Source organism: Cellulosimicrobium arenosum (genome assembly GCF_014837295.1).
Taxonomy (GTDB): domain Bacteria; phylum Actinomycetota; class Actinomycetes; order Actinomycetales; family Cellulomonadaceae; genus Cellulosimicrobium; species Cellulosimicrobium arenosum.
This window is the reverse complement of sequence record NZ_JACYHB010000003.1, coordinates 342,957-388,437: the sequence shown is the minus strand read 5'-3', so window position 1 is coordinate 388,437 and position 45,481 is coordinate 342,957. Positions and strand designations below refer to the sequence as shown.

At 71.2% G+C, this 45,481-nt stretch carries 32 protein-coding genes and 2 pseudogenes (1 of these 34 running past the window's edge); 13 read left to right on the top strand and 21 right to left on the bottom strand.

All coding sequences use genetic code 11. The annotated features are described in order from the left end of the window. Window positions 1-338: 338 nt before the first annotated feature. The 9 genes and pseudogenes from IF651_RS06205 to IF651_RS06170 all read right to left on the bottom strand — a co-directional run bounded on the left by IF651_RS06205 (window position 339) and on the right by IF651_RS06170 (window position 9,899). Window positions 339-1,532: a PP_RS20740 family protein gene (locus IF651_RS06205; protein ID WP_191828212.1), complete on the bottom strand. Its 1,194-nt coding sequence runs from the start codon at window positions 1,530-1,532 to the stop codon at window positions 339-341. Continuing rightward, the gene (locus tag IF651_RS06200; protein ID WP_191828211.1) at window positions 1,525-3,474 is read right to left on the bottom strand and encodes an ATP-binding protein; all 1,950 of its coding nucleotides are present in this window, start codon (window positions 3,472-3,474) and stop codon (window positions 1,525-1,527) included. Before IF651_RS06200 ends, IF651_RS06205 begins: the two co-directional genes overlap by 8 nt. Continuing rightward, entirely contained in the window at window positions 3,458-4,489 is a 1,032-nt protein-coding gene (locus tag IF651_RS06195) for a DNA cytosine methyltransferase (RefSeq protein ID WP_191828210.1), read from the bottom strand. Before IF651_RS06195 ends, IF651_RS06200 begins: the two co-directional genes overlap by 17 nt. Before the next feature lie 156 nt (window positions 4,490-4,645). Further along, window positions 4,646-5,838, bottom strand: a pseudogene (locus IF651_RS06190) (IS3 family transposase). Window positions 5,839-5,919: 81 nt separating this feature from the next. Continuing rightward, the gene (locus tag IF651_RS06185; RefSeq protein WP_191828209.1) at window positions 5,920-6,813 is read right to left on the bottom strand and encodes an IS3 family transposase; all 894 of its coding nucleotides are present in this window, start codon (window positions 6,811-6,813) and stop codon (window positions 5,920-5,922) included. Beyond that, a complete protein-coding gene (locus IF651_RS06180) occupies window positions 6,810-7,967 on the bottom strand; it encodes an IS30 family transposase (protein WP_191828208.1) in 1,158 nt (385 codons plus the stop codon). The genes IF651_RS06185 and IF651_RS06180 overlap by 4 nt, the downstream gene beginning before the upstream one ends. A gap of 68 nt (window positions 7,968-8,035) precedes the next feature. Continuing rightward, a pseudogene (locus IF651_RS18340) lies at window positions 8,036-8,299 on the bottom strand (transposase); the annotation flags it as partial. 62 nt (window positions 8,300-8,361) lie between these two features. Continuing rightward, entirely contained in the window at window positions 8,362-9,639 is a 1,278-nt protein-coding gene (locus IF651_RS06175) for a carboxylesterase family protein (protein WP_191828207.1), read from the bottom strand. A gap of 119 nt (window positions 9,640-9,758) precedes the next feature. Further along, window positions 9,759-9,899 (bottom strand): hypothetical protein, encoded by a 141-nt coding sequence (locus IF651_RS06170; protein WP_191828206.1) that lies wholly within the window; start codon window positions 9,897-9,899, stop codon window positions 9,759-9,761. A gap of 111 nt (window positions 9,900-10,010) precedes the next feature. On the opposite strand from IF651_RS06170, the gene IF651_RS06165 reads away from it, so the two are divergent. The 5 genes from IF651_RS06165 (at window position 10,011) to IF651_RS06145 (ending at window position 16,216) form a co-directional block, all read left to right on the top strand. Then, on the top strand, window positions 10,011-11,204 hold the full coding sequence (locus IF651_RS06165) for a saccharopine dehydrogenase family protein (protein ID WP_191828205.1): 1,194 nt from the start codon (window positions 10,011-10,013) through the stop codon (window positions 11,202-11,204). A gap of 192 nt (window positions 11,205-11,396) precedes the next feature. Continuing rightward, window positions 11,397-13,766: a hypothetical protein gene (locus IF651_RS06160; RefSeq protein ID WP_191828204.1), complete on the top strand. Its 2,370-nt coding sequence runs from the start codon at window positions 11,397-11,399 to the stop codon at window positions 13,764-13,766. Between the two features lie 20 nt (window positions 13,767-13,786). Next, window positions 13,787-14,440 carry a hypothetical protein gene (locus IF651_RS06155; RefSeq protein ID WP_191828203.1) on the top strand — a complete coding sequence of 218 codons (654 nt, stop codon included), beginning with the start codon at window positions 13,787-13,789 and terminating at the stop codon, window positions 14,438-14,440. Between the two features lie 124 nt (window positions 14,441-14,564). Continuing rightward, window positions 14,565-15,683 (top strand): hypothetical protein, encoded by a 1,119-nt coding sequence (locus tag IF651_RS06150; protein ID WP_191828202.1) that lies wholly within the window; start codon window positions 14,565-14,567, stop codon window positions 15,681-15,683. After that, complete coding sequence (locus IF651_RS06145) at window positions 15,680-16,216, top strand: hypothetical protein (protein WP_241744142.1); 537 nt, start codon at window positions 15,680-15,682, stop codon at window positions 16,214-16,216. Before IF651_RS06150 ends, IF651_RS06145 begins: the two co-directional genes overlap by 4 nt. Window positions 16,217-16,294: 78 nt before the next feature. Here IF651_RS06145 and IF651_RS06140 read toward each other — a convergent pair whose 3' ends face one another. The 7 genes from IF651_RS06140 to IF651_RS06110 form a co-directional block, all read right to left on the bottom strand. Then, window positions 16,295-18,751 (bottom strand): OmpL47-type beta-barrel domain-containing protein, encoded by a 2,457-nt coding sequence (locus IF651_RS06140; protein WP_191828201.1) that lies wholly within the window; start codon window positions 18,749-18,751, stop codon window positions 16,295-16,297. 95 nt (window positions 18,752-18,846) lie between these two features. After that, complete coding sequence (locus IF651_RS06135) at window positions 18,847-22,833, bottom strand: ThuA domain-containing protein (protein ID WP_338403804.1); 3,987 nt, start codon at window positions 22,831-22,833, stop codon at window positions 18,847-18,849. Window positions 22,834-22,933: 100 nt separating this feature from the next. Further along, complete coding sequence (locus IF651_RS06130) at window positions 22,934-23,977, bottom strand: multicopper oxidase domain-containing protein (protein ID WP_191828200.1); 1,044 nt, start codon at window positions 23,975-23,977, stop codon at window positions 22,934-22,936. A 328-nt stretch (window positions 23,978-24,305) separates the two neighbouring features. Continuing rightward, on the bottom strand, window positions 24,306-25,052 hold the full coding sequence (locus tag IF651_RS06125) for an HNH endonuclease family protein (RefSeq protein ID WP_338403803.1): 747 nt from the start codon (window positions 25,050-25,052) through the stop codon (window positions 24,306-24,308). A gap of 92 nt (window positions 25,053-25,144) precedes the next feature. Further along, window positions 25,145-26,020 carry an alpha/beta fold hydrolase gene (locus tag IF651_RS06120; protein WP_191828198.1) on the bottom strand — a complete coding sequence of 292 codons (876 nt, stop codon included), beginning with the start codon at window positions 26,018-26,020 and terminating at the stop codon, window positions 25,145-25,147. 70 nt (window positions 26,021-26,090) lie between these two features. Continuing rightward, window positions 26,091-28,100 carry a DHA2 family efflux MFS transporter permease subunit gene (locus tag IF651_RS06115; RefSeq protein WP_191828197.1) on the bottom strand — a complete coding sequence of 670 codons (2,010 nt, stop codon included), beginning with the start codon at window positions 28,098-28,100 and terminating at the stop codon, window positions 26,091-26,093. A gap of 168 nt (window positions 28,101-28,268) precedes the next feature. Then, complete coding sequence (locus IF651_RS06110; RefSeq protein WP_191828196.1) at window positions 28,269-29,648, bottom strand: hypothetical protein; 1,380 nt, start codon at window positions 29,646-29,648, stop codon at window positions 28,269-28,271. A gap of 143 nt (window positions 29,649-29,791) precedes the next feature. Here IF651_RS06110 and IF651_RS06105 point away from each other — a divergent pair, with 143 nt between their 5' ends. Both IF651_RS06105 and IF651_RS06100 read left to right on the top strand, forming a co-directional pair. After that, window positions 29,792-30,487 carry a histidine phosphatase family protein gene (locus IF651_RS06105; protein ID WP_191828195.1) on the top strand — a complete coding sequence of 232 codons (696 nt, stop codon included), beginning with the start codon at window positions 29,792-29,794 and terminating at the stop codon, window positions 30,485-30,487. A gap of 152 nt (window positions 30,488-30,639) precedes the next feature. Beyond that, on the top strand, window positions 30,640-32,568 hold the full coding sequence (locus IF651_RS06100; RefSeq protein WP_191828194.1) for a glycerophosphodiester phosphodiesterase family protein: 1,929 nt from the start codon (window positions 30,640-30,642) through the stop codon (window positions 32,566-32,568). Between the two features lie 89 nt (window positions 32,569-32,657). Here the strand turns inward: IF651_RS06100 and IF651_RS06095 are convergent, their stop codons facing one another. Beyond that, on the bottom strand, window positions 32,658-33,497 hold the full coding sequence (locus tag IF651_RS06095) for a VOC family protein (RefSeq protein ID WP_191828193.1): 840 nt from the start codon (window positions 33,495-33,497) through the stop codon (window positions 32,658-32,660). Window positions 33,498-33,619: 122 nt separating this feature from the next. Here IF651_RS06095 and IF651_RS06090 point away from each other — a divergent pair, with 122 nt between their 5' ends. Next, window positions 33,620-34,876, top strand: coding sequence for an endonuclease/exonuclease/phosphatase family protein (locus IF651_RS06090; RefSeq protein ID WP_191828192.1), 1,257 nt, complete (start codon window positions 33,620-33,622; stop codon window positions 34,874-34,876). 54 nt (window positions 34,877-34,930) lie between these two features. On the opposite strand, the gene IF651_RS06085 is transcribed toward IF651_RS06090, so the two are convergent. From IF651_RS06085 to IF651_RS06075, 3 genes are read right to left on the bottom strand one after another with little or no spacing between them, the layout of a single operon-like run. After that, window positions 34,931-35,956 (bottom strand): NAD-dependent epimerase/dehydratase family protein, encoded by a 1,026-nt coding sequence (locus IF651_RS06085; RefSeq protein ID WP_191828191.1) that lies wholly within the window; start codon window positions 35,954-35,956, stop codon window positions 34,931-34,933. After that, window positions 35,953-38,667, bottom strand: coding sequence for an alpha/beta fold hydrolase (locus IF651_RS06080; RefSeq protein ID WP_338403802.1), 2,715 nt, complete (start codon window positions 38,665-38,667; stop codon window positions 35,953-35,955). Before IF651_RS06080 ends, IF651_RS06085 begins: the two co-directional genes overlap by 4 nt. After that, the gene (locus IF651_RS06075) at window positions 38,664-39,686 is read right to left on the bottom strand and encodes a 3-oxoacyl-ACP synthase III (protein ID WP_191828190.1); all 1,023 of its coding nucleotides are present in this window, start codon (window positions 39,684-39,686) and stop codon (window positions 38,664-38,666) included. Before IF651_RS06075 ends, IF651_RS06080 begins: the two co-directional genes overlap by 4 nt. Before the next feature lie 355 nt (window positions 39,687-40,041). Between IF651_RS06075 and IF651_RS06070 the strand changes: the two genes are divergently transcribed. From IF651_RS06070 to IF651_RS06055, 4 genes are all read left to right on the top strand, one after another. Then, entirely contained in the window at window positions 40,042-41,148 is a 1,107-nt protein-coding gene (locus tag IF651_RS06070) for a ScyD/ScyE family protein (RefSeq protein ID WP_191828189.1), read from the top strand. Window positions 41,149-41,288: 140 nt separating this feature from the next. After that, on the top strand, window positions 41,289-42,197 hold the full coding sequence (locus IF651_RS06065) for a WXG100 family type VII secretion target (RefSeq protein ID WP_191828188.1): 909 nt from the start codon (window positions 41,289-41,291) through the stop codon (window positions 42,195-42,197). Window positions 42,198-42,234: 37 nt separating this feature from the next. Further along, window positions 42,235-42,870, top strand: coding sequence for a hypothetical protein (locus tag IF651_RS06060; RefSeq protein WP_191828187.1), 636 nt, complete (start codon window positions 42,235-42,237; stop codon window positions 42,868-42,870). Continuing rightward, window positions 42,867-43,184 (top strand): hypothetical protein, encoded by a 318-nt coding sequence (locus IF651_RS06055; RefSeq protein WP_191828186.1) that lies wholly within the window; start codon window positions 42,867-42,869, stop codon window positions 43,182-43,184. The genes IF651_RS06060 and IF651_RS06055 overlap by 4 nt, the downstream gene beginning before the upstream one ends. A gap of 27 nt (window positions 43,185-43,211) precedes the next feature. Here IF651_RS06055 and IF651_RS06050 read toward each other — a convergent pair whose 3' ends face one another. Beyond that, window positions 43,212-44,597 carry a pyridoxal phosphate-dependent decarboxylase family protein gene (locus IF651_RS06050; RefSeq protein ID WP_338403801.1) on the bottom strand — a complete coding sequence of 462 codons (1,386 nt, stop codon included), beginning with the start codon at window positions 44,595-44,597 and terminating at the stop codon, window positions 43,212-43,214. A gap of 201 nt (window positions 44,598-44,798) precedes the next feature. On the opposite strand from IF651_RS06050, the gene IF651_RS06045 reads away from it, so the two are divergent. Next, window positions 44,799-45,481, top strand: partial view of an asparaginase gene (locus IF651_RS06045; protein ID WP_241744141.1) — the 5' portion only. 931 nt of this gene lie beyond the right edge of the window; only the first 683 of its 1,614 coding nucleotides appear in the window; its start codon is at window positions 44,799-44,801; the stop codon falls past the right edge of the window.

Sequence of the window (45,481 nt, the reverse complement as noted above, 5' to 3'; positions counted from 1 at the left end):
CAACGGCCGGCTCGAGCACCTGCGCGGCTCCGCCCTCGGCTTCCGCAACCTGACCCACTACATCGCACGATCCCTGCTCGAGGCCGGCGGCTTCAGACCACGGCTACACCCTCAGATCGGATGAGCCGCTTTGCCACGGGGACATCCTTCCAGCGAGGACAGAATCCTCACAGTTCAGGTGTCAACCAAACCGGGGGCAGACCCTGGCTCTCATCCTTCCTGGATTGAGAGCCTCCGCCGAACCCGGGTCGATTCAAGGACCCTTCGATCGTGGGTGACCATATCGTACTGGTGGTCAGCGACCTCAAAAGACCAGCAGTGATTGCGCGGCCGCACGCTTACGCCGTCGCATACCGGTCCGGATCCTGAAGTACCCATTCACGGTACGCGCTCGCGTCGTACCCTGTCGCGGCGAGCAGATCAGTTGCCTCGTTCACGCACCGCTCAAACTCTTGCGCTTGCGTTCCAAGTACTTCATCGACCAGAACGCGTTTGCTGACACGCTTCGGAATGATCGCTGACTGTTCGCAAACCTTCTTCTCCGCCGAAGACTCGACGCCCACTGTCTTGACCAGCCCTTGAGCGTCGGGCTGAACAAACGGGTTTGGCTTGAACCGGATCGCCAACGACACGATGTCGTCGTCGCCGTTCTCCGAACCTGTGCGGTAAGTCATGAAGTTCCGGACCGAGGCCTTTAGTCCGTGGGTGACACCTTGCGAGACTATCCACTGGGTCAGTCCGAGCATGAATGCCTCGGCGGAGCCGACCAGCTCAGGCAGCCGTAAGGGCTGGCCGTCTGCCACCAGCCCCCAAGCCGATGCAAACTCAGCGGCGTATGCCGCGCACGTGTCATGGATGCTCTGCGCGACCTCGTTAAGTGACGCCTTGACATCTGTGTCGATGCTGTCGTCGTCCATGCGCGTCGTAATGAACAGAAGAAAGTCCTGATCTGAACTTCTCTGATTCTGGAGCAAGGCTTGCAGCGCAGCGAAATAGTTCGGGATACCTTCCGCCTTCTCCCGGCCAGCGAACCCACCACACAGATCAAGGTTGATGGCATGGAAGGGACCAGCGCTACGGACGCGCTGCCACGGAATTGATCGCGTGTCTCCAACCTCCCGGAAGTCGCCGGGAAAGACTTGGGACTCCGGGTCTATATGTTCAAGTCTGTTGATTGAGAACTGCGCAGAATTGAGTCCTGATTGACCCTCGTCGGACGGGAAGGCCGCGGTATTGAATCCGAGGTACCTGAGGCGGAGTCCACGTGGCATGCACACCGACTTAGCGAGATGTCGGATATCAAGAAGGTCGTTGCCTGGAAGTGTGAGGTAGCGCAGCTCGCTGTCGAGACCAAGATCTCGGGCAAGGAAGCCCAGCTCTCGTGACCACTGTAACGAACGCACGTACTGCTTCCGGGGCCTGTGCCAAGGCTGGAAATCGCGTTCAGCTCTTCCGGGGAATGGCACCGGGCCCTCGCCGAGCAGCGCGCTGAGGTCGTCTTCTGCCGATCCGGCAGCGGTCTCCTCAGCCAAGGTTCTCGGCTTCCAGGATTCCGAGAATGGAACCAAGCAGGTTGTCCTGCTCCTTTGGCGATAGCTGATCCAGGACTCCGTACACCGAGAGCACCTTCGTGATCGCTTCAAGCTTGCGCAGGCTGTCAGACTTGGGTGCCGCATCCCGCGCGTCGGGTATCTCCTCGAGAATCCGGTTGAGATCGAACGACTGAGTGATGCCCTCGTACCTCGGTGCCGGTCTATCACCGGGTCGCGTAAAGCGAACGTTTGGAACGACTCCCTCGCCGTCTGTCCTGAGGTCGTTCGCGGATTCGATGATTCGTGTGATCCGGTCCTCAGTGTCGCGCCTTGTCGAGTCGCGGGTTTCGCCACGCAACTGCTGTGCTTCACGCTTCTGCGCCGTGGCGAGCTGTCGCAGAGCACTGTGCACCCAGCGGGTGAGGAGAACTGTATGCGGATGGGCCGTATTGAAGCTTTCGCGGTCGATATTCAAGGCCGCTTCCAGACCCTGCTTGACGAAAATCTCGCAAGTGATCTGCCTCAGACGTGTTAGCTCCGCGACCTGGTAGTTGAAGAATGTCGAGTCGAACAGCGTGCCACTGGCGCCGTGGATACGGACGAGCGCGCCTTGATGTTCCGTTGGAGCGACCTTCGGCGTCCAGAACAGGTAGGCCTCAAATTCAAGCGGACCCGCACTGACGTCACGATCGAATCCACTGAAGTCTTCACGCAGCGATCCGACGAAGACCATTGGCTTCTTTAGCGCATGTTGAGTCGTAGGCAGTCCGCGGAACTTGAGGGGCCTGCTGAGCTGCACGCCGTCGAAGAGCACACGGAACTCGTCCTCCCTGTCGTCAGGGCGGGACAACCCCGCGAGCTCGCGGACGGTAGTCGCGCCCGAGTCGCTCGTCAGCTTCTGTGCGGACCCATTGCCGCTATTCGAGAGTTTGTAGAAATACGCCCAGTCGTCAGCGACGTCCTCTTCTAGGATGTTCTCTTCTACGTACGGGAGTGGCAATGCAAGGGCGAGGTTCCAGAGCATCTGGAGGTACGTATCGAAAATGTCCGTGAGCTTGACGGTGGTTCGGCCTTGGACGGAGGACCAGACGCTGTCGACCATGCTCTTGAAGGCGACCTCAGGGTCATCTTGGTCGTCCCAGGGCAGGCTGCGCAACTTGCCCTTGCGGTTTTCAACGTGGAGGTCGGAGTCGTCGAGGCGCCCGATGTGGAAGAGCGGGACGGTCGAGAGCGACTTCGCTTCTGCTTCAGCACTGATCGGGTGGTCGATGGCCTTCCAAAGCTGCTCACTGCACAGGCTGTCTCTGGTCTGAGGCCTGATCGCCGTTAGCACGATGGTTGTCCCTTGAGCGTCGGCGTCGTCAGTTGGCTCTCGCCATACTTGATAGGTGCCGGCTTTAAACTCAGTTTCGTCACCATCAGCTGGCTCATCTGCAAACTGTTGCAAGTTCACTAGGACGACGGTGCGGTAGGGATCACCTTCGGTCTTCGTGATGATCTGGAAGCTGTGCGTAAGCTGCGACACGGAAAAGATTCCGATGCCGAGCTTCCCGATCAACTTGCGCCCACCTGGACTTATTGTGGGATCGCCCTCGGACGCGATTCCAAGGTCTTGGCCCTGCTCGGTGCGCTTCGCACTACCGCCAATGTTGTGAAGCAGGTGAATGACAGCATCAGGTGTCATTCCCGTGCCGTTGTCCTCGATGGTGATACGGCTGAACTTCGGCGCATCAGTTTTGACCGACACCCAGGTGGCGTCGGCGTCGTATGCGTTCGCGATCAACTCCCTGATCGCCGATCCCGGTTGGCGGTAAATGCCGTCTGTCACACGCGCGATGACGCGGTCGTTGGTGGTCAGCACCGACTCGATCGAATCGGCCTGCCTCGTCACGTGGCGGAGCTGATCGGCTAGCTCCTGATCGCGGTTACGCAACGCGTTCATCGTCAGCCCTGGATGCCGTATCGGTTTTTGCTAGTGCGCGAATCGTGGCCTCGGCGAGAGCTTGCGCAAGCGGTGGCGGTACTGCGTTCGAAACCTGCTCCACCTGAGCCGATAGCGGGCCTTCAAGAACGAACTCGGGCGGAAAGCCTTGAAGCCTCATGGCCTCATAGATGCTCAGGCGGCGATGACCGTCCGGGTGCACGTGAATCTCGCGATGGCCGTAAGCGACTGTAGGGCTCGGGTCGTCCCAACTAAGACGCCGGAAACTCCGTGTGCTAGTCATCGTTTTATCAGGGTCGCTAAACCGCTTTGAAACGGGCTGCATGGTCCAGTGGTTCGGGTGATGCGGGATGTCCGCGGCCGTCAGTCCGCGAGCGAAGTACATCGGTTCTGGAAATCCCCCGATAGCGGTTCTTACGTCGAGATTCTCGCGAGGCGTCTTTTGTGGGGAGAAACCACTCCCCGCCTCGACAGACGTGAAAGCGGATATAATGACCCGATTTCTGTTCTGTGGGACCTCGAAGTCGAGTGCACAATACTCATCAACTCTCTCTACAAACCCGAGTTGCTTGAACTTTTCAAGAATGCCTGTAAAGGCGGTTTCGTGCTTAACGTCTTTAATGCCGAGCACGTTCTCAAAGAGGACAAAACGTACGTCGTATCTTTTCTGCAACTCCGCGACTATTTCCAGATATAGAATAGGAAGCCTGTTTCGCGGGTCCGATGCGAGGGCGGCCGGGTTGGCACGCGAGAACCCCTGGCAAGGGGGGCCGCCAATAACACCGATCGGTTCTCCATCCGTGAGGACGCCAGCGAGCTTTTCCAGAACTCCGGCCGGCTTCAGGTCAATAAGGTCAGCGGCGATCGAGGTGGTGTTCTTGAAGTTTCGTTTGTGAGTTTTTATCGCCCACTCCGAACTGTCCACGGCGAACGCCAGAGGGAAGCCCGCATCGCGGTAACCTAGGTCGAGACCCCCGGCGCCGGAGAACAGGCTGACGATCTTCGGCAACGCCATCCTGTCTCCCAACATCGATTGCGGCGGGGAGGAATCGCATCCGTGACGACCTCCAGGCCCGCGCACAGACGGACCCAGCGTGAGCATACCGTTGGTCGGCGACACAGCCCGCGAGGCTCACCGTACTGAATTGCCCCGGGTTCGGGTCGGAGGCTCTCAATCCAGGAAGGAGGGCCCTGACCCCTGATGGTGGACACGCGGGTGGCTCCACGCGGCGAGCGTCAGCGTAGCTGCGTAGTCGGCGGTCTCGTAGGCGATGGGGCTGCGGTGTCCGCAGGTCGAGGTGTCGGCGGCGGGTGTTGTAGCGGGTGATCCACGCGGAGACTTCCCGGCGTACGGTGGTCGGGTCGGGTCAGCCGTGTGCGCCGGCGAGGTCTCGCGTTTGAGTGTCGCGTTGAGCGACTCGGTCATCGCGTTGTCCGCCGTGGTCGGTGTGCATGACCGCCCAGTCCAGCTTGCCGCGCGCGGCGGCCGCGGCTTCCAGTACGTCGGTGACCAGGTCGGTGCGCATTTGGTCCGCGATCGACCAGCCGACCAGGCGCCGCGAGAAGCAGGCGATCACGGTCGCTAGGTAGACAAACTTCCCGTCCCCGCAGGGCAGGTAGGTAATGTCACCGACGTACTTGCTGTTCTGCTCCGTGGCGTGAAGTCCAGTTCGAGAAGGTCGGGCATGACCTGCGCGTCAGGATCGGGCACCGTGATGCGCACCCGCCGCCGCAGCCGGATCCCGACGATGTGGCGTTCACGCATCACCCGTGCCACACGCTTGTGGTTGACCCGCTGGTCAACCTCGACGCCGTCGTTGAACTCGGCGGTGATCCGTGGCGCCCCGCAGGCGCGGTCCTGGTCATGTATCGCGCGGATCCGCTTGGCCAGGGCCTCGTCGTCGGCTGCCCGCGCGGCACGAGCGGGCGCGGCCGCCAGCCATTTGTAGAACGAGGACCGGGCGATCCCGATCACCTGGCACAGCCGCTTCACCTCGAAGGTGTCCCGGTGGTAGGCGGCGAACTGGAAGCGGCTCACCAGTTCGTCTCCCCAGCGAAATACTTCGCCGCCGCACGCAGGATCTCCCGCTCGGTCGACAGCTTGGCCGTCTCGCCCTCGAGCTCGGCGACCCGTGCCCGCAGCCGGGCCAGTTCTTACGCGGGTGTCTCATCCTCCGGCCGGGTGCTCGTCGGCGGGCAGGACTGGCCACGGATCGGCACCCCCGGCGCCTTGAACCAACCCGACAACGTCGCATTCATGACCCCCAGGTCTCCGGCGATCCCCGCGACCGTGGCAGTCAGCGTCGAGCGATACAGTTCGACAGCATCACGACGGAACTCCGCCGAGTACGTCGTCCTGGCCACGACCAGATCTTCTCGCTTCCTCCGGGCCAGACCCGGAATCAGCGTGTCACCTGAATCGCCCCGGCTTCGGCGGAGGCTCGGTTATCTGGCTCCGGCCGTGACTTCGACCGGGGTGTCTGGAGCGTAGTCGTGCTCCCAGAACGTGTGCTCGTGCTCGGCCGGTGGGACGAGTCCGAGCTCGCCGTGCAGGCGTCGGTGGTTGAACCAGTCGATGTACTCGGCCACTGCGAGCTCGACGTCGGTGACGGACTTCCAGCCGCCGTGCGGGCGCATGACGGGGTTGCGGATGCACTCGGCCTTGAACAGCGAGTTGAACGCCTCGGCCATCGCGTTGTCGTAGGAGTCGCCCTTGGATCCGACCGAGGCGACGGCCTCTGCTTCGGCGAGCCGCTCGGTGTAGCGGACCGCTCGAGATTGGACTTCGCGGTCCGAGTGGTGCGTCAGACCCGAGGCGTCCTGCCCGGCCCGGCGGCGTGCCCACAGGCCCATGTCCAGGGCGTCCAGCGCAAGGTCGGTGCGCAGCGACGTAGACACCTGCCAGCCCACGACGTAACGGGAGAACACGTCCAGCACGAACGCCGCGTAGACCCACCCCGCGTGCGTGCGCACGTAGGTGATGTCCGCGACCCACAACCGGTTCGGCGCGTCGGCGACGAACTCCCGCTCGACGAGGTCCGCCGGCCGCGCTGTCTCCGCGTCCTTGCTATGGGTGGTGCGGGTCGTCTTCTCCCTCGGGATGCCGCGCAGCCCTTCAGACCGCATCAGCCGCTCGACGGTGCACCGCGCCACGGGCGTGCCCTGCCGGTTCAGCTCGCCCCAGACCTTCCTGGCCCCGTAGACGCCCAGGTTCGCCTTGTGCACCTGACGGATCGCCGGAACCAGCTCGGAATCCCGCACCGCCCGTGCGGACGGCTTCCTGGACCTGGTCGCGTAGTACGTGCTCGGAGCGATCTGCGCGCCGGTGGGCAGATTCAAGCGGTGGGCGCAAGGAGCTCTGCGAACTTCTCTGATGGTGTCAGATAGCCCAGCGTCTTCCGCGGCCGGCCGTTCAGGCTGTCCTGAATTGCGACGAGCTCCTCGGGGCCGATGACGCTGAGGTCGGAGCCCTTCGGGAGGTACTGGCGCAGCAGGCCGTTGGTGTTCTCGTTGCTGCCGCGCTGCCATGGCGAGTGGGGATCGCAGAAGTAGATCGGGATCCCGGTCGCGGTCGTGAACACAGCGTGGTTCGACATCTCCGCGCCCTGGTCCCAGGTGATCGTGCGCGCCAGCGATGACGGCAGCTTGGTGATTGCGGTTCGCATCGCGGTCTCGACCTGCTCGGCGCTCTTCCCGTTTGGCAGGTGCAGCAAGAGGGTGAGGCGAGTGGTTCGTTCGACGAGGGTGCCGACGGCGCTCCGGCTTCCCTCGCCGAGGATGAGGTCGCCTTCCCAGTGGCCAGGGACCGCGCGGTCGTCGGCTTCGGCGGGACGTTCGCTGATCATTGTCATGCCCGGGATCCGGCCGCGACCGTCGGTGGTTCCGCGGGCCTTCCGCGCGCAGCGACCAGACCGCAAGCAGCGTGCGAGCTCGCGGCGCAACTCGCCTCGGCCCTGCACGAACAGCGATTGGTAGATCGTCTCGTAGCTCACGTGCATCTCCGGGGCATCGGGATGCTCCAACCGTAGGCGCGCTGCGATCTCCTGAGGCGACCAGAGGTCCTTCAGCCTTGTAGCAACCTCGTCGAAGAGCGGGCCAGCAGCGAGCTTGAACGACTTCGGCCGCCGCGTCTGCTCACGCGCGTGCGCGTGCGCATGCCACGCTGAGTACCGCTCGCGCCCGCCGCCCCGCTTGACCTCGCGACTGATGGTCGACACTGCCCGGCCCAACCCCTTCGCGATGGCAGTGAAGGAGTCGCCGCGAGCGAGACCAGTCAGGACCTCCTCGCGCTCCTCGATGGTCAGACGCCCGACGCGTGGCTCCCACCCGAACGGCGTGGCATCCAGGTGCCTGCCGGTGCGGACCATGAGGCCGACCATCGGCGCGCTGCAGCCGATCTCTCGAGCAATGTCGACTCTTCGCCAGCCGTTGGCATCAAGCCGCAACGCCAACTGCTTTTGCTCGCGACTGAGATGACCATGCTTGCCCTGCATGCGGACCCTCCTGCGATCGACGGATGCCTCATCTCACAGGACCCGTTGCGCTGACCGCTTGAATCCGCCATGTGGTTCGCCCGCCGCAGCTCACGGTTCTCCCGCTCCAGCTCCGCGATCCTGACCGCGTCCGTGCTCGTCGTGCCCGGCCGCTTGCCCTCGTCGACCTCCGCACGCTTGACCCACGTGCGCAGGGCCTCCGGGTGCACGTCCAGCTGGGCCGCGATCCGACGGATCACGACCATCCGCTGCCCCTCGACCGCGATCGCATCCAACGCCATCCTCGTGGCCCGCTCACGCAACTCCTCGCTGTACTTCTTCGGTGCCGCCATGACTCTCATCCTTCCTGGATTGAGAGCCTTCGCCGAACCCGGGGCGATTCAACCTCACGGGGTCAAGGCCCTTCTCGCATCTGTTGGCTCATCCACCTCCAGACAGACGTGCCGTCCGCCGTCATCGGATCGTTCTGCGCGAGGTAGATCCACGAGAAGTGGCCGGGGTAGGTCTGCTCGTCCCACTCGACGGAGTCGTAGAGCGTGATGAGCGAGTCGGGGAGCAGGTCGTGCGCCCAGACGCTCGACCGGTCGTAGGGCACGGTGGCGTCGTCGCGCGAGTGGATGAACCACGTCGGGGTGTCGGCGAGCCGGGAGACCTCCTCGGCGTCGGTCCGGTAGGTCGGGTCGCGGAACAGGGTGATCGCGGGCGCGACGGAGACAAGGGACGCGAACGTCGTCGGGTAGGCGGCGACGAGCTCGATCGACATGAGCCCGCCGGCGGACGCACCGGCGACGTGGATGCGGCTCTGGTCGATGTCGTACGTGCGCGACAGCTCCGCCACGAGGGTGCGCAGCTGCTCCCGGTAGCCGGCTTCGTCGGCGTTGTACCAGGTGTCGGGCACCTGGGGTGCGACGACGTACGCGCCGCCGAAGATCCGCTGGGCCTCCCGCGTGGTGAACCCCAGCGCGCCGCGGTTCGCTCGCAGCTGGGCCTCGTTCTGGTAGACCCCGGGCAGCCCGCCCTCGCCGTTGCCGTGCAGCCAGACGACGAGCGGCCGGTCCCCGCGGGTCCGTGCCGGCTCGTAGAGGCGGTACTTCAGCCCGTCGCGGGTGGTGCCCCGCGCGAACGCGTCGACCTCGGGGTCCCTCAGGTCCCCCTGCCGGAACCGCTCCACCGTCACCTCGCGGCCGTTGCGCAGCTCGATGGGCTCGTCCTGCGCGATGGTGTAGTCGAGGTCGAGCAGCACGTTGCGGCCCTCGGGGAGGTACTGGAGCGTCCCGGCACCGGCCCCGGCCGCGAGCGACAGCCGGACGTCGCCGCCTCGGGTGACCTCGACGTCCGTCACGGTGCGGTCGACGTCGAACACGACGTCCGACGGACCACCCGTGGCCACGCCTTCCGGCAACCGACCCACCGCCTGCACGGTGAACGCGGAGGGGTCCACGGACGCGGCCCGGATGCCCGGGAGGCGGTCGAGGTCGAGCGTCACGGACGTGACCTGCTCGCCGCCGTCGAGCACCGTGCCGTCGAGGGTGAACGAGACCGTGCCGGGGTCGAACGGATGGTGTCCGTGACCACCGCCCCCGTGGCCGCCGTGGGCGCTGCCGGGGAGCGCGGTGACGAGCGCGAGGACGACAGCGCTCGCGACGACCGATGCCGTGCGGATCGACTTCATGACAGCTCCTCGTCGTTGAGGGATCACATCGTTGACCGACTCAACCTACTGTCGGTCGACGACCCGGACATCTCGGAGCGAGGGTGCGATCATCCCGGGTCATCGAGCCGAGGGCGCGGTCACGCCCCGCCGTCGAGCATCCGGGCAGCGATGGAGACCACCAGCACGATGACGATCACCCCGACGCACCACAGGATCCCGGTCAGGCCGGGTCGGGGCTCGTCGGGGCGGCGTCCGTCGTCGGGCCGTCGGCGTGCCATGCAACCCAGCACATCACGCCGACCGGAGCCGGGCACCCGCGCGCGAGCTGCGGACCGCCCTCGTAGGCTCGCGGGACCTGCGCTCCCCGACAGAAGGACAGGCTGCACAGCATGACCGAGAGCTCGACCAGCACGACCGCGACCGGCCGTATCGTCCTGCTCGGGGCGACGGGCTACACCGGCGCGCTCGTCGCGCACGAGCTGGTCGCGCTCGGCGCGCGCCCGGTTCTCGCCGGTCGCTCGCAGGACCGGCTGGACGCGCTCGCCGCGGACCTCGACGCCGCCACCGGCATTTCGGACGGCACGGACGACACGGACCACACCGGCGGATCCCGGCGGCCCCGGCTCGAGACCGCGCTGGCCGACGTCGACGACCCGCGGTCCGTGCGCGCGCTGGTCGAGCGCGGCGACGTGCTGGTCTCGACGGTCGGGCCTTTCGTCCGTCACGGCGCGCCGGCGGTCGAGACCGCCGTGGACGCGGGCGCCGTCTATCTCGACTCGACGGGCGAGCCGGCGTTCATCCGGCGCGTGTTCGACGAACTCGGACCGCGGGCGGAACGCACGGGCGCGGCTCTGCTGACGGCCTTCGGGCACGACTGGGTGCCGGGCAACGTCGCGGGCGCGGTCGCGCTCCAGGACGAGGGCGCGGCCGCGGCGCGCGTGGACATCGGCTACTTCCCCCAGGGCGCCACCACGAGCGGCGGCACGCGGGCGAGCGGGCTGGCGACGGTGCTCGAGCCGTCCTACGCGTGGCGCGACGGTCGCCTGCGCAGCGAGCGGGTGGCCGCGCGCGTCGTCACGTTCGAGCTGGGTCCCGGGCGACGCGTCCGCGGGATCACGTCCGGGGGGACCGAGCCGTTCGCCCTGCCAGGTCTCGCGCCCGGACTGCAGGACGTCGAGGTGGTCCTCGGGCTCTCGGGCCGGGCGGTGCCGCTCGCTCCCGTCGCGACGGCGGTCGTGTCCGCGGCGCTGCGTGTCCCGGGCATCGGGACGGGACTGCGCCACCTCGCGCGGGCACGGTCGTCGGGGTCGACCGGCGGACCGGACGCGGCGACCCGCGCGACGTCGCGCACACGCGTGCTGGCGGACGCGCGGTCGCCGTCGGGCGAGCTCCTGCGCCGCGTGCGCCTCGACGGGCCGGACCCCTACGACCTCACCGCTCGGTTCCTCGCGTGGGGCGCGACGAGCGCCGCCGCGGGCGGCGTCCGGGGCACCGGGGCGCTCGGGCCGGTGCAGGCGTTCGGTCTCGACGATCTGCTCGCCGCGAGCCGCGATGCCGGCGCTACGGTGACTGTCGTCCGGTAGCCACCGAACCTCGACACCTGCGGAACCTGTCGCGCGGTCAGCCCCCCGCGTCGACCGCCTCACCTCCCGCCGAACCTGTGGAAAGGCCCGATAGGGCGTGTCGAGGCGCTGCTAGGGTGCGGCGGATCGCGCAGGTGGCGGGTCTGACGGCCGGGGCCTCGTGGCGCAGGCCGAGGCGGATGGGGGCGGGCGATGGGGTGGCGTGAGGGGTACCCGGCGGAGGGCGATCTGTCGGGGTTGGTGCGTGCGGAGTCGGTGCTGGGGACCGCGATGGAGCGGTCGGACGAGCTGGTGCAGGGTTTGACGTGGACCGGGCAGGCGGTGGCCGAGGTCTGGACGGGTGCGCCGTTCGACGCGTGGGCGGAGCGGGTGCAGGCCACGTCGGCGTGGTGCACGCAGATGTACGAGATCGCAGACACCGCGCGGCGTGCGGTGGCGGCGTACGTGTCCGGGGTGGATGAGCTCGTCGCCGAGCACGCGGCGATCTGCCTGTCGATCGAGGACGTGGAGTCGCGGGCACGGGCCGCGGGGGTGCCGGTCGAGGCGGACCTGGCATGGATGACGGTGCGGCGGGGCATGTTCGCCGGGGTGGGGACGGGTGTCGAGAGCGGGACCGGGTCGGGTGCGACAGGACCGGCGCCGTTGTGGACGGTGGAGGCGTTCGAGGACGAGCTGTGGGGGCTCGTGGAGCAGGTGCAGGGCCTGGCCGAACGCCGCCGCGCGCTGGACACGCGGCTGCGGGACACGGTGGCGGGGGTGGTCCCGGCGGGGTGGGCCGCACGGCGGGAGGTGTTCGCGGCGGCGGGAGTGTCCGAACCGCGGAAGATGACGCCGGTGGTGCTCGCGCAGGCGTTGGCCGGGCAGGTGAGCTCGGGACCGACGGCTACCGACGAGGTGCTGCAGGCGTTCTTCGACGAGTACGGAACGCAGGAGCAGGTGATGTCGGCGTTCTTCATCGCCCTGGGCGGGCGAGGAACGCTCGGACTGATGGACGGCGGCGGCGGCCAGTACGACGACGTCCAGGGCAAGGACCTGGAGCTGGTGCGCGCAGTGCGTGCGGGTTTCGCCGTCGGGTCGGCGGGGTGGAGACGCGAGCGGGCTGAGGTGTTCGCGGACGGGTTGTTCGGGAAGATCGACCCGAGCGAGGACCCCAGGACGTCGGGATGGGCGATCGTGACGCTCGCGACGTTGTTCGAGGGGCCACCGTACGCGGGCGAGCAGGTCGCGGTCGCGGTCGCGGACCGGTTGGACGAGCTGGACCGTCGTTGGCCCGTGGTCGCCGACGGGTACATGCTCGGACCGCACGCAGTGCTGGAAGCGGAGCGTAAGGTACACGGACTCCGGGTCCTGAATGACACAGGTTCTCGAAGTCCCGCGAACGCAATCCTGCGCACGCTGGCGCAGTATCCGCAGACGGCGTCGGACTGGCTCGTCGCTGCACCGCACGGAGGCCGGGTCGAGCACTGGTTCGGCGCGTACGCATGGGGTGACCGGGGTGGGTTCGACGGGCCGCTGGCCTTGCTGTCCGCGACCCAGGACCCATCGGTGCGGGGCGTGAGCGCGTCGGACGGTGAGGTCGTGCTGGACCTGGTCGCGATGGAGCGCGCGGCCCGACTGGCTTCGCGCGGACTGACTGGACTGGTCGAGAACCCGACGTGGCGCATGGAGGAGCTGAACGCGGCAGAGTGTGTGCTGCTCGCAGACGTCATCAACGCGAACTGGGTCGCGATCCACACTCGTTGGACCGACAGAGAAGCAACCGCCTCGTCCGATGACGCTGTCATATCGGGAAAGCCGGAGTTCGCCCGGACTGAAGATCGGCTGCCGTTGGCACAGTTCGAGCCGGACGTCGTGACAAGGATGTTCGGGGCGGCCGGGTTGACCGACGAGGGGCAAGCCCGGCTGCAGCAGGGGTACCGCGAGTTTGTGGGAGCGTCCATCTACGCCGCGTCGGTCTCAGGTATCCCGGTGACGGACCAGGTGCGCGAGGTGCAGAACCTGATGTCCGTGGCGGTGGAGCGGATCGAGGGCTCCGAGGACTGGGCACGTCTAGACGTCGTGGGCCGTGCGGCGCAGGACGCGTCGTCGAACGCCGCGACGACGCTGCTGTTGCTGGGGATCCTGGCGAGCGGGGTCCCTACGGCGGGGGCGACGTGGGCCATCGCGATGGGGGCGGGGATCGGCCTCAGCGCACTCACGCTGCAGACCAGCGTCGACGCGCGAGCGAACGAACGGATCGCCGGCGTCGAGGACGACACCAAGGCGGGCATCGACGCTCGGTACCGGGCCGAGCTGACCGGCGACCTGACCGTCGCCGCAGCGCTGCTCGACGTTCCGTTGCCGCCACACCCGTCAACGCTCTCCTCGCCGTTCTCCGCGTCGCTCGCCCTTTCCGGGCCACCCACGATGACCGAGGACTTGTGGTTGGACGCGTGTACCGAGGCCGTCAACGACGAGTACGCCCGACTCTCGGGTGCGCAGCCAGGCTCGCAACCGTTCGATGTGAGCGAGAAGGCGTGGACGCGTCGCACCGACCAGGAAGGAAGACCGAACGACGGATGAGGAGCACGCGCAGAGCAGGCGTGGTCGCACTGGTCTTGTGCACCATGGGGCTCGTCTCGGGGTGCACGACACCATCTCCGGCTCCCAAGCCGACGGATCTGTCGCCGACTGTGATGGAGACGCCGGAACTGGTCTGGCTTGACGACAGGGAACCGTCGTCGACGCTGGAGGACGACGAGCGGGTACGTACGATCCGCGCCGCCGAGATCGGGAGAACCATGGCGTGGAACTCCGGAGACTTCACCATCGCGCAGCTCACCGAGAGCGCCACGCGAGGGCATATCGCTGCCTGGGTGCGGGCGTATCGCTCGGACGGAGAAGGGCGACCGTATGACCCGGGTCCCGCCCCGTTCGAACCTCTCGAGCTCCTCGAGGAGTTCGAGGACGGGGGCGGTGTCGTGCAGGTCTGCAAGCCGAGCCTGGGCCTGAGCTGGATGTTCGACACGATCGACTCGTTCGACGAGCGGCATGGGCAGATCGGCCGGGGCGCGTCGACGTGGAGGGTGACGGTGGTGCGGGAGGACGGGCGGTTGAAGGTGGCTGATCGTGATCCTCGTGGTGGGGAGTCGTGCGATGTGTCCGGTGTGGCTGTCGGGTTGTTCGACCCCGAACCGGCGGCCCCCGACGTACCGCCCGAAGAGCCGGTGCGTGCACCGTTGTTCGAGAGCTCGTGACCGACGTCGAAGACCGACCCGGGGCCGCTGACGGTATGTACAGGTACGGACAAGGCGTGGGGAGTACTCCCCTGGTCAGGGCAGCACGGCGGCGCTACGGTTCTCCCGACCACGAGGGGGACCCATGGCACCGGGACTGTACGGCGCAGACGTCGCGCAGCTGCGCGCTCTCGCACAGGACGTCCAGCGCGCAGCGGACACGATGACGTCTCTGACCGCGTCGCTGTCGTCGCTCGTCTCGTCGTCGGCCTGGCACGGTCGCGACGGCGACGAGTTCCGCGGGGCGTGGGACGGGCAGTGCGTCGCGCTGCTCCGCTCGTGCTCGGCGACGCTGTCCGACGGCGCGCAGGCGTTGCGCCGCAACGCGGACCAGCAGGAGCGCACGAGCACCGACTCCGGCGGCGGTTCCGGCGGCGGTCCGGGCACGCCGGGGCCGGGCGGAGGCAGCGGTGGCGGTGGCGGCGGCGGGCCGATCGGGATGTCCGTCCCCCCGATGGGTCCGCTCCCCTTCGGCCCCGGGGGCCCGGGAGCACCCGGAGGTCCGAGTGGCGACCCCGGCGACGAGCCGGGCGTAGCGGGTGGGGAACCGTACGTCGTCGGGCCGCCGACGAGGCCCGACATCGAGTGGGACGAGGACTTCGTCTACGACAGCGAGGACGCCGACCCCTCCGACTACCGGGACTGGATCGAGTGGAGGGGCAAGGCCGAGGCCACGCGGCTCCACCCCGGGCTGCAGGACGCCGGCGAGTTCTACCGGCACTACCTGGGGAACTCGGGCGACCCGATGACGTTCGACTACGAGAGCGCCTACGCCGACGACCCGGCGATCACCGCGAACGTCGACGCGGAGATCGCACGCACGCAGCAAGGAGTCGAGGACCTGATCGCGGCAGGGAACACGGACTTCTCCGTCACCGGGGACCCGTCGCCCACGTCGTCGTACCCGCAGACGGAGAACTGGCAGAAGACCATCGGCGCCTACCAGCAGTGGAGCAGCGCCGACGTCGAGGTCCACGGCGACCAGGTGACGATGCAGGTCACCGTCCACGCCGAGGACTACTACAACTTCAACCGGGACCAGTCGGACATCGCGTCGGGCACCTCGGACAACGTCAACGGACGCTTCACCGAGCTCGGCTGGGCGCAGCCGTTCGAGAGCTCCGGTACGGTCGAGCGCACGATCACCTGGACCCTCGGGGACCCGGGGTCGGCCACCGTCACCGGCGCACCGGAGGGACGATGACACGAGCACGGCGCCCGACGCCGCGTCGCACAGCCCGCACGACGGCGGCGGTCCTCGTCCTGCTCGCCCCCGCGGCGCTCGCCGCCTGCTCGACCCCGTCCGATCCCAGCACCCGAGGCACCACGGAGACGACCATGACCGACCGCGCGACCCCTGCGAAGAACGGTACCGGTGAGGTCCGTACGGACCTCGAGCCCCTGACGACGCGCTTCTCCGCGCTCGGGACGCCAGTGAGCGCGACGTGGCTCTCGGGAACGGTCGGCGACGAGGACGTCCCCGGACCGACCACCTACTGGATCGACGCGGTCGTCGAGCTCGACCCCGCCGTCGTGCAGCAGCTGGTCGCGGACACGGACCCGCAGGAGACGACCGGATCCCCCGCCGTCGTCGGCGATCTCGAGGACTCGCTGCCCGACGGCCCGCTCCTGACCGGCCCGGCCCTGGACGCCGCGTTCGCGGAGTCCGGCTTCACCGCCACGGCCTACCTCGACCAGGACGATGCGACCGTCGTCCTGGTCACGCTCGGCGAGTAGAGGTCCGCACACAGGTCGGCACCACGGCCCTCCCGGGCCGTGGTGCCGACGTGCGCTGGATCAGCGACTGCTACGGAATCAGCGAGCGATGTCGGACAGCTCGGCGGCCGTGATGATCAGCTGCCGCTCCGCACCGAGAAGAACACCCTCGTCGACCAGGTCGCGCGTCAGCTCACGCACGTGACGGACGAACTCGAGGTGGTTCTCGTAGTAGTCCCACTCGGCGATGTGGTCGTTGACGGTGCAGCCTTCGCCGTCGTCGAAGTTACCCACACCGCTGTCGTTGCCGTCGATGATGACGGTCGGACGCACGTCCGAGCCCGGGCAGCGGTCGCGCCGCAGCTCGAGCACGGTGAAGGTCACCTCACCGGTCTTGGAGACGGTGCCCGCCCCGTTGACCGCGCGGTAGCGCACGACGTGCTCGCCGTCCGCCGCGATGACGAACGGTGCGGCGTACCGCTGCCACGCGCCGTCGTCGACCTGGAACTCGGTGCGGTCGACGCCCGACTCCTCGTCGACGGCCGTCAGGGTGACGGTCACGCGACCGACGTACTCGCCGTCACGGTTCATCCCGCCACCCACACCCGCGGTCACCTCGGGGCCCTCGGGTCCCGAGTCGCCGCCCTCGAGGACGACGACGACGCTCTGCGGTGCGGAGACGTTGCCCGCGACGTCGGTCGCGCGATAGTCGATCGTGTGCTCGCCCGGGCCGCGCACCGAGATCTGCTTGGCGTACGGGGTCCAGGCTCCGCCGTCGATCCGGTACTCGACGGATGCGATGCCGGAGTCGTCGTCGGTCGCGCGCAGTCGGACGAACGCGGGACCGGTGTGCTCACCGGCGTCGTTGACCTGGCCGTAGACGCGGTGGTCGACCTCCGGCGCCACGGTGTCACCCGTGTCGGACGCGACGACCACGAACGTGATGGTCGCGGCCTCGGAGACGTTGCCCGCCTCGTCGGTCGCCCGGTAGGCGAGGGTGTGCTCGCCGGGCTCGTCGACCACGACGGCCTCGGTGTAGTCGGCCCAGCCCGCACCGTCGAGGTCGTACTCGACCGAGGCCACGCCGCCGTCGTCCATCGCGGTGACCATGACCGACGCGGAGCCCACGTAGGAGCCGTCCTCGTCCTGCGTGCCGCTGACCTCGGTGCCCACCGTCGGGGCGGTCGTGTCGCTGCCGCCCTCGGCGACGACCGTGAAGCTCGTGGTCGTCTCCTCGGACACGTTGCCGGCGACGTCGGTCGCCCGGTAGACGACCGTGTGGTCGCCGGCCTCGTCGACCGTCACGGGCTCGGTGTACTCGGTCCAGCCCGCGCCGTCGAGGTCGTACTCGACGCTCTCGACGCCGGACGCGTCGTCCGTCGCCTCCAGCGTCACCGTGGCGGAGCCGACGATCGAGCCGTCGTCGTCGCGCTCACCGGCGACCTCGGCGGTGACCGTCGGGGCCGTGGTGTCGTCCTCGCCGTCCCCGGCGACGACGGTGAAGGTCGACGTGCCGACCTCGGAGACGTTGCCTGCCTCGTCCGTCGCGCGGTACGAGACGGAGTACTCACCGGGCTCGGTGAAGGCGACGGGGGTCGTGTACGGGAGCCACTGGCCGTCGACCTCGTACTCGACCGACGCGACGCCCGAGCCGTCGTCCTCCGCGGTCACCATGAAGCTGGCCGTGCCGACGTAGGCGCCGTCCTCGTCCTGCTCGCCCATGACCATCGGGGTGACGGTCGGGGCCGTGGTGTCCTCCTCGCCGCCGCCCTCGACGACCGAGAACTCCGCGGTGCCGGGCTCCGACGTGTTGCCCGCCTCGTCCGTCGCGCGGTACTGCAGCGTGTGCGCACCGACCGTCTCGACGTCGAACGGCTCGGTGTACGCCTGCCAGCCGGCGTCGTCCAGGTTGTACTCGACGCCCGCGACGCCGGAGTCGTCGTCCGTGGCGGCGAGGGTCACGGTCGCCCCGCCGACGTACGCGCCGTCCTCGTCCTGGTCGCCCGTGACCGTGGCGGTGACCGACGGCGCGGTCGTGTCGTCGCCGCCCCCGCCCTCACCGGTGACGACGAGCTCGCCCCACATCCCGCCGTGCCCGGGGATGGCGCAGAAGTAGCGGTACGTGCCGGGCGTGAGCACGACCTCGGCCTCGTGCAGGCCCCCGCTCGCGTCGAACGGGCTCGAGAGGATGTCGAGCGTGACGTCGTGGTTGTAGCCGGCCGTCGACGTGTCGAACGTGAGGGTGTGGCTCATGCCGAACGTGTTGCCTGTGGCGATGCTGTTCTCGAACACGATCGTCGCCGCACCGGCCGTGGCCGTGGCCGGGAACGTCAGGTAGTCGTCGATGCTGTTGCCCGCGGTCCACGTGAGCGTCTGCTCCGCGGCGACGGCGGCGTCGGCCGCCGATGTGCTGTCGGTGACCGCGGGCAGGGAGCTCGCGGGTTGAGGTGCGGCCGTCGCCGGGGCGGCGGACATGACCGTTGCGGCGGTGAGTCCGGCGACCACGGCGGCTGCGAGCCGCCGGCCGCCGCGCGCTCGCGCGGTACGTCGATCCATGGGGGTGCACTCCTCGTCGATGTGCAGGGGGGTGGGACAGGTCGTGGGCCCGGGCCGGGCCCTGGGTGGTGTGCGCCGCCGGACCGGCCGGGTGCCTACAGGTCGGCGACCCGGATGTCGCGGAACTCGATCGCATCGGCGTCGCTGTGGTTCTGCAGGCCGATGAACCCGCTGTCGAACTGGCGCAGGTCGGTCGGGGGGTCGCCCGCCCGCGAGGACTCCTGGCCGGGTGAGTTCTCGAACTCGTTGATGACCACGCCGTTGCGGATCATCGTGTAGTGCTGCCCGACCACGCGGATCTCGTACTCGTTCCACTCGCCCTTCGGCTTCTCGCCGCCGGCACCGAGCTCGACCGGGTCGAAGTTGTACACCGACCCCGTCTTCTGCGGCTCACCGGACGGTCCGTCGTAGATCTGGATCTCGTGACCGCAGTAGATCGCGACCCATGCCGGGTCGCTCTGGCCGTCGGCGCACTCGGCGTCGCCCGGGTCCGTCGGGTCCGGGAACCTGGTGAACACGCCGCTGTTGGCGAACTTGTCACCCTCCGCGACGTCGCGGTACAGGAGCTTCACGGAGAAGTCCCCGAGCTCCTCGGCGTCGTACCAGAGCATCCCGAGCCCACCGGTCGCCAGCAGCGACCCGTCGGGCTGGAGGACGAACTTCCCGCCCGGCAGCTGGGTCCAGTCGAACAGCGAGTCCTCGGTGCCGTTGAAGATCGTCCGGTACCCACCGGGCTCGACACCGATCTGGGACCGAGCGGCCCAGTCGACCAGCTTCTGCCGCTCCGACCGCGTGATGCGGCCGTCCTCGAGCAGACCCTTCGCCACCGACCGCACGTGACGCAGGAACTGGTTGTGGTTGTTGTACTCCTGCTCGTCCTGGATCAGGTCGTTGATCGTGCAGCCGCCGAGGTCGATGTTCTCGACGCCCGAGTCGGTGTCACGGAACCACACGGTGTCGCGGTCGTCCGGCAGCGTGCACGTCGTGCTCGCGTCGGTCGTGACCGTGGCCTTCGACCCGTCGGCGTACGTGACCTGCAGCGTGGCCTCGTAGTCACCGACACGCGGGTAGGTGTGCTCCGGGTTGGCCGCGGTGGAGGTCGTGCCGTCACCGAAGTCCCAGCGGTAGGACACGCCGCCGGAGCGGTCGCCGTTGAAGGCGATCGTCAGCGGGTCGCCCTGGATGCTCGCACCGGTCGCCGCGGGCAGCGGGGTGGGGTCCCCGCCCTCGTAGGCGATGCGGATGAGCTTCTGGTTCGGGTCGAGGCTGAAGAACCCGCCCGCGTAGTCGAGCATGTACAGCGCGCCGTCCGGACCGAACTTCGCGTCCATCCAGCTCTGCAGCAGCTCGTCGCCGCGGCCGCCCGGGATGATCGGACGCAGGTCCTCCATGAACGCCGGAGCACCCTGGTCCTCCACGTTGTCCGGGTCGACCGTCACCGCGGTGCGGTTGCTCGAGTTCGACTGGTCACCGAGCAACCACTTGCCCTCCCAGTACGAGGGCCATGCGATGTCGGACTCCGGGTCGACCTGGGACTGCCGGTACGTCGGGCCGGACATGACGGCCTGGCCGCCACCACGCAGCCACGGGATCGTGTACGTGGCCTCGTCGTCCTCGTAGGACGGGATGCCGTCCTCGCCCTCGGGGAAGACCGGTCCGCCACCGCTCGGCGAGTACCAGATCATGTTGTCGCGCACCGGCGGCAGGTCGACCAGACCGGTGTTGCGCGGCGAGGTGTTCTTCAGGTTGTCGCAGTCGTACCAGCCGGTGAGGACGCTCGCGTCCTCGTTGCTCCGGTCGCGGTACGGCTGCTTGTTGCCCATGCAGTACGGCCAGCCCTGGTTGCCGGCGGACGTGATGATCGTCGCCGTCTCGTACTTGGCCGGGCCGAGCTCGGGGTCGGGCTGACCGGCGTCCGGGCCGACCCACGCCGCGGTGAGCCAGTCGGTGTCGGGGTCGATCTGCAGGCGCGAGATGTTGCGCACGCCCATGACGTAGATCTCCGGACGCGTCTTGTCCGCCGGGTACTCGCCCACGGGGAACAGGTTGTCGTCCGGGATCGTGTAGGTGCCGTCGTCCTCGGGGTGGATCCGCAGGATCTTGCCGTTGAGGTTGTTGGTGTTGCCCGCCGTGCGGCGCGCGTCCTGGAAGCTGAGACCCGCGAACTCCTCGGTCCAGTTGTTCCCGGAGTAGCCGCCCGACCCGCCGGACGAGTTGTTGTCGCCCGAGCCGACGTAGAGGTTGCCCGCGTCGTCGAACGCCATGCCGCCGCCCGCGTGGCAGCAGCTGTGGATCTGCGTCTCCCACTCCATCAGGTCGACGCGAGTGCTCTGGTCGATCGTCGGGCCCTCCGGGTCGTACGTGAACCGGGAGATCGTGCGGTAGCCGACCTGGCGCTCACGGTCGATCGACTCGTGCGGCATCCAGTAGGCGTACAGCCAGTGGTTCTCGGCGAAGTCCGGGTCGGGCACGAGGCCCAGCAGCCCTTCCTCGTTCTTCACGAGCTCGCTCCCGCTGCCGCGGTTGCCCATGACGTCGAGCGTGGTGAGCAGGGTGACCTCTTCGGTCTCGGGGTCCCACTGGTGGATGGTGCCGCAGCCGAGCCCGACGTCGGGGTCGTCCCACGAGGGGATGGGCCCGGTCGGGCAGGCGCCGCGGCCGATGTAGAACACGGTGCCGTCGTCGGCGATCGTCACCCCGTGGGGCTCACCGTTCTGGTCGAGCTCGCCGGCCGCGTTCGGTGCGGTCAGGCGGTCGATGCGGTAGTTCGAGGCGATCGTGGCCTGGCAGTCGCCACGCACGACACCCGTCGTCCACTGCAGGGCACCGAGCAGGTGGTCGCGGAACGCGTCGTCGGACCAGCTGTCCTCGGTGCCGCCCATGCCGGTGTAGAAGGAGCGGCCGCCGTCGTAGTCGCGGCACCAGGACACGGGCTGGAACGGGTTGGTCGTCGGGCTCGCGTCGGCGCCGGGCTCGACCTGGGCGACGGTGTGCACCTCGCCTGCCGGGGAGTCCTCCCAGTCGAGCCACTTGTCCTCGCGGTCCCAGGTCAGGGGGAGGTCCGCGGTCGCGGGGTGCTGGCGGTCGATCAGGTCGACCGTGCGCTCGCTGACCGGGATCTCGGGCTCCGGCTGGTCGACCGACTCACCGTCGAAGAACGACAGCTCCGCGAGCTGGAGCAGCCCGCCGCTCCCGTTCTTGGTGATGTCGAGGCGGAACCACTCGTACGCCGTGTCGGACTCGACGTCGTAGTCCTTGGGCTGGAAGCGCTGGGAGAACGTCTGCCCGCTCTGCGAGTCCACGTCCTCCCAGGACTCGCCGTCGTTCGATCCCTGCAGCGTCCACGTGTTCGGGTCGCGCTCGCTGGAGTCGTTGGCCGACGTGAGGGTGTAGCGGGCGAGCTCCGTCGGCTCCTCGAGCCGCACCGTGATCGTCGCCGTGGGCTCGAACGCGAGCCACTTGGTGCCCGGGTCGCCGTCGACGAGGTTCACGGCGATCTCGTTCGGCGGGTTCTCGGCGGTGGCCGTCACGTCGGCGACGTCGGCGGCGTTGGGCTGCGCGCCCGCGATCCGCGCACCGACGAGGCCGGTGAACCACTGCGAGGCCTCCAGGGAACGTGCGGCGTCGCGCACGCCGAGGAAGCCGCCACCGGCGTTCACGTAGTCCTTGAGGGCTGCTTCCTGGTCGCCGCTGAGCTCCACGCCCTCGGCCGACAGGAACACCACGCCGCGGTACTCGCCGAGACCGGCGGCGCTGAAGACCTCAGGGTCGGACGACGCCTCGACGGTGAACCCGTTCTCGGCGCCGAGCTGGGCGAGGGCGGCCGTCGCGTCGATGACGGGGTCGTTCTGGTCGTCGGGCGCGCCGTGGAAGACCAGGACGCGCACGGGTGCGGTCCTGGCCGCCGCGGCCAGGGGTGCCGCCGCGGCACCCTGCGCCGCGGAGACCGGCTGGGCGGCCGCAGGGACCACGGCCGCGCTGACGACGAGCGCGGCGCCCGTCAGGCCGACGGCCAGGGTCGTGAGCGCCCCCGGTCGGGAGCGCTCTCTCGTTCGGGGGGATCGTGATCGTCTGGCTAGCACTCGCCAACTCCTTCGTCATCGGTGCGGTGCGCCCGGTCGGACTCCGGGCGCCGAGCGAGACGCGACCGGCATGATGACGCCGGTCGCGCGGTCGACGCGGTCAGTGATCCGCGTGCTCGGTTGCCGTGGGCGCGGCGGCGTGGCTCCCGTGCTCATGGAAGCGGTCGATGGACTCCTGAGCCCCCGGCGGCATGCTGCCGTCGGGCTCGCGGACGAGGAAGATCCCCGCCATCCCCCCGTCGGCGTGGAACTGGACGTGGCAGTGGTACATCCAGGCGCCCGGCCCGACGCCGAGGCCCGCGACCACCTGGAAGCCGAACGAGTCGCCCGGGTTCAGGTCGCGGTTGTCCACGACCTGGCTCGGGTCGTCGCGGCCTGCCAGCAGACCGGTGCGGTTGTTGACCCACCGGTGCGCGTGCATGTGGAACGTGTGGAACGTGTTCCCGTGCCCGATGCAGATGAACTCGACCCGCTCACCCAGGTTCGCCTCGAACATCGGGGTGTCGGGCGCCATCTTGTTGTTGATCTGCATGTCGTTGAACACGACGGTGAACTGCTTCTCGGGCAGCACGTCCCCGACCCGCCGGACGACGAGCGCGCCGTACAGCCCGGCCGCGATCCCCGGGGTGCCGTGCGGGCCCCACGCGTGGTCGTGGTAGTGCCAGTAGCCGGCGCTCCCCGGCATCCAGATGCCTCGCTCGCGTCGCGGGGCGACGGTCGACCACACGTAGGTGCGCGTCTCGCCCGGTGCGTTGAACGAGTCGTTGAACGGGCTGCCGTCGCTGTTGGTGTCGTAGTTGACGCCGTGGGGGTGGATCGACAGCTGCTGGTCGGTGGTGTTGACGAGCGTGATCTCGAGCGTCTCCCCCTCCCACATCTCGAGGATCGGGCCCGGGACGGTCGCGGTGCCCGGCTCGAGCCCGTAGCCCACGGTCTTGGAGTCGATCCGCTCGGCGTAGATCGTGATGCGACGGACGTCTCCTGTCGCCCTGGCGGCCGCGGCGGCGGGGGCGGCGGTGACCGTCCCGCCCGCACCCAGCGCTACGGCGGTCACCGCACCAGCCGCGACGGTGCTCGCCGCGCCGGTGAGCAGCGTTCGACGTGACAGCGCAGTCGCTCGACGCCCGGTGGTCTGCTCGGTCATGGATCTCCCTCTGAACGGCGCGGTGCCCGACCCGGTCCCGGCGCCTCGGTGCGCGGGACGACCCGCACAACGTCGCGCGATCGCCATTCCAGCGGCCCGGCTCCGGCGCCCGGCCCCTCGAGCCCCCGGTGGATTCCAGGAGCAACGACCCCATGCAATCCCAGGTGGCCAGTAATGTCAACCGATGTGCAGAAGTTATGCTTTCAACCATCAAAAGCCATCTGCTGGCGGTGCCCTTCTGCCCGGAGGTCGCTGACGGCGTGCCGCCGCCCGGACCGACGGAACCAGAGACCTCGGCCGATTCGACCGTCGGGTCAGCGAGCAGGCGTCAGCCGACGGGCTCCGGCACCGGGTCGGCCAGCGGCAGCGGCTCGTCGGGGCAGCTGCCGAGCACCTTCTCCATCGCGTCGGCCTCGGCCCGCGTGACCCACAGCTCGTACTCGAGCTTGACGCCGACCTGCCGCGCCACGTACTCGCACCGGTAGCCCGTGTCCGGGGGCAGCCAGGTCGCGGTGTCGCCGGCGCCCTTGGCCGAGTTGGTGGGCCCGTCGACGGCGAGCAGGTTGAGCGGGTCGTTGGCGAACGCCGCGCGCAGGTCCTCGTCCCACTGCTGGGCGCCCTTCTGCCACGCGTCCGCGAGCGCCACGACATGGTCGATCTGGACCATCGACGACGTGCTCTGCCCCCGCTCGAACCGGATGGTGTCGCCGGAGTAGGGGTCGTCGAGCGTCCCGGTCGCCACGACGCACCCGCGGGTGTCGGGCTTGGCGGTGGTGTCGACCAGGTCGCGGCGCAAGACGTCGTTGCGGGTGTCGCACCCGTTGTGGTCGACGTCGGCCCAGGCGGGCCCGAACTCGTCCCGCTCGTAGCCCGTCCTGGGGGCACGCCCCTTGACCTCGAGCTGCCCGACGGCGGCGAGCGCGCTCCCGGCCTCGGCATCGTCGGTCCCGGGCAGGTCCGGCAGGCCGGACGCGTCGGGCAGCTCGATGCCCTGGGTGATCTCGGTCAGGTCGTCGGGCTGCCCGGCCCGGTCCCACGCGACGAAGGCGGCGGCGAGGAGGACGACGACGACCACCGTCCCGAGTCCGGACCTCCTCGTGCTGCGCCTGCGGCTCACCTGGTCCGGCCCGGCCGGTTCGTCGTCGTCACGGCCGCCATGATCGCACGTCAGCGGGCGGCGAGGACCTCCCGCAGCGCGGCGGCGAACGCGGCCGGGTCGTTGTCCGGGGACCAGTCGTTCGCGGCGAAGCCGCCGTGGTCCCCGGGGAACGTCACGGGCGCCACCTCGAGCAGCGTCGCGAGCCCCGCTCCCCCGCGCCACGCGAGCGTGCCGTCGCCCGACGCGCTGACCGCGGGCACGATCCGCACCCCGGAGGACCGCAGCGCACCGCCGTCGGGCGCCCACGCCGGCATGGTCTCCATGTTGACGAAGAGCAGGTCGTCTCGCGACCCGTCGTCGGTGGTCGGCATGCCGAACATCGCCGGGTCGGGCGCGGGCCGGTCGAGGTAGTCGGCAGGGAGCGGGCCGACGTGGCTGACGAGCTGGATGAACTTCGCCATCGCCGCCCCGAACCCGTCGCGCCGGTAGGTCTCGAGGATGTCGGCCTGCGCCGCGGTCGCCAGCGGGGCGTCCTCGAGCAGCGGCGTGATCGGGGGCTCGTGCGCGACGAGCGTGCGCAGGTCCTGCGGGTGCTGCTCGATCCACGACAGCCCGACGACGGCGCCCCCGCTCGACCCGAGGACGTCGAGCGGCCCGAGACCGACGTCCACGGCGACGCGGTGCACGTCGTCGGCGTGCACGGGCACCGACACCTCGCCGTCCGGCGCGAGGGTGCTGCGCTCGGTGCCGCGCGGGTCGTACGTGACGACCGTCCGGTCGTCGAGCAGGTCGACGAGCTGGGCGAAGCCCGACGCGGCCATCGGGGAGCCGACGATCATCAGCGGCGGCGGTCCGCCGACCGCCCCGGCGTGGTGCACGTCGTAGGTGATCGACGCGCCGGGGACGTCGAGGGTGCGGGTGGTGCTCTGCGTGGGTGCGCTCATGTCAGGTCGACGCCGCGCGCGCCGCGAACTCATCGGTCCGGGCCCGCCGTGCATCAGGGCCTGCCGCGGATCAGGGCCGGTCGTGGACCGGGTCGGTGAGCAGGTCGGCGGCGAGGTGGTCCACGAGCTCGTCCACGTCGGGCTCGTGGTCCCATCCCTCGACGTACGTGGCGAGGCGCTCGCGCTCGGAGCTGCGGATGTCCTCGGCGACGGCGTCGCCGGCCTCGGTCGCGCGCACGAGGTCGCCGTCGATCTCGACGAGGCCGCGCTCGGCGAGCGACCGCGCGACCTCGCGCACCCGGTCGTCCCCCACGTCCGCCCGTTCGGCCATGACCTGCACGGACCGTTCCCGCTTGAGGGACACGCGCGTGACCATCCAGCACTGTGCCGCGTTCAGCCCGACGTCGGGCGCCACCGCCTCATACACCGCGATCGGGTCGCGCGCACCGACGCGGCGCCACAGGATCATCCGCAGCTCCTCGAGCGACGTCCGGCTCGACGGCAGGGCGAACGACTCCCCGGCCGAGTGCCCGGCCACCTCCGCGGCGTCGGGCGTCCCGGCGTCGCGCGACGTCGTGCGCAGCTGCGTCTCCGGGAGCAACCACGTGAGCACGAAGCCGACGAGGGCGACAGGAACGGCCCACAGGAAGACCGTGTGGAGGGACTCGGCGTAGGCGTCGAGGAACCAGTCCTGCACGCCGGGCGGGCACTGCGCGAGCCCCGTGGTCGACGCGGCGAGGCTCTCGGGTCCGCACGCACCCTGCGCGTCGGCGGGCGCTCCGGTCAGGAGGTTCGCGGTGAGCCGGTTCGCGAAGATGGTCCCGAACACCGCGACCCCGACGGACGAGCCGATGGTCCGGAAGAACGTCGCGCCCGACGTCGCGGTGCCGAGGTCGCGGTACTCGACCGCGTTCTGCACGGCGAGCACGATCACCTGGTTGACCATCCCGAGGCCGAGGCCGAACACGAACATGCTCAGCCCGGCCTGCAGGGTCGACGTGTCGCGACCCATGAGGGACAGCAGGTACAGCCCGACGGCGGTCACCGCGGTCCCGGTGATGGGGAACACCTTGTACCTGCCGGTGCGGGAGATGATCTGCCCCGAGCCGATGGACGTCAGGAGCAGCCCGAGCATCATGGGCGTCATCTCGAGCCCGGACTCGGTGGGGGTCGAGCCCTTGACGGTCTGCAGGTACAGCGGGAGGAAGGTGATGGCGCCGAACATCGCGAACCCGACGGCGAACCCGATGACCGCGGCGGTGGAGAACACCCGGTTGGCGAAGAGCCGCAACGGCAGGACGGGCTCCGCCGCGCGCTGCTCGACGAGCACGAACGCGACGAGCGCGGCGACGGTGAGGACGCCGAGACCCCAGACCTGGACGGAGCTCCACTCCCACGTCGTGCCACCGAGACTCGTGATCAGCACGATGCCGGTCGCGATGGCGCCGAGCAGGATGATGCCGGCGTAGTCGATGCTGGGGTGCTTGCTCGTGGTGATGCTCGGCAGCACCGCCACCACCGTGATCAGCGCGACGACGCCGAGCGGGATGTTGATGTAGAAGACCCAGCGCCAGTCGAGGTTGTCGACGAAGAACCCGCCCAGCAGCGGCCCGGCCACGGACGACACCCCGAACACGGCGCCGAACAGGCCCTGGTACCGGCCTCTCTCCCGCGGGGAGACGATGTCGCCGATGATCGCCTGCGACAGCACCATGAGCCCGCCGCCGCCGATGCCCTGCACCGCACGCCACCCGATGAGCTGGCCCATCGACTGCGACGTCCCGGCGAGCATCGAGCCGGCGAGGAAGATGAGGATGCAGATGATGAACAGCGGCTTGCGCCCGACGAGGTCGCCCAGCTTGCCCCACAGGACCGTGGTCGCGGTCGACGCGAGCATGTACGCGGTGACGACCCAGGACAGGTGCTGCGCGCCGCCGAGGTCGGACACGATCGTGGGCAGTGCCGTCGCGACGATGGTCTGGTCGAGCGCGGCGAGGAGCATCGCGAGCATGAGGCCCGCGAAGATGATGTAGACCCGCCGCTTCGGCAGCTCCTCGACCTCGGGCGACGCTGCGCTCACTGCCCCTCCCCGGTGGTCCGGTGCACGCTCGTCGCAGCATGGCACGTCAGGGATGGTGCGGCACCTGGAGCGGTGGCGCCCCCGGTCGTCAGCCCAGGGCCACCGCGACCGCTGTCTCGATGCCACCGAGAGCCGCGACCCCGCCGGCGTCTGCCCCCACCGCGCCGGCTACTCGCGCTCGCCCAGGAACCGCTTCTGCTCCCCGCGGCGCGTCGTGACCAGCAGCAGGGCGACGACCCCGAGCGCGATGCCGCCGAAGATCAGCACCCCGCTGAACCCGGGCGTCTCGTCGAGTCCGAGCATCGCGCCGTCGGTCAGCGCGAGCCCGACGCCGAGCACGAGCGCGACGAGCGCGACCGCGCCGACGACGAGCTCGCGCGCCCAGTGCCCGGCCCCGGCGAGGGACGCGCGTGACAGGAGCGCGGTCCGCTCGTGCGCGGTCAACGGTGAGCTCTTGCTCACCGGGTCGAGGCGGCGCGCACCGTGCCGGAACCGGTCCGGGTCGCCGACCGCCTCGGCGACCACGGCGCCGGTCGTCGCCGGGACCTGCAGGTGCTGCAGGAGCTCGGCGACCGGGTCGCCCGGCCAGGCGCCGGCGTCGAGCAGCTCCTGGAACCGCCGCGGGTCCCGCGGCGGGCCGAACACGGCGGCGAACGCTCGCGGCGCTCCGGACCTGCCCTCCGCGTCGTCGAGGTAGGTCCACCGGGGGTGCCAGTTGCCCCACTGGGAGGAGCGGTGCGCACGCGCGTCGACGCCGGTGTCGAGCGTCCACGACCAGGCGTCGGGCGCGCTGCGGTCGAGACGCAGCACGGCTTCGTCGGCGTGCAGGGCCGACGTGATCCGTCCGAGCACCTGCGAGTCCGCCCTGACGGCGTCCACGAACCCGCTCCGGTCGTCGTCGTCGGGCACGACGCCGGAGACCGCCGTGACCAGGACCGTGTACCGCTCGTCGACGGACCGCACCCACGCCGCGCCACCCGTGCGGGCCGCGGCACGCACGACGTCGACGTCCCCGCGCACGAGGTAGGTCGTCGACCGGCTCGGTGGCGCGTCGAGCCGCGGGACCTCGATCAGTCGCGGCAGCGTCCGCAGCAGCACGGCGAGGTCGTGGACCGCGCGCAGCCCGTCGGCCGCGCGGACGACGGGCTCGCGCAGGCAGCCCAGGGAGTCCACGACCCGGAGCAGGTCGTCGGGGTCGTCCGCGAGGTGGATCGACGCGTCCTCGTCGAGCATGCCGTGGGTGACCGGTTCGGCGTCGTCGGGCACGTACCGCGCCGTGGCCGTCCGGCCGCCCGTGCCGGCGGCGAGGACGGCGGCGACGTCGAGGGGCAGGTCGTCGGACCCGTGCTCGACGAGGGCGAGCCACCCGCCGGCCACGTGACGGTCCACGAGGGCGAACCGGGCGTCGACGGTGAGGTCGAGCGGGAGCTCGACGTCCGCCGCGGTCCAGCCCCGCTCGTCGGTCGGCCCGATCCGGCCCATCTCGCAACCCACCTCGCGCAGGGCGTCGACGAGCCTGTCGTGGGGGACGCGCGCGACGAGGATCATGGCCACATCATGGCACCGCCGGGCATGCCGGCCGTCGCCCGGTGTTCATCGGTTCGTCGTCGCACCGTAGCCCCGTCGAAACGGGGCCGCCCTAGCGTCGAGGGGACCGAAGGACCGGGACGACCGGAGAGGGCACATCGACGATGACCCTGACCATCACGCTCGTGCGACACGGCCAGACCTACCTCAACGCCAGACGCCACATGCAGGGCTCGTGCGACTCGCCCCTGACCCGCACCGGGCGGGCGGGGGTGCGGGTGACCGCCCAGCACCTCGCCCGCCACGACTTCGAGGCGGCGTACTCGTCCCCGCAGGGGCGCGCGGTCCTGACCGCGATGGAGATCCTGCGACACCACCCCGACCTGCCGCTCACGGTGGACAAGGACCTGCGCGAGCTGTCCTTCGGCTCGTTCGAACGACGCCCGGAGTCCCAGCTCGACGCGGTCGAGCCGTGGGCCGAGCTCGTCCCCCGGGTCCTGTCGGGCACGCACCCGGGGATCGGCGGCGGCGAGCCCGGGGCGGCGTTCATGTCCCGCGTGCGCGAGGTGTTCGCGCGGGTCCTCGCGGCGCACGACGACGCGTGGCACCCCGGCGCGACGACCGACCGCCACGTCCTCGTCGTCGGGCACGGCCTCACCCTGGGCGCGTGGCTCGCGACGCTCGACCCGTCGCGCGTGCGGGCGCTGCCCAACGCGTCCGTGTCGACGGTCGAGGTGCGCGACGGCGTCACGCACCTCGTGTCCGCCGGGGTCGACGTCGCCGGCCACGGGTCCGTGGCCGCCCGCTCCGCTCCGGCGCCCCACGACCTGGCACCGGCTCGACTCACGCCGGTCCGGTAGTCCTCGGCCGAGGACCGGCTCCGACGCCGCGAGCGGGACTTCACCCGCGCGGCCACGAGCCGACCGGCGGGGTTCGCGTCCGCGCCACGTGCACGACACCCGCCCCTCCTAGCGTCGCTCGGGCAACCATCCGCGACGCACCGGAGGACTCGATGAAGACCGCTCCCCGCCACCACCCGCCGCACCGGCCCCGACGCCGGCGCACCACGCGCGCGACGGCCGCCGGCCTGGTCGGCGCCCTGGTCACGACGGTCACCGCGACCGCGCTCACCACCGCCGCCGCCACCGTGCCGACCGCCTCGGCCGCTGCCGCGCAGCCCGGCGACGTCGTCCTGGCCGAGACGTTCGACGACGGCGAGCTCCCCGCCGGCTGGAACCCCGTCCTCGGCGACTGGACCGTCCGGGACGGACGCCTCGTCGGCGACGCGCCGGACGGGTCCGCGCCCGCGCGGATCACGTTCGGCGAGCCGGTCGAGAACTACCGGCTCGACGCCACGCTGCGGTTCGAGGACGTCGACAACGCGTCCCGCTGGGCCGGCGCGATCCTCGACGTCGCACCCGACGGCGCGGTCCCGTGGTGGCAGTCGATCCTGCGCAGCACGACGACGGCGGGCAACGGCGTCGAGATCGCCCAGCGCACCGCCGCGAACGGCTGGAACGTGCCGTACACGGGTTCCGCGGCCACGGACGCGGCCACGGGCCGCGACGTGCAGCTCTCGGTCGAGGTCCAGGGGGCCGACGTCACGTCGAGCATCGACGGGACGCCCGTGCTCGAGGGCCGCATCGACCGCACCGACGACGGCGTCCTCGGCTTCGTCCTGGCCGGCGCGACCGTGAGCATCGACGACGTCACGGTCACCGAGATCGAGCCCGCGTCCTGGGTGGGCGACGACGGCGAGCTGCCCGTCACGGTCGCGCACCGCGGCTACTCGTCGGTCGCACCCGAGAACACGCTCGCCGCCTATGCGTCGGCGATGCGCACGGGTGCGGAGTACGTCGAGATCGACGTGCACACGACCGCCGACGGCGTCCCCGTCGTCTCGCACGACCAGACCGTCGACCGCACGACGGACGGCACGGGCGACGTCGCGCTGCTGCCGTCGTCGTACCTGACCGGCCTCGACGCCGGGTCGTGGTTCAGCCCCGCGTTCGCCGCCGAGCCCCTGCCGACGTTCGCCGACATGCTCGACCTCATGGACACCGGCGCCTCGACGATGCTGCTCGAGATCAAGGGACCGGAGACCTCGGCCGAGGTCGAGCGCGTCGTCGACATGATCGTCGACGCCGGTCTCGAGGACCGCGTCGTGCTGCAGTCGTTCGACGTCGACGCCCTGCGGGCGGCTCGCGAGCACGCCCCGCAGATCCCGCGCGGCCTGCTGCGCGGCACGCTCGACGCCGACCCCGTCGCCACGGCGAAGGACCTCGGCGCCGTGATGTACAACCCGTCCGCGAACGCGCTCGCCACCCGGCCGAGCGTCATCGGTGACCTCAACGCGGCCGGGATCGCCGTCATGCCGTACACGGTCGACTCCGCCGCGGACTGGGCGCGACTGACCGAGGCGGGCGTCGACGGGATCATCACCAACCGCGCGGGCGCGTTCATCGGCTGGAAGGAGGCGCAGGGCCAGGTCGTCGGGCCCGCACCCGCGCCGGAGCCCACGGTCGCCGTGGTCAGTCCCGCCGAGGGTGCCGAGGTGGAGCGCGGCGGGTCCGTCGTGCTCGCGGCGTCCGCGACGGACGCGGACGACGTGACCCTCACCCTCGACGGCGAGACGGTGGAGAACGGTGCCGTCGTCCCGGCCGCGGACCTCGCGCTCGGCGAGCACACCGTCGTCGCGACGGCGACCGGCGAGGGCGGCGAGGCGACGGCCGAGCGCACCGTCGTCGTGACCGTCACGGCCGAGGGCCTGCGCTCGCGGATCGCGGCCCAGGACGTCAGCGCGCTCCAGCTCGTGCTGCTGCTCGGCGCCGTGGACCACGAGCGGTGGTCGACGCTCGAGCTGTTCGTCGAGCGCTACGTCGACGACGAGGCGACGGTCGAGCGACTCGTCGAGGAGATCGACCACCTCGCGGGACGCTGACCCGACCTGACGACCACGCCGGACCCGCGGCGGTACCGCGCACGAGCCTCGACGTGCGGGTCGCCGCGGGTCCGCGCGCCGGGGCCGGCTCAGGCCGGCGGGGTGTACTGCGAGAGCGTGAGCTCGGCGCCCTGCGGGTCGCGGACCACGGCATCGCGGGTCCACTGCGTGTCGGACGACGAGAGCACCGTGCCGCCCGCCCGCTCGGCCGCGCGCGCCGCGTCGTCGCGGTCCGCGACGGCGAACATCACGGTGTGCCGCGCGGCACCAGGACCGGTCTCGACGCCCGCCACCACGTCACGGAACCCCGGTGGTGCGTCGACCTGCAGCTCGTCGATCTCCGGGTTGACCGTGCGCTGGAGGTGGTCGCCGTACCCACGGACGCGAGCCATGCCCAGGCCGAGGTCCGGTGACACCTCCCACCCGAGCAGCGGGCCGTAGAACCGCATCGCCTGCTCGACGTCGGGCGTGCGCAGGGTGCTGAAGACCCACGCCCCCGGCATGTCGACGCGCTGCGCCCCGAGCCGGGTGCCGGGCTGCCACAGGCGGAACGCCGCGCCCTGCGGGTCCCGCACGACCGCCATGCGCCCCGGCGGGCCGACCGTGGTCGGGCCGTCCAGGACCACGCCACCCAGGTCGGGGACGCCGCGCGCGGCGGAGTCGACGTCGTCGACGGCCACGTACGTGATCCACTCCGGCGGGCCCTGCCCCGACGCGATCGCCGCGACGTCCTGCCCGCCGAGCGACGCGACGACGTACCGCCCGCCCGCGCCCGGAGGCAGCCTGTCCTCGAAGTCCCAGCCGAAGAGCGCGCCGTAGAACGCGAGCGCCGCGTCGACGTCGGGCTGCTCGGTGTCCACCCAGCACGGCACACCGTGCGGGTACGTGCGTGGCGGCAGCTCGGCCGCGGAGCGCCTGTCCTCGTCCATGAGGCCACGCTGCCACCGACCACCCACACCCGCGCGCCGCCCGGACGTCGTCACCGGCCGTTCGGCCACCGTGCACCCGTCGGCCCTTCCCGGTCGCACAGCGCGCGCCTAGGGTGAGGACCATGACCACGAGACGCCGGACCACCGTCGCTTCCGCACTCGTCGCCGGCCTCGCGCTGAGCGCGGTCGGGCTGACCGCGGGAGCCGCCGTCGGGCATCCCGGTAACGGCCACGGCCACGGCCACGACAAGGGGACCGAGCTGCGCGTCGCGACGTACAACGCGAGCCTCAACCGCGCGACCGAGGGCGAGCTCGTCGCGGACCTGTCCACGCCCGACGACGCGCAGGCCGCGACGATCGCCGAGGTGCTGCAGCGCACGCGCCCGGACGTCGTGCTCCTCAACGAGTTCGACTACGTGCCGGGCCGCGAGGCGGTCGACCTCTTCCGCGACAACTACCTCGAGGTGGGGCAGTCGGGCGCGACGCCGATCGAGTACCGGTACGCGTACGTCGCGCCGTCGAACACGGGTGTCCCGAGCGGGTTCGACCTCAACGACGACGGGACCGTCGGCGGCGGGGACGACGCGTTCGGGTTCGGCGCGTTCGAGGGCCAGTACGGGATGGTCGTGCTGTCGCGGTACCCGATCGACACTCGTGGCGTCCGCACGTTCCAGGACTTCCTGTGGAAGGACATGCCGGGCGCGCTCCTGCCGGACGACCCGGCGACGCCCGAGCCCGCGGACTGGTTCACCGACGAGGAGCTCGACGTCGTGCGGCTGTCGAGCAAGTCGCACTGGGACGTGCCGGTGCGCGTCGGGCGCGAGACCGTGCACGTGCTCGCCTCGCACCCGACGCCGCCGACGTTCGACGGTCCCGAGGACCGCAACGGGCGCCGCAACCACGACGAGATCCGGTTCTGGTCCGACTACGTCACGCCCGGCAAGACGTCCCGGTACATCTACGACGACGACGGCCACCGCGGCGGGCTGCGACCGAGCGAGTCGTTCGTCGTCCTCGGCGACCAGAACGCCGACCCGCTGGACGGCGACTCGGTCGAGGCCGCGATCGACCAGCTCCTCGACAACCGGCGCATCCAGGACCCGGCGCCGACGTCCGGCGGCGCGGTCGAGGCCGCCGCGCTCCAGGGCGGGGCCAACACGACCCACCGGGGCGACCCCGCGCTCGACACCGCCGACTTCGCCGACACCGCCCCCGGCAACCTCCGCGCGGACTACGTGCTGCCGTCGCGCGACCTGCGCGTGCGCGACACCGGCGTGTTCTGGCCCGAGCAGGCCGACCCGCTGTCGCGCCTCACGGGCGTCTACCCGTTCCCGAGCAGCGACCACCGCCTGGTGTGGCTCGACCTCACGCTGCGCTGACCACCAAACCCGCCGAACACGACCTGAGGGTCGTCACGGGCCGCCTCGCGACCCTCAGGTCGTGTTCGACGCCTGGGTCGTGGGTTGGGTCGTGGGTTGGGTCGTGGCGTAGTGGGTGGTGAGGTGGTGGAGGCCTTCGTCGATGGTTGTCGCCGGGGTCCAGTCCAGGTCGGACCAGGTCTCGCGCTGGTCGAACCAGTGGGCGGTGGACAGCTGTTCGGCGAGGAACCGGGTCATCGGTGGTTCGTCGGCCCCGGGGCGCACGCGCCAGGCAGCCTCGACCATCCCACCCGCGGTCCGGGCCAGCCCGGCGGGCACGCGCCACCGCGGCGGCTCGACACCGGCGGCCCGGCAGATCCCGGTCAGCAGGTCGGCCACGGGGCGCGGCTCGCCGTTGGTCAGCACGTAGGCGCGGCCGCCCACCACGTCGGTGCGGTCGCCCAGCCGGTCGAGCGCGGCGACGATGCCGTCGGCGGCGTTGTCCACGTAGGTGGTGTCGATGAGCGCCGCCCCGTGCCCCAGCAGCGGCAGCCTCCCGCGGGCGGCCCGGTCCACGACGCGCTCGACGAGCTGGGTGTCCCCGGGGCCCCACACCACGTGCGGGCGCACCGCCACCACCCGCAGCGTTCCCCCGTCGCGCGCCAGCGCCAGCAGCTCGCCGGCCGCCTTGGTCCGCGCGTACTCCCCGCGGGCCCGCCGCGGGTCGGCCGGGCCCGCGCCGACGCCCACGAGCGAGTCGCCGAGGTGCGCCACCGACGGCGAGGACACCTGCACGAACGCACGCACGCCGGCTCGCTCGGCGGCGTCCAGCAGGGTCCGGGTCCCGTCGACGTTCACCGCGGCGAACTCGGCCGGGTCGCCCGTGAGCGAGACCTTCGCGGCCAGGTGCACGACGGCGTCGGCCCCCGTCACGGCCGCGGCGACCGCCCGCGGGTCGACCAGCGACCCGGCGACGTCCTCGACCCCCGCGACCCCCGACGGGCGACGCTGGAAGGTGCGCACCTGGTCGCCCCGAGCGGCCAGCACCCGCGCGACCGCGCCGCCGAGCAGCCCCGAGGCGCCCGTGACCAGCACCCTCACGGCGCACCCACCCGACCACCGGCCAGGACCCGGCCGGCCCAGGAGGCCAACCGCGCCCGGTCGATCTTGGAGTTGTGCCGTACGTCCGTGGGCAGCTCGGCGACCACGAGCACCGCCGCGATCGGCACCGACACGTCCGCAGCCGCCGCACGCACCGCCTCGGCGAGCGCGGTCGGCGCCAGACCCGGGCGCCGCGCGGCGGGCAGCGACTCCACGACCGCGACCGCCTGCTGCACCCCCGCGGGCCCGACGCCGACCACGGCCGCGCGCCGCACGGCGTCGACCCGCTCGACCGCCTGCTCCGGGCCGACCGGGGCCAGCGGACCCCGTGCGGTCGTCAGCACGTGCGCCAGCCGACCCTCGATCCACAGCCGCCCGTCGGCGTCCAGGTGCCCGACGTCGCCGCTGCGGTGCCAGCGGCCCGGCGGGGTGTCGCGCTCGGCGGCGACGTCGGTCAGCCAGCGCCGGTCGTAGCTCTCCTTGAGGTGCTCGGCGCTGATCAGCACCTCGCCCAGCACGCCCGGCTCGTCCGACGGCGCACCGGTGGCCGCGCCGTCGTCGTCCAGCGCGCTGACCAGCACCCGCGCCGAGCCGACGGGCCGTCCCACGCACACCCCGGCGTCCGGCGCGTCCGCGACCGCGCGGATCCCGGCCAGGGTGACGTCGGTGACCAGCAGGCACTCGGTCATCCCGTACGGGGTGTGCGGCTCGGCACCCGGCATGATCGACTGGGCCGCCGCCAGCAGCTCCGCGCTGATCGGCGCGCCGGTGGACAGGAACGTCTCCACCCGCCCGAGCGCGTCCCGGTCCGCGTCGTCCAACCCGGAATCCGCGTCGACGGCAGTCTCGACAACATGGAGGATCGCGGCCGGGGACAGGAACACGAGCCGCGCGTCGGTGGCCCGCACGGCGTCGGCGACCGCCCGCGCGGTGAGCGTGCGCGGCGCGGAGACGTCCATGTCGGGCGTCACGGAGCGGGTGCCGAGCGCCGGGCCGAGCAGCGCGAACGGCGCGAACCCGGTCACCAGGCCCGTCGTGGGCCCGACGTCGAGGTGCGCGGCCAGAGCCTCGCACAGTGCGGACAGGCGTCCGTGCGTGTACAGCACGCCCTTGGCCGGTCCGGTCGAGCCCGACGTGAACAGCACCGCCGCCGCGTCATCAGGACCCGGCTCGGGCGGCAGCTCCCGGCCCTCGCCGGCACGCGCGACGTCGACCAGCTCGTGCTCCACGCCCAATACGCGGCGCCGCACCGGGTCCAGCGGCTCGGCGGAGATCCGCACCCCGGGCCAGCCCGCCGCACGGGCGGCCGCGAGCGCCGTCGTCTGCCCGATCAGGTACTGCGGCCACGCGCCCCGCTGGGCGCGGGTCAGCCCGCGCAGACCGAGCCCGGCGTCGGCCACGACCACGACCGCCCCGATGCGCAGGCACGCGTAGACGAGGGCGGTCAGCGTGGGGCCGGGCCGCACGAGGAGGGACACGCGGTCCCCGCGGCGCACCCCGACCTCGTGCAGGCCTGCGGCGATGCGCCGCACCTGATGGTCGAGCGCCCCCCAGCTCACCTCGCGGCCCGGGCCGGTGGCGGTCAGGTCGAGCACCGCCGGCTCGCGAGCGGTCGCCGGGTCGGCACCACGCTCGTCCAGGGTCGCCCAGATCGGACGGAAGGTCCTCGTGCCCGACGCCGGCCGGTCCCGGGACACCGTCGCTGAGCCGGCCAGCGCGCCCGTGCCGCCCGCCCCGGCGCGGCCGGTGTCCGGGCCGGCGGGGCGGACGTCGTCCTCGAGCCACCTCAGCACCGGCCCGGCGTAGTCGACGTCCTCGGCGACCAGGTGACCAGCGTGCTCGAAGCGGTGCACGTGCGCCCCGGGCAGGCGGGAGACGAGGTCGTCGAGGTAGCGGTCGGAGAACACCGGGTCGCGCGCGCCCCACAGCAGCAGCGCCGGGACGTCGCGCGCGCCGAGGCGCGCGACCCCGGCGGCGATCCGGTCCAGCTCGGCCCGGCTCGGGTGGTCGAGGTCCACGGGGATGTCGGCGACGAACTGCTCGATGCCCGCGCGGTCTGCGGCGCTGCGGTAGGGCAGCCGGTAGGCCCGGGAGACGTCGTCGGGCAGCCGCGGGTGGGCGATCGCGAGCGTCGTCTCCAGGAACGCAGGGGTGGTGCTGGTCCCCAGCCGGTGCACGCCCCGCGCGAGGGCGAGCCGCAGCGGCGCGGGGATCGCGGCGCCGTCGGGCTGGTGCACGGCGGTGTTGAGCAGGGCGACGCCGGCGAGGCGGTCGGCGTGGTCGACGGCCCAGCCGAGCGAGACCACCCCACCCCAGTCGTGCCCGAGGGTCACGACCGGGCCGTCGAGCCCGAGGGCCTCCGTGAACGCGCCGAGGTCCGCGACCCGCTCGGCCAGGGTGCGGCGGCGCCCGGTGCGGGCGGACAGCCCCATCTCGAGCTGGTCGACGGCGACGACGCGCCAGACGTCGTGGACCTCGCCCGGCGCGGCGGGTGCGGTCGCGCGGTCCGTGGCGGCGGCGATGAGGTCTCGCCACAGGTAGGACCACGTCGGGTTGCCGTGCACGGCCAGCACGGTGGCGGTGGGGTGCACGCCCCGGGCCGCCAGCACGGGGCCGTTGTCCAGGTAGTGCCACTCGCCGCGCACGTGACTGAACCGTGGGTCGAGGCCGGGCAGGCCGGCCGGGGCGCTCGTCGCCGCGCGCAGGCTCACCAGGCCAGCTCCAGCATGGCCGTGTTGATGCCGGAGCCGACGCCCATGAGCAGCACGCGGTCACCGGCGACGAGCGACGCGGCCTCCTGCGCCAGCGTGATGGGCACGGACGCCGGCCCGACGTTGCCCAGCCGCGGGAACGTCGTGGGCACCTTGGACCGGTCGAGCCCGACGGCCTCGACGATCGCGTTCGTGTGCACCCGCGAGACCTGGTGCGTGATGTAGCGGTCCATGGTTCCCCAGTCCCACTCCGGGACGGCGTCCTTCCAGGCGTCCACGACCAGCTCCAGCCCGCCCTCGAGCAGCGCCTCGGCGTCCGTGAACATCCCGTCCGGGCTGCCCAGGCACAGTCCGTGGTGCTGGGTCGCCGCGCGGGTCACCCCGCCGAGGACGCGGTGGGCGTCCGGGTGCGCCTGCGCCGGTCCGAGCACGGCGGCGGCCGACCCGGAGCCGAGCGTCAGCGAGGCGAACTCGGACAGGAGGTCCTCGCGTGCGACATCCGCGCGCAGGAGGCGTTCGACGGTATTGACCTGCAGGTCGTCGGCGTCCTCGCCGTCGACGACCACGGCGTAGCGGACCTGGCCCGACTCGATCATGCCGGCGGCCAGCGTCATCCCGTTGATGAACCCCAGGCAGGCGTTGGCGACGTCGAAGTTCACCGCCGAGCTCGGCAGGCCCAGCCCGTGGTGCAGGGCCACCGCGACGGACGGCTCCAGGTGCGGGCGGGTCACCGAGGTGTTGATGAGCAGGCCCACCTCCTCCGGCTCGACGCCGGCGACCTCCAGCGCGTCGCGCGCCGCCTCGACCGTCGCGGAGGTCACGTCCTCCCCCGGCCCCCAGTTCCGGCGCGCCTCGACCCCCGCGACCCGTTCCAGCAGGCTCGAGGGCAGTCGCAGGCGCTTCAGCGTCGGGGCCAGCCGGCGCTGGATGTCGGACGACGGCGTGACCGTGGACGGCAACCTGCTGGTCACCGACAGCAACGCGACGTCGCCGAACCTGGTGGTGGCGTTCCCGGACACTCGTGCTCCCTCCGGGCACACGAGGCGCCGGTACGACGACAGATCACCGGACCGTCGTGCGGCGGTCGGTCCGCGGGTGCGCGAGCACCCCCGTCCGAGAGTAGGACGCTTCGCACGGCTCCACCGTTCCGCGCGTCCGGTGTGGTGTTCGCCACCGCAGGGTGAAGATCGCCGACCCCGCACCGCGACGCATCAGCGGGACGGCGAGCGGCCTCCCTCCTGACGCTGCGTCTCAGCCGACGGAGCACGTCCCCGCGGCCCCACGGCCGAGTCCGCGCCACCGGAAGGAACCGGTGAGCGCACCGCGTCCGGCCCGGGACGTCGTCGAACACCTGCGCACACCCTGGAGTCATCCGTGAGACGTGTCATCTCCGCGTGCACGGCGGCCACCGCCGCCGTCGTGCTCGCCGCCACCCCGGCGCTCGCCCGCGAGGGCAAGAAGCCCCTGCCACCCGCCGAGTCCACGATCACCACCGGTCTCGTCACGCCCCTGAGCCTCGCCGAGGGCCCGCGCGGGACCACTCTCGTCAGCCAGAACTTCGCGGGGCTGCTCACGTCCGTGGCCCCCGACGGCACCCCCACCGTGCTGTACGCGTCCGAGGACGGGGCCGAGGTCGGTGCCGTCAGCTACGACCACGGGGTCGTCACCTTCGCCGAGACGGGTGCGACGCAGACGGTCAAGCAGCTCCGCCTGGACCGCGACGGCATGCCGCAGGGGGAACCACGGACGATCGCCGACGTGGGTGCCTTCGAGGAGCGCCGGAACCCCGACGCCAAGGTCACCTACGGCTTCCGCGACATCCGCCGGTCGTGCCTCGACCAGCTCCCCGAGGAGCTCCGTCCCCAGTACCAGGGCATCGTCGAGTCCCACCCCTACGCGACGACGAGCGCCGTCGGCGTCACGTTCGTCGCGGACGCCGCGGCCAACTCCATCCTGTCCGTCGACTGGCGCGGCACCGTCCGCACCGTCGCCGTCCTGCCGGCCCAGCCGGTGCGCATCACCGCGGAGATCGCCGCGGGCCAGGGGCTGCCGGAGTGCGTGGTCGGCAAGGACTACTGGTTCGAGCCGGTGCCGACCGACGTCGAGATCGGTCCCTGGGGCCAGCTCTACGTCACGACGCTTCCCGGTGGGCCGGAGGACGACTCCCTCGGCGCCCGCGGCGCCGTCCACACCGTGAGCCCGTTCACGGGCAAGGTCCGGACCGTCGCGACCGGGCTGCTCAGCCCGACCGGTCTCGCGGTGGACGTGCGGGGGACGGTCTACGTCGCCGAGCTGTTCGGCGGGCAGGTGTCGACGCCGGCGCGCAAGGGTCCGCAGGCCGTCGTGACGGTGCCGCTGCCCGGAGACGTGGAGATCACGTCGAAGGGTCTGCTCGCGACGACGAACGTGCTCCCGCCCGACGAGACGTCTCCTCCCGACGGTCACCTCGTGCGCTACACGCTCGACAGGTCGCGCCACTGACCTGGACGGACGGTGGTCTCTCCCCGTCGGTCGTCGGACGCCGACGGGGAGAGGTCCCCATCGCAGCCCTGTCGTGCGGCCCACTAGTCTGACCCGGTCGGCGCACGGGTGCCGTCGGACCAGCACGAAGGGGCGCCAGGGTGAGCCAACAGCTGTGGGGCGCGGACGTCGCCGCACTCCGGGACCTCGCGAAGGACATGTCGACCGCGAGCGACCGGTTGCGCGACATCGGCTCGAACGTCGGTTCGCTCGTCGCCCAGAGCGGGTGGCAGGGACCCGACCAGCAGGACTTCGCGAACGAGTGGACCGGCACCGCGCACCCTCAGCTGCTCGCGGCCGCGCAGACCGTCTCGGCCGCCGCGGACACGCTGCGGCTCAACGCCGACCAGCAGGACGGGACGAGCCGCGACGGCGGGTCCGGCGGACCGGGCGGACCGGGCGGACCCGGCGGGCCGGGTGGACCCGGCGGGCCGGGTGGGCCCGGCGGACCGGGGGCACCGGGCGACCAGGACGACGGGTCCTGGACCGACGGCGACTGGATCGAGGACACGCTCACGGCGCTGGGCATTCCCGTCGGGCTGCTGGACGCGGGTCTCGACATCGCCGGGCTCGGTGGGAAGTTCGCCACCGGCGTGAGCGTCCTCGGCGCGACGTTCGCGGGTCTCGGTCTGGCGCAGGGTCTGGCCGAGGGCATCACCGGGATCATGGACGGCGACGGCTGGCAGATCGCGGACGGCGTGATCGGTGCCGGGATCGGCGGCGCCGGCGTCGCCCTCTTCCTCGCCTCGAACCCGGTCGGCTGGGGGATCACCGCCGGCATCGCGGTCGCGGCGGGCACGTGGGGCGTCCTCAACCTCCTCACCCCGGACGGCATGGACACCACCGAGTGGATCGCGGGCGGCGTCAGCGACGCCTGGAACGCGTCGACCGCCTTCGTCGGCGACGTCGGCGGCGCGATCGGCGACGGCGTCTCCTCCGCCGTGGACGCGACGGCCGACTTCGTCGACGACGTGACGGGGCCACTCCGTAGTCTGAACCCGTTCGACTGACCCGCACCGCGCCACCGACCTCACATCTGGAGTGACCTTGGCTACCGCCGCACCGTTCCCCCTGACCACGTTCGAGCTGCACGCGCTCCTGTCGCTGCGCGAGGGCCCGGCCGCGGCCCGGTCCGCCCAGAGCCTGCGGCTCGACACCACCGGCGACGCCGCCGCGGTGTCGCGGCGCGCGGGTCTCGCGTCGCTGCTCGTCCGTGACCTCGCGACGATCAGCGACGGCATCATCACCGCCCAGGGGAACGCCGGCGGTGTGGCCGGCGCCCTGACACGCGGTGACCGCTGGGTCGAGATCGGCATCGTCCGGCCGTCGAGCACCGACGCGGCCGTCCTCGTCGGCACGGGGATCGGCGGCGTGATGATCACACCGCGCGGTTTCGACGTGTGGAACGTGCTCCCGATCGGCGAGGGCCGGGACCTCGTCGACGCGGGCGTCGCGCTCGCCCGGCAGGGAGTCGAGGCCTCGGCGGAGAACGCTGCCGTCGCCGCGAGTGTCAAGGTCTCGACCGTGGACTCCACGCGCGCCGCGAGCGCCCACCGCGACGACGACGGCACGTGGAAGATCGCCACCGAGCCCGCCGACGCCGAGGGCCGCCTCACGGTGCAGGAGGGCACGTACCCCGACCTGGACGCCGCGTTCGCCGCGCTGCGCGAGGCGCTCTCGTGACGTTCGGCGGCTCCTATCCCCCGCAACCGCCGCACGGTCCGCAGGGCCCGGTCGACCCGCGCGAGGCGAAGAACCAGGAACGACTCGTCAAGAACCGTCGCCAGCTCGTCGCCAGCGCGCCCTGGATCGCGGGGTTCTTCTTCGTCTGCGCCGTCGTGCTGGTGGTGGCGATGTTCGGCGCCGGCTACTCCCAGGACGGCCGGAACATCGGCCGTCTGATCGTCGCCGTGGGGTTCGCGGGCCTCGGCGTCGCACTGCTCATGATCCGCCGGGCGATCCGGCGTCAGGACCGCGAACGCGGCGCTCGTCGGTAGGCGCTGCCGGTCGCGCGGTTCGGTGCGTCACGTCGCTGCGGCGCGGCGGAGCACGGCGAGGCTCGCGCGGACGTCGTCGTCGGTCGTCGCCCAGCTGCTCACGGAGATGCGCAGCACCGCGCGTCCGTGCCAGCGGGAGCCGGACATCCACGCCGTGCCGTCGGCGAGCACGCGACGCACCACCTCGCGCGTGCGGTCGTCGTCGCCGAACGACGCACAGACCTGCGTGAGGACGACGTCGTGGAGCACCTCGACGCCGTCGATCCCCCGCAGCCCGTCGGCGAACGTGGCCGCGTGCCGGCACATCCCGTCCACGAGATCTGCCACGCCCTCGCGCCCGAGCGCGCGCAGGACCGCCCACACCGGGAACGCGCGTCCCCGGCGCGAGAGCTCGGGGACCTTGTCGAACGGGTCGCCCGCGGTGCTCTGGGGGAGGTAGTCGCCGTGCATGCCCATCGCTGCTCGCAGCGCGACCGGGTCGGCGACGATCGCGAGCCCGCAGTCGTACGGCACGTTGAGCGTCTTGTGGGCGTCGGTCGCCCACGAGTCGGCGCCCTCGTAGCCCGCGACGAGGTGACGGTAGGTGGGCGAGGCGGCGGCGAACAGCCCGAACGCGCCGTCGACGTGCACCCAGGCCCCGTGCCGGTGCGCGATCTCGACGGCGTCGGCGAAGGGGTCGAACGCCCCCGAGTGCAGGTTGCCCGCCTGCAGGACGACGATCGTGGGGCCCGAGGTGTCGTCGAGGGCGGCCTCCAGCGCACCGGCCGAGACCCGGCCCTGGTCGTCGGCGGTCACGACCTCGGGCGCGCCGAGCCCGAGGTAGGACAGCGCGAGGTCCACCGACTCGTGCCGCTCGGCCCCCACGAGCACACGGACGCGCGGCGCCCCGGTCAGCCCGTCGCGTCGCACGTCCCAGCCGGCCCGCCGCAGCACCTCGCCGCGGGCTGCCGCGAGCGCCGTGAAGTTCGCCGTCGTCGCGCCGGTGACGAACCCGACCGCGCTGGTGGGCGGGAGCCCGAGGAGGTCGAGCAGCCACGCGCTCGCCACGTCCTCGGCAGCGGTGTGCGCGGGGGTGAGCGTGCGCAACGCCGAGTTCTGGTCCCACGCGCTCGTCAGCCAGTCCGCCGCGAGCGCCGCGGGATGGCTGCCGCCGATGACCATGCCGTAGAAGCGGCCGGACGGCATCGCGGTCAGGCCCGGCTCGCACGCGGCCGCGAGGAGGTCGACGACGTCGGCGGCCGGCGTCGGACCGTCGGGCAGAGCCGCGCCCAGGGCGAGGACCACGTCGTCGACGCTCGCCTGCGGCGGCACCGGTCGGGTGCGGAGGGACTCGAGCCACTCCGACGCGTGCGCGTGCGCGCTGCGGAGGGCCGCCTCGCGGAGGTCGTCTTCCTGCGGAGATGCGGTCGTCACGGTCGCACGCGGTCGCCGTGGTCGAGCACGGACCTGCTCATCCCCCGATGGTAGGCCGCGGCGGCCTCGCCGGGGCGGTCGCGGGAGTGTCGTCGCGGCGGCCCGTTCGGGTACGTCCGTACTTCTTACCCGCAGGAAACGGCGAGGCAACATCTGATTCTTATCGTCAGAAGGCTTGCGTCCCCCGATGGAAGGCCCACGTTGAGAACGTTCACACTGACCCTGTCCGGCCGCGTCGTCGCGGCCGTCGTCGCCGCGACGCTCCTGTTCGCGGCCCTCCTGGCCACCGTCGCCTACGCGGTCGCCGACTCCCGTGCCACCGCGGCCGCCGCCCGCGCCGCCGGCGCCGAGACGCCGGTCCTCGCCCAGGGCGCCGCCACGGCGACCAACCCGCTCGGCATCACCTCCACGCGATACAGCACCGCGACCGCCACCGCGGTCGACGGCAAGCCCAAGGTCGTGGTCGTCGGCACCGGCGGCACGATCTCCGGCAAGGCCACCGGGCGCGAGACCTTCACCAGCTACCGCTCGGGCAGCTACCTCATGGAGGACATGCTCGACGCGCTGCGCCCCGAGCTCGACGACGTCGCCGACGTCAGCGCCGTGCAGTTCGGCAACGCCGGGTCGTCCGGCTACTCGATCGCCCAGTTCCACGCCTTGACGCTCGAGGTCGAGAAGCAGCTCGAGACCGCGGACGCCGTCGTCGTGACCACCGGTACCGACACCCAGGAGGAGTTCGCGTACTGGCTCGACCTCACCGTGCAGTCGCGCAAGCCCGTCGTGACCTCCGGTTCCATGCGCCCGTGGGGCGCGGGCGACGGGCCCGACACCGACCTCGTGTTCGGCACCGACGCCCCGGCGAACCTGTACAACGCGATCAAGAT

Excerpts from the sequence above, each read along its gene's own strand:
- IF651_RS06130 (WP_191828200.1), bottom strand. The coding sequence starts at position 23,977 with ATGACCGAGCAGACCACCGGGCGTCGAGCGACTGCGCTGTCACGTCGA.
- IF651_RS06095 (WP_191828193.1), bottom strand. The coding sequence starts at position 33,497 with ATGGACGAGGACAGGCGCTCCGCGGCCGAGCTGCCGCCACGCACGTAC.
- IF651_RS06175 (WP_191828207.1), bottom strand. The coding sequence starts at position 9,639 with ATGAAGTCGATCCGCACGGCATCGGTCGTCGCGAGCGCTGTCGTCCTC.
- IF651_RS06165 (WP_191828205.1), top strand. The coding sequence starts at position 10,011 with ATGACCGAGAGCTCGACCAGCACGACCGCGACCGGCCGTATCGTCCTG.
- IF651_RS06160 (WP_191828204.1), top strand. The coding sequence starts at position 11,397 with ATGGGGTGGCGTGAGGGGTACCCGGCGGAGGGCGATCTGTCGGGGTTG.
- IF651_RS06145 (WP_241744142.1), top strand. The coding sequence starts at position 15,680 with ATGACACGAGCACGGCGCCCGACGCCGCGTCGCACAGCCCGCACGACG.
- IF651_RS06110 (WP_191828196.1), bottom strand. The coding sequence starts at position 29,648 with ATGATCCTCGTCGCGCGCGTCCCCCACGACAGGCTCGTCGACGCCCTG.
- IF651_RS06090 (WP_191828192.1), top strand. The coding sequence starts at position 33,620 with ATGACCACGAGACGCCGGACCACCGTCGCTTCCGCACTCGTCGCCGGC.
- IF651_RS06105 (WP_191828195.1), top strand. The coding sequence starts at position 29,792 with ATGACCCTGACCATCACGCTCGTGCGACACGGCCAGACCTACCTCAAC.
- IF651_RS06150 (WP_191828202.1), top strand. The coding sequence starts at position 14,565 with ATGGCACCGGGACTGTACGGCGCAGACGTCGCGCAGCTGCGCGCTCTC.
- IF651_RS06120 (WP_191828198.1), bottom strand. The coding sequence starts at position 26,020 with ATGAGCGCACCCACGCAGAGCACCACCCGCACCCTCGACGTCCCCGGC.
- IF651_RS06200 (WP_191828211.1), bottom strand. The coding sequence starts at position 3,474 with ATGAACGCGTTGCGTAACCGCGATCAGGAGCTAGCCGATCAGCTCCGC.
- IF651_RS06140 (WP_191828201.1), bottom strand. The coding sequence starts at position 18,751 with ATGGATCGACGTACCGCGCGAGCGCGCGGCGGCCGGCGGCTCGCAGCC.
- IF651_RS06100 (WP_191828194.1), top strand. The coding sequence starts at position 30,640 with ATGAAGACCGCTCCCCGCCACCACCCGCCGCACCGGCCCCGACGCCGG.
- IF651_RS06170 (WP_191828206.1), bottom strand. The coding sequence starts at position 9,899 with ATGGCACGCCGACGGCCCGACGACGGACGCCGCCCCGACGAGCCCCGA.
- IF651_RS06195 (WP_191828210.1), bottom strand. The coding sequence starts at position 4,489 with ATGGCGTTGCCGAAGATCGTCAGCCTGTTCTCCGGCGCCGGGGGTCTC.
- IF651_RS06180 (WP_191828208.1), bottom strand. The coding sequence starts at position 7,967 with ATGCAGGGCAAGCATGGTCATCTCAGTCGCGAGCAAAAGCAGTTGGCG.